This is a genomic window from Apibacter sp. B3706 (assembly GCF_011082725.1).
GTDB lineage: Bacteria > Bacteroidota > Bacteroidia > Flavobacteriales > Weeksellaceae > Apibacter.
The window spans coordinates 1,614,799-1,672,469 of the sequence record NZ_CP049715.1; the positions used below are offsets into that span (position 1 = coordinate 1,614,799).

Here is a 57,671-nt window from a genome sequence, read left to right on the forward strand (position 1 = left end):
AGCAATTTCTTTAATTGTACATAACTGCCCATTCAAAAAATGCTCACAATTACCACAGCATTTAGCTAACTTTAATTCCATATCAATTATTATTTTATTTAAAAACTTTGATACAAAATTATAAATTAAGATTTAAAGATTTATTCTAAATAACTGATTTAAAGCAATTTATATTTAGAATAAATTAATATAATCGATATAATCATTCTAAATACTCAGGTATTTTTATGAAGTAATTTTTTTACTACAATTTTATCGACCGGTAATGGGATGCTATCTAATGTAATTTGATCTAAAGGCATCCATTCTATTTGATTTATGGACTTTTCTATTATTTGAAGATTGGAAAGATCATTACATTCCACTTTATAGTACACGGTAAGTAATTGACTATCGGGAGTTAATTTAGATTCCAGGAAAAAATCTTGAGTATAGAAATGCTCTTTTACTGTAACTTCTAAATTTAATTCTTCTTTAAATTCTCTAATCAATGTATCCCGAGTTCCTTCTCCCAATTCCAATCCTCCACCGGGCAATTTAAGTAATGGTTTTCCCGCATACATTTCGTGTAGAAACATCAAACAATTATCTTTTATTAAAAGTCCATATACTCTTACATTTAATTTTGTTATCTTTTCCATGCATTAACCATTTCTCGTTTTCCTTTAGGTCCAGTTAATTTTTCTACGTCAAATCCTACATTTTGCATGGCTCTTCTTGCACTTCCTTTACTGGAATAGGTAGTTAGCAATCCTTGTGGTGCCATCCGATCGAAGATTTGCTTAAAAATATCTTCTTCCCAAAGCTCGGGTTGAACTCTTGCTCCAAAAGCATCATAATAAACTACATTTATATCGGAAATAGGTAAATTTCTTAATTCAAGAAAATCTGCCTTAAATTTAATGATAGTAAAATTTTTATTAATTTGAGTTTCCTTCCCCCACTCTGCTTGATGTAACGATTGATAATATTCTTCTGCTTTTTCTTTATTTAGTAAAGTCCCGTATTGTAACTCTTTAATTTCTTCATGTGTTAGAGGATATTTTTCCAACGTATAATATCGAACAGTCAAATCCTTTTCTATTGCTTTATATAATGTTAAAAAGGCATTTAAACCCGTTCCAAAACCCATTTCCAAAATGGAAATCTCAGAAATTTTTAATTGATCTAATCCATGAGATATAAATACATGTTCTGCTTCTTGCATGATACCATGACGGGAATGATAAGTCTCATTCCATTCAGGAATATGTAAGGTTTTAGTACCTTCGGATGTGGTAATAATGGTTCTTTCTAACATAAAACGTAAATCCATTCAAAATTACAACTCTTTTTAATCTATCAAATGATTTATTTATTAATTTTGAAATGTTCAATAAACAATTTTAGCAAGTTAAGTAATGAAAATAAATAAAATAGCAAACTCCAGATTAGATACAATCGATCCTAATGACTCCCCTTTTGGAGCCAACATATCTGATCATATGCTCATATGTGAATACGAAAACGGTAAATGGGGAGAACCGATTATTATGCCATATGGTTCGATGAACTATTCTCCTGCCTTGATGGCTCTTCATTATGGCCAAGCCATCTTTGAAGGAATGAAAGCATATAAGGATAAAAATAATGAGGTTTTTTTATTCCGACCTGAAAAAAACTTTGAAAGATTTAATAAATCTGCGGAACGTTTAGCTATGCCGCAAATACCTAAAGAAATTTTTCTTGATGGACTTTATGCTTTAATTGATTTGGATCGGGGTTGGATTCCTACTAAACCGGGTATTTCACTATATATTCGTCCGGTTATGTTTGCTTCTGAAGAAATGTTTTCAGCAAGGATATCTAAAAAATATACTTTTGCTATTATGACTTCTCCTGCCGGACTTTATTATGATAAGCCCTTAAAAATTAAAATTGAAGACTATTATACTCGTGCAGTAGACGGAGGGGTTGGATTTACTAAATGCGCCGGTAATTACGGGGCTTCTTTTTATCCTACATTTCTAGCTAATCAAAATGGTTTTGATCAGGTAATTTGGACCGATAGTAAAAATCACAGGTATTTTGAGGAATCCGGAACTATGAATGTTATGGTAAGAATCGGAAACACTATTTACACCCCCCCTACTTCCACAACGATTTTAAGCGGTATTACCAGAGACAGCTTAGTACATTTAGCCAAATATCACAATCTGGATATTAAGGAAGAACGGATATCTGTTGACGACATTGTAAATGCATATCAAGAAGGTAATCTAAAAGAAATATTCGGTTGTGGTACTGCCGTGGTAATTTCAAGGTATTCTCATTTGGGCTATCAAGATTCTATCATGGAATTGCCTCAATTATCGGATGAAGAAAGTTATGCCGTTTTTCTTAAAAAACAGTTAGTGGGTATACAAACTAATGAAATTGATGATCCTTTTGGATGGAGATATAAAATTTAAAATTATAATTATTTATAACCAAAAAATATTTTTTTGCTAACTTCTGGAACAGTCTGTGATTCAGAAGTTTTTTATTACCTATGTATAAACCTATGAATCATTTTAACATAAAATCAATATTTAGTAAATAATGAAAGTTAATTCCATAAAAAACATCCAATTTATATTCATAGGTATTTTATTCATATTCAATATTTTTCAATCGGTAACACTTCCTTTAATTGATGATGAGGCTTATTATTGGGTTTGGTCGAATCATTTGGATTTTGGTTATTACGATCATCCTCCTATGATTGCTTTATTTATCAAGGCGGGATATTTATTTTTCAAAGGAACTTTGGGGGTTCGATTTGTATCGATTATATCTTGGACAGTCGTTTATTGTATTTGGTTGTTGATTCTTAAACCTAAAACGTTAAAAGAAAATTATTTATTTATAGGACTTTTTGGATCTGTCGGATTTTATCAAACGTTAGGATTTATATCTACTCCCGACACTCCTTTGCTTTTATTCACTTCTTTATTTTTATGGAGGTGGAAATCATTTAGTGAGAAAAATAATCCACTAAATGCTTTACTTTTGGGCTTATCCATGGCACTTACCATGTATTCTAAATATCAGGGAGCATTATTGATTATTCTAACTTTTATTCCTTTTCTCCCTTCTTTATTAAAAAATAAATGGTTTTACTTCAGTTTGTTGTTTTCTTTGCTTTTATATATTCCTCATTTATATTGGCAGTATGATCACGATTGGGCATCTATAAAATATCATCTTTTTGAAAGGAGCAAACAAAAAGCTGTGACTTATCCATTCCTCAAATGGATACTTGGTATACTTATATTAGGTAACCCTTTGCTTCTCTATTTTTACGGTAAAAGTATTTTCAAACGTTTAGATGGAAATAAACCATGGATAAGATCTTTACAATGGATTAGCTTGGGTGGAATCCTTTTTTTTAGTTTATTTTCATTTAGCAGAGTAATTCAACCGCAATGGAACTTAATTATTTATATTGCGCTCATTCCTTTAACTTATTTAACGTTTAAAGAAAAAAACAATGTTTGGATCACCGGACTTTCTTTTACTTATATTTTACTTTTGTTTATTGTGAGAATATCATTATTCTTTCCCGCTGTCATACATAAAAGTCCCATGTATAAATTGAAGCAATTTGTTTTAAATGCTAAAGAAGTAACGGAGGGTATAGCGGTTTTTGAACGCTATCAAAAAGCGGCTGCATACAATTTTTATACACAACAACCTTCTTGTTGTTTACAAGTTTATACTCATAGATATTCTCAATACGATATTTGGAATTCCGAACAAAAAATTCAAGGGAAAATGATTACATTTTTTGGGGTGGAAGAATTATCTCCCGTTTACCTTGTTGATGAGGATGGAAAAAACGAATATTATAAAACTGTAGATAAATTTTATTCTTACTCTCAAATAAAATGTGAAGTTCAGCCCACTACTATTTCTTCCGAAGAAGAATCACAAACACTCGATGTTAAGTGGATAAATCCCTATAATAAAGACATTAGTTTAGGTGATGATCCCCCTCAAGAACTAGCATTTTTATTTTTTAATGCTAAAACTTTTGAACCACAAAATATAATTTCAATTAATAAAAAATTTATTCTTCCGCCTAAAAGCTCTACAGACCAAACTTTATTTATTGATGTTTCTCAAATTCCTCCCGGTACTTATAAAGTCTATCTGATTTTAAAACCCTATAATTTATTTGGAAAAATTATCTCTAATGAAATGAGCCTCCATATTCCTTAATTTTTTAGTATTTTTGATAAAATATTATATGGTACTTATTCAAAATATACATAAATCTTTTGGTTCCCTTGAAGTTTTAAAAGGTGTTTCTCTCCATATAAAAAAAGGTGAAATAGTTACCATCGTGGGAGAATCCGGTGCAGGTAAATCAACTCTTTTGCAAATCATTGGTACTTTAGACAAACCGTCAAATCCGGAAAGATATCACAGCATTATTGAAATTGATAATTTACCCATTACTCAATTGAGAGATAAGGAACTTTCTTTATTTAGAAACCAGAATATTGGATTTATTTTTCAATTTCATCAGTTATTACCTGAATTTACTGCACTGGAAAACGTGATGTTACCCGGAATGATTGCCGGAAAATCTAAATCTAAATTAGTTAATAAAGCAAAGGAATTATTAAGTTACCTGAAATTATCTCACCGCTTGGAGCATAAACCCGGTGAACTTTCCGGTGGTGAACAGCAAAGGGTTTCCGTTGCCAGGGCATTAATGAATAATCCTAAAATTATTTTAGCGGATGAGCCATCAGGAAATCTTGATTCCGCGAATGCTGAAGATTTACATCAATTATTTTATCAATTAAGAAAAGAATTTAATCAGACTTTTATAATTGTGACGCATAACTCTCATTTAGCTTCTATGGCAGATAGAAGTTTACTTATGAAAGACGGGATAATAGCCAATGTTTAATTGTAAAATAGTAAATTAACCGAATAGATTCAACCATATCAATTTATAACATTTTATTTAACTTTTTCTTTAAAAAAATTTTCAAATAAGATAGTACGCAGAGTGTCTGTATTTTTGATTCCCTGCTTTAATCCAATTAAAAAACTTATTTTAACTATATTCCAATAAAAAAAGCATCAAAAAATAGTTTTCTGATGCTTTTTCATTTTTAAAATTTTACTTATAACATAACTATTCCTTCAATGGAACTTGCTTCTTTATAATATTCAATAACTGAAATTGAATCCGTTACATACATAGTGATGGTTATGCTTGTATATTTACCGTTTTTACTTTCTTTCATTGAAAATGAAGCTCCGCTATGATCAAAAATTTTATGCAATTGAGCCACTTTCTTGCTTTCCGTTGGAATTATAAACTTAAACATATAATTCCCCGGAAATGTATGTTCTTTGTCTAACTGTTCTTTAAATCTTGAATAAAAATCTTCAGGATTTTCGCCTTTATTGGCAAATATTTTTATATTGTCATTCCTATTCATGGTTACCCTTAAATCAAATCTAAAGCCAAATAAAATTTATGACAAAATAGCATGTTGAAAATTATTTTAGTTATTTATCATACAATTTATTATATAAATTGATGTACTTTTCTTTAATAAATTTTCTTTTTAATTTTAAGGTAGGGGTTAATTCTCCTCCATCTACCGACCATACATTGGGGGTTAGCTCAATTTTTTTAATTTGCTCCCATTTCCCTAAATTTTTATTTACCTTTTCAACATCTTGCATGATTCTATCTTTAATTATCTTATTATTGACAATTTCTTCTGGCGAAGCAGTAGAATTTAATGGTAAATGTTTATAACTAATATATTTAGAAATAAAATCAAAATCAGGCTGTATAAGCGCACAAGGCATTTTTTCTCCGTCACCAACTACCATGGCTTCTCCTATAAACCGTGATTGCTTAAGGTTATTTTCAGTTACTTGAGGAATAATATATTTTCCTCCGGAGGTTTTAAATATTTCTTTTTTTCGATCGGTAATTTTCAAGAATCCATCTTTCATATAACCTATATCTCCTGTCTTAAGCCAACCGTCTTCCGTAAATATTTCTTTGGTTTTTTCTTCATCTTTATAGTACCCTAAGAAAACATTCGGCCCTTTGGTTAGTATTTCTCCGTCCTCTGCAATTTTAACCTCATATCCGTCTAATAAAGGCCCCACCGTTCCTAATCGGTAGACTTCATCATTTATACCGTTTACTGAAATAACCGGAGACGTTTCTGTCATTCCATATCCTTCCGTAACGAGCAACCCCGCGGCAGAGAATACTCTACAAAGATTTTCAGATAGCGCGGCACTTCCACATATCATTAACTGAAGATTATTACCTACTGCTTCTCTCCACTTTTTAAATACTAAAGCATCTGCTATTTTATGAGAAAGGCCGGTCGGTTTGAAGGGTTGATATTTTTTAGCTACATTGAGTGCCCATAAGAAGATTTGTTTTTTAATCCAACCGGAAGAAGTTCCTTTGTTATATATGGATGCATACAATTTTTCAATTACTCTCGGAACCACTAGAATCACATCGGGTTTAACTTCTTGAAAGTTTGAAGCTAATTTATCTATACCTTCTGCAAAATATATCCCATAACATTTATACATAAAAACATAGACTACCATTCTTTCTAATATATGACTGATGGGAAGAATACTTAAAATTCTAAATTTCTCATCATTTTTCATTAAAAATCTGGTATGGCATCCCATTACATTGGATAGTACATTTCCATGTGAGAGCATAACGCCTTTGGGTCTTCCTGTAGTTCCGGAAGTATAAATTAACGTCATCCATGTATCGGGTTTTATAGTATTTTTTAAGGTTTCAACATCTTGTTGATTGGATTCCTCTTCACCCTTTTCTTTAATTTCCGACCAATGGGGAACTCCTTCTATCTCATCGAAGGTAAAAATATTTGAAAGCGAAGGGCAATTTTCCTTTATATTTTGTACTTTATCATATAACTTTTTGTCAGAAATCAGACAAAATTTAGCTTCACTGTTGTTGAGTATAAATGTTAAATCGTCATCGCTCATGGTTGGATATATAGGAACACTTACCGCTCCTATTTGTTGTATGGCAAAATCCATAATCATCCATTCTGTTCTGTTTACTGACGTAATTAAAGCTATTCTGTCTTCAGGTTTAATTCCATATTTTAAAAGACCTCTACTAACTTGGTTAACCTGATCTATAAGCGATTTTGTTGATATTCCTTCCCAAACTCCATTTTTTTTTGATGATAAGGAAACTTCAATCGGCCTATTTTCTAATTGATAATATAAAATGTCAAATAGCCTAGCGACTTTCATTATGTATTCATTTTAAAGCGCGAAAAATACAAAAAAATAATATATTAGCAAAAATCTTCTTTTTTCTTGATTTGTTAATTAGAAATAAAAAATCAAGTTTTCTATCTTATGTAAATGAAAACTGACTAAAACTTATTAATTAGAAATAATCAGTTTTCATAATTTAACTTTTTTTAAAATTCAATATTTTTATTTACCATTGGAATAAAGGCCTAGAATCCATTAAAGCATTGACTTCTTTTTTTACTTTATTTATCACCTTTTCGTTTTCCGAATCTGCGATAACTTCATTTATAAAATCCGCTATTTTTATCATATCGTCTTCTTTGAGCCCTCTTGTGGTTACTGCTGCAGTTCCCAATCGAATACCTGAAGTTACAAAAGGACTCCTGTCATCGTAAGGAATCATATTTTTATTACATGTTATGTCTGCTTTTTCTAATACTTTTTCGGCAGCTTTACCTGTAATATTTTTATTGTGTAAATCAATTAGCATAAGATGGTTATCAGTTCCTCCTGAAATTATAGTAAAATCTCTTTCTATCAATGCTTGAGATAAAGCTTCGGCATTTTTAACGACTTGATGGGTATAAGCAAGGTATCCATCACTTAATGCTTCAATGAAAGTTATCGCTTTTGCTGCTATTATATGCTCTAAAGGTCCGCCCTGAGTTCCCGGAAAAACAGCTCCATCTAGCACTTGTGACATCATCTTTATCTCTCCTTTAGGCGTTTTATGTCCGAAGGGATTTTCAAAATCCTTACCTAACATAATCATTCCTCCTCGTGTACCTCGTAATGTTTTATGAGTTGTAGTGGTAACTATATCACAATAAGGTAAAGGATCACTTAAAATTCCTTTAGCTATTAATCCTGCAGGATGTGAAATATCAGCCATCAATATTGCTCCTATTTCATCAGCTATTTCTCTAAATTTTCGATAATCAAAATCTCTGGAATAGGCTGATGCTCCCACTATGATCATTTTAGGCTTTTCTTTCCCGGCTGTTTCAATCATATCTTCATAGTTGATGCGCCCATCATCTTTATTTACTTTATAAAAAACCGGGTTGTAATTTATTCCTGAAAAATTAACGGGAGAACCGTGAGTTAGATGTCCGCCATGGGCTAAGTCTAATCCCATTACTTTGTCACCGGGTTTTAAACAGGCTAGAAATACGGCTGCATTTGCCTGTGCTCCGGAATGCGGCTGAACGTTTACATAAGAAGCTCCAAATAACTTTTTAGCACTTTCTATGGCGATTTCTTCTATTTGGTCTATTACTTCACATCCTCCATAATATCTCCTTCCCGGATATCCTTCTGCATATTTATTTGTTAATACAGATCCGGCGGCTTTCATTACTTCGTCGCTGACAAAATTTTCCGAGGCTATCAATTCAAGCCCTTTGGTTTGTCTTTGTTTTTCTTTTTCGATCAGTTCGAATATTGTTTTACTTTCCATAACATAGTTTACTTTATTTTCTATATGATTTTTCCCAATTCCATGCATCTTTAACCATATCTTCTAAAGAATACTTGGCTTTCCATTTTAATATTTGATTGGCTTTATCGCAACCGGCATAGATGCTTTCTACGTCTCCATTTCTTCTGCCTCCTATAACATAAGGTACTTTAACCTTATTAACCGCTTCAAAGGTATTTATTATTTCTAAAACAGAATTACCAAGCCCTGTTCCTATATTAAATACATCATGCGACAAATCTCCTTTATCTGCCAGTAAATACTCACAAGCATTTACATGAGCTTTCGCAAGATCAACCACATGAATATAGTCTCTTATGCATGTTCCATCGGCGGTGTTATAGTCATTACCAAATACTGTCAATTCTTTTCTAATTCCAAATGCTGTTTGTGTAATAAATGGCATTAAATTACTGGGAATTCCTTTCGGCAATTCTCCAATTAAGGAAGATGAATGGGCTCCTACCGGATTAAAATATCGTAAAGAAAGTGCTTGTAAGCTACCCGTTGCCGAAACTTTTTCTATTATATCTTCCGCCATTTGCTTGGTACTTCCGTAAGAAGATAGGGATTTTTGAATTGGAGAGGTTTCTGTAACAGGTAATTTTTCGGGCTGTCCATATACGGTTGCAGAGGATGAAAAGACCAATTTTCTTACCTTAAATTCATTCATAACTTCCAATAGGTTCATAAGAGATATTAAATTTGAACGGTAATAGGTAAGAGGGATTTTCATAGATTCTCCTACTGATTTTTTAGCTGCAAAATGTATACAGGCAGAAATATCGTTATTATCCGTAAATACTTGATGTAATTTATTATAATCACCTATATCGTATGAATAGAATTTGGGTTTACATCCCGTAATTTTTTCTATTCTTTCTAATATAAATAATTCTGAATTACTCAAATCATCTATAATTATCGGTTCAAATCCTGATTGAATCAATTCAACTACCGTATGAGAACCTATAAATCCTAAGCCCCCAGTAATTATGATTTTAGTTTTATTCATAAGTCATGAAATTTATCTAAATATTTATTTATAATTCTTCACTCTTTTTATCCTGCTTTTATATATTACATCCGTAAGCATAGGTACTTCTTCCACTTCTACGTTATAAGTATCTAAGCCTAAAGCAGCGGTATCAGATATTCCTATATATTTGACCATGTTATAAAAGCGTAAGATAAACCTTTCTTTTAATGAAAACAAATATTCTTGATTGAAAACTCTATCTATAAGGATATATTTAAAATCTGCAGGAATATCATATTTTTTCAAAGATGGATAATTGCTTGACAAATCTATTTTTCCTGAGATTTTTAAATCTTCAAGCACTTGGCTAAAATAAATATTTATTAAAGGAACTACTTTGAATCCTAATTTAAAATTAACTTTGTATAAGGTATTGGGTATTAATTCTAATACATCATATTCAAACGTATAAGGGTTTGTATCATTTTCTACTCTAAGGAACCAATAGTAATCTGCTCTTTTAGGGTTTTTATTGACTATGGAAAATAAAATTTTTGCTTCTATTTCTTCTGATTTACCTGCTCTACTTATATATACTAAATGGGTTGAATATTTCGATATGTCTGTATCGGTTTTCATATCTTGTATAATAGGCAGATAAGGTTTTATATTCACATATTGTACGTATTTATTTTTCAATTTACGTCCGTTATACCAAATGTACATAGAGAAAGCAATCAATCCGGCTAACATCATGGTAATCCATCCGCCTTCTTCAAATTTCAACGCATTGGCATAGAAAAATCCTCCTTCAATAATAAAATATATGATTGCAAATAATAAAATAAAAAATATATTTACTTTTTTGCTATATAAATAGAAAAGTAATAAAATGGTTGTCATCAGCATAGTGATGGTAATTGCCAAACCATAGGCCGCCTCCATTTTAGAAGATTCTTTAAAATAAAATACAACAAAAATACAGGATATGAGTAATCCCCAATTTATGGCCGGAACATACATTTGACCTTTTTCATGGGTGGGATATTCAATTTTTTGCCTAGGCCAAAAGTCCAACGACATAGCCTCGCTAAATATAGTATAAGATCCTGTTATTAAGGCCTGACTTGCTATAACCGCTGCCAAGGTAGCCATTCCTACTCCAATGATTACAAAGTTATCGGGCATCATCATAAAAAATGGATTTCCTCCACTAGCTGCTTCTACAGGATGTGACAGAATCCATGCACCTTGTCCGAGATAGTTTATGATTAAACAAATTTTTACAAAGCCCCAACTTATCCTGATGTTTTTAATTCCACAATGTCCCAAATCGGAATATAATGCTTCGGCTCCGGTGGTACACAGAAATACAGCACCCATAATTAGTAAAATCATATGTTTAGCTTCTAATGCAGTTTCTGCACTGTCTCTCACAATAAGCATTAACTTAACAGCATAATAGGGATTTATGGCTTTTATTACATATAAATTAGGTATAAATTGAATAGCACCGAGTAGTAACAACATAATAAACCAGAGGGTCATGATCGGTCCGTAAAATTTACCTATGGATTGGGTTCCAAATTGTTGGACTACAAAAAGAACTATAAGTATAAATATGGTAATGGGTATAACTTCTGTATTGGGATTATAACTTTTAAGTCCTTCAACTGCCGACATAATGGTCATTGAAGGAGTAATTACCCCATCAGAAACTAACGTTGCGGCTCCTAAAATGGCTACTATATACAGCCATTTATTCTTCATCTTTTTGACCAGTGAATACAACGCTAGAATTCCACCTTCTCCATTATTATCAGCTCGTAACGCTATTACCACATACTTGAGGGTTGTTTGCAATGTTAACGTCCAAATAATGCAAGATAAAGCCCCTATGATAAAATCTTCTGAAATATGATCTGTGTGATTGGCGGCAACTATGGCTCTCATTACATATAATGGAGAGGTTCCTATATCACCAAAAACTATCCCGATGGTAACTACTAAACCTATAAAAGTAAGTTTGGATTTCTTAGAATCAATCTGCTGCACAATTAGTTATTTTAATTTACTACTAATTTGCAAAGTTATATTTTTTTTAAGTTAAATTTTTTTTTATACTGTTAATTTAATTAAAATAGAACCGGAAATTTAGCTCATTAATTTAACTTCAATGTTGCCAGTACCGGATAATGATCAGAAATAGTAATTGTTTTATCTACATAACATTGCATCGGCGTAAAGCTATTACTTGCAAATATATAATCAATTCTAATGGGATAATAATAATCATAAAAAGTCCAACCTAAACCTTTCCCACTTTCTTCAAAAACATCTGTCAAATCTTTTTTCAAGGTAAAATATTCATACGATAAGGGTACCGAATTCAAATCTCCACAGACAAGTACGGGATAGGGCGATTCTTTTATATATTTTGAAAGTAAATCTATTTGAACTTGATGTTTTTGAAAACCTTTTATTAATTTTTCCGTTATCAGTTCCAAATTAGCTTCAAAATGTTTTAGGCTGTTGGCTTTGAATAAATTTTTAGAAAGATTCATAGGTTCTAAATATATGCTGAAACATCTTATTATATCCTGATCTTTCTGTATATCTACCATGCATGCAAATCCATTACCCGGCAGTATTATTTTTTGTTCATTTATAATGGGATATTTTGATGATATGCCAATTAAATCAAAGGCTGCATTATAGCGTTCAGCTAAAAATATTTCTTTTGATCTCCACTGTCTGGTATAGATTTCGTGAAAAAATGCAATGTCAATATCTTTTTGATGAATATAGTTTTCCAGGGATCGTAAGTCTTTATTATCGTTTGCATATCTAATATTATAAGTTAAAATTTTAAGTTCATTATTCCGAATCGGTTGATTATTCAATTCCCCAAAATGAACGTATTTTTTTATAGGAAACAGTAAAAAAAGGGTGATAATAAAGAAGGGTACAAAAATTAATTGTCTTTTAATAAGCCAAAATATAGTGAACAAACAATAAATAGCAATTAGTATGGGATATATAAGAGCCAGTAAGCCTAAATATGGAAATGTCTTGGGTTCAATAAATTTGTTAAAATAAGTCAGACACAGTAAAATAGTTATACTAAGATGTATTATAAGAAATAGATAATCTAATTTGCTCTTTTTTATAAACATCATATTCTGAAATATTTCATTTGTAAGAATTAAATAAAAACTCTTTTTCCTGTTTCGTCAAACTATCATATCCGCTTTTTGAAATTTTATCCAATATAGTATCGATCTGTTTTTGTTTCTTTACTTTGTTATAATTAAATTCTTCATCAGATAAAGGTCTGGAGTGATGCGATGTATATTGCTTTTTATCGTTTTTTTCAATTTTAAATTTAGGTTTATCTAGTTTTTTAAAATAAGATCCGATATGGCTGACAATCTTCTTAAAATTGGGAAAAGGAAATACTAGAAAATCATTTCCTTTTTGGAAAGACTTCATATAAAAAAATCCAAAACTTGCAGCTGCTATTCTTGCTATAAATACTCCGATAAGTTCATTATAGTTGAGCAAATAAATAACATCAAAAAGCACAAACACTATTCCAACAACATAAAGAGGTAGTTGATAGGGTATGGGAAATAGGGATATTTGCATTTTTGGATTGTATGAAATTATTGCAAATAAGCAACTATAAACACCCAACATTCCACCTTCTAAAAGTCTATATTCCTGATCGGCAATTACATTTGTAAGTAAAAAAGCTATACAACCGATTAAATTGCCATAAATGAAAAATTTTAAAAAACTTGATCCGCTAAAATATATTCTGAAAATTTTTTCCACGAAATAAATAATCATTGCGGCAATTAATAAATCCCAAAGATTAGTATAGATAAATGGAAAGGTTATAATAGTCCAAATAAATGGAAGAAAATTATTTACAGAAACCAAAACATATGAAGTTATTGAAAAATCAAACGTTTTAATTAATAAAAAGTTTAAAATCCAATAAAAAAATGAAAACAACACAGAGATGAAAATAAGTTTAACTCCTTCTGTTCCATTTTTATAATAATCCCATATATTTATCATCTTTTTGTCCATACAATTGATTTAATTCCAACGATATCTGTTTTTTAGCCAATGACGAGTCAAAAAATATCCAAAAACGGCTCCTCCTAAATGAGCGAAATGTGCTACATTATCTCCTTGCGATTGTTGAATTCCTAAATATAATTCTAATAAAACCATAATCGGAATAAAATATTTAGCCTTCATTGGGATCGGTGGAAAGATTAACATTAATACGGAATTAGGAAACATCACTCCAAAGGCTACTAAAATCCCATAAATGGCTCCACTTGCTCCCACCATTGGGGTGACTAAATCTACATATAGCTTGCTTGCAATGTATTGATTAGTCCCTTGAGGCAAAGTATTCAACCATGCATATGCTTTTTGTTCCACATTATTATTTGATATTTCATAACTTAATTTTGCGTATTTGCCAACTTCGTTTAAAGGAACATTGGCAGATACTAAAGAATCATACACTTGCTTGAATTCAAAATAATTAACTAAATTGAATAAAGCAAAAGCTCCTAATCCACAAACGAAATACAAGATCAAATATTTTTTAGCTCCTAAAGACTGTTCTACAGCAGATCCAAACATCCACAGAGAAAACATGTTGAAGAAAAAATGTGTAAATCCTCCATGCATAAACATATGAGAAATTATTTGATACCAATGAAAATTGGGGGATAAAGGGAAATATGCTCCAAAAAGAACCGTGAGATCTATCCCGCGAGTAGATAATATATAGGTTGCTATAAAAAACAGAGTGTTTAATAGTAAAAGATTTTTAGTTACCGCTGGTATGGTTCTATTCATTATTTTAAAAAAATTAATTGTTCTAAATGATGGTTATTAATCGAAATTTGGCATGGGCAATATTTCATAATTTCTTTTTCCAAAAGGATTAAATTTAGGACATCCTAAAGTTATGAAATTCTCCCAAATAGGTAAGAAATGAGACGGTTGTATAAATTCATTTCTTTTTCTGGCAGAAACTTTTGAAATGGTTTTACTAAAAAATATAGAAAATTCTTCTTCGGAATGTTCTGATAATTCACTTAATAAATAGTCAATTAATTCAATTATTTTTTCCTGCATAACATCCGATGGTATTGCTGTTATTGTTAGTAAATCTTCTTCAATTTCCATATCTAATCCCTCTGCAAATAATGCGGTTTTAATTGAATCTAATTTCTCTTTTTCAAGATCATATACCGGTCTTTCGATGGGAAACAATAATTGTTGACTTAAGACATTCCCTTTCGAGTTTTTGATATGATTTTCATATAAAACTGTCTGATGTATTCTATAGGGATCCAAAATCCATACATTGGAATCTTTTTCAGTAATCCATCTCCCATTGGATAATCGTAATAGTGACGATTCGGTGATAGTTTCACTAGGATTATCAAACATTTCAGAAGTTAAAATTTCTTGTCTGGAAGATGCATATAATTCATGCAAATTGACTTTTTCGGCATGTGACGGTTTACCGGATGTAGTATCAAACGGATTATAGGACGAATTAATATTTATTTTAGGTTCAACAACGGGAGTATCTTTTTTATTTAATGAAAAACTCCAATCAGGATTTTGATCAAAATCTAAGCTTGGTACAACATTATAAACCCCAAGGGATTTTTTAATGGCTGTTCTTAATAATGCATATATTGACGCTTCGTCTTCAAATTTAATTTCTGTCTTAGTCGGATGAATATTAACATCTATTCTTTCCGGATCAATCTGTATATAAAGAAAAAATGAAGGCAAAAACCGTGGCGGGATCAATCCTTCAAAAGCATCCTGTACCGCTTTATTTAAATAGGTCGATCTAAAAAATCTTTGATTTACGAAAAAAAATTGTTCACCACGTGCTTTTTTAGCACCTTCCGGTTTTCCTATAAATCCATTTAATTTTATCCAATCTAATTGTTCTGCAATTGGGATTAATTGATGTTGAATTTTCCTGCCGAAGATTTCTGAAATTCTTTGCAATAAACTTCCTGAACGAAGCCTGAACATTTCTTCGTCATTATTAAATAATTGGAACTGTATATCTTCATGTGCTAAAGCAACTCTATGGAATTCGTCTAAAATATGCCTAAATTCAACGGAATTGGATTTTAGAAATTTTCTTCTTGCCGGCACATTAAAAAATAAATTTTTAATTAAAAATGTAGACCCGACTGCTGTATTTACGGGAAGTTGAGAAATGATGTCTCCCCCTTCAATAATAATATGAGTACCCAATTCATCTTCCTCTTTACGAGTTTTTAATTCAACTTGAGAGACTGCTGCTATGGAGGCTAATGCTTCTCCTCTAAAGCCTTTGGTGTGAATATGAAATATATCTTCTGTAGTTGTTATTTTTGAGGTTGCATGTCTTTCAAATGACATTCTTGCATCAGTTACACTCATTCCCACCCCATTATCAACTACCTGAATTAGATTTCGACCCGCTTCTTTTATGATAAGTTGAATTTGCGTTGCTTTTGCATCGATAGCATTTTCTAAAAGTTCTTTTACTACAGAAGAAGGTCTTTGTACTACTTCTCCTGCCGCTATCTGATTGGATACATTATCCGGAAGTAAGTGTATTATATCAGGCATACTACAAAGTTATTAAAACTATTAGAAACCTCATCGCAACCTTTTACTAAATAAAAAAATGAAAGAACAATTATTTAATTAGCAATAATTTAAAAAATGCTAAATTTATATTACAAAAACTAATCAATAGCCTATTTCTTTCAAATAATCTGCTTTTTTTATTGATAAATTTTTTCTTTGTTATAAAAATCAACAAAATTTTCATATCCGATGTATTTACATAATAAATCTAATATATGTCGGTTGGGTTCTCCTGTAGCTTTTTCTCTTCCATCTATATATTTATCGTAATATCTTATAAATGTCTTTTCACTAATACATGTCTTATATTCTTTTTCAATCTTAACGGAAATATGTTTTGAAAGAGGAGTTTTCAACACAAGTAACGATTCTTTTTTAGCTTTATTAAAAGCCGCATAAACTATCTTCTTAATTACTTCTTTATATCCCATACTTTAATTCTAATAGTTAGTAAATACTTTTTTGCAACCAATAAAAAAATGAAGCAAAATTTTTTAAATGTCTTTAAAAAGTCTTTAGTATGTCTTTATTTTACTTTATATTATCAGTTACTTTGTATTTGAATTTTGTTAGTATATTTTATAGCAAAGGTACTAAATGTATTCTAATAAGGAATAAACAAGTAGTAGTATTTTAATAGAATTGGGAAGCCTATTAAATAACTGCCACTTCGTATTGCTTGCTTCCCTAATGCATAACTGTATTTTAAATGCTAGAAAACAGCTAATTAGCTATCTAAAATTTTTAGATACATTTTTTTTATTAAGTAAAAATTAAATAAACAATAAACATGAAAAAAATATCAATATCTATAGTAAGTTTATCTTTAAGCTTATTTATAACATCATGCAACGACGATTATAGCGATATCCCAATGCAAAAAACTTTATCTGCAGAAAATACATTAAACAGCCAGACACAAAAAGAGGAAAATAATTCCGAAAATACGGAGATTGGAATTTATAGGGTCGATATGGATATCAGTGGAGAAACTGCTCAGAATCCCGTGAGAAGAATGGATATCAGCGGGGAAACTGCTCAGAATCCTGTAAGAAAAATGGACATTAGCGGAGAAACTGCTCAGAATCCCGTGAGAAGAATGGACATTAGCGGGGAAACTGCTCAGAATCCCGTGAGAAGAATGGATATCAGCGGGGAAACTGCTCAGAATCCCGTAAGAAAAATGGATATTAGCGGGGAAACTGCTCAGAATCCCGTGAGAAGAATGGACATTAGCGGAGAAACTGCTCAAAATCCCGTGAGAAGAATGGATATCAGCGGAGAAACTGCTCAGAATCCCGTGAGAAGAATGGATATCAGCGGAGAAACTGCTCAGAATCCCGTGAGATAATTCATTCTAATTTTGAGAAATAATTGAATTTCAAAAAAAATAAAATATTTTAATTCAATCAATAATTCATAGATATTTATACGGCAAGGAATACATGTATTCCTTGTCTTTTTTTACTTAATAAATATATAATTCTTAATACATAATAAGTTTCAATATTATAAGTTTATATTTTTATATTTAGTAAATAATGAAAACATTTATTATATATTTATTCTATATCGTTGTTTTATTGCTATATTTTCCTTCATGCAAAGATTTTACTATACGAAAAAAGAAATCTGATAGTTCAATTAAAAAATCAAAAATATATAATACTCCTTTTACTTATTATACTAATGAAACCATTCAATTAACGTATAAAGAAATATATAGGCTAAAAAAAGAAAAGAATAATGAACTTTTAGCTAATATTTATTTTCAAATGGGTCATTATTATTTAAACAAAAATAAAAGTGATAGCTCATTTTATTATTTCAATCATGCAAAAGAAGCGTATTTACTTGATAATAATAATGTCTTTATCGGTAAAAGTTTAATAGATATGGCCATCATCCAAGCGAATGAAGGAGATTACATAGGAAGTGAAGAGACCGCAGTTGAAGCACTACGATATATTAAAAAAACTCAACATAATGCTTCCTTATCTGCTGTATATAATTGCTTAGCCATATCTAAAACTGAACAAAAAGATTACGATCAAGCCATAAAATATTATAATTTGGCTTTAAAATTTTCAACCAGTAAAATATCTGTTATCAACATAAAAAACAATGAGGCGGTTGTTAATATTAAAGCCGGAAATTATGACAATGCCATTAAAATTTTAACTAAGTTAATTAACGATTCTTTTTTAAATAATCTCCCCCTTCATAAAGCTCGTATAACTGATAACTTAGCTTATGCAAAATGGCTCGATAATCCAAACTATAAGGCTGATAAAGATCTTTATCAAGCCCTAAAAATAAGAGAAAAAGCATCTGATTCTATAGGACAAATTGCCAATCATTATCATTTATCGGAATACTATGAAAAAACAAGCATTAAAAAAGCAATTTTTCATGCAAATAAAATGTATGATATTGCTTTAAAATTAGGGAATATAGATGACCAACTTGCGGCGATGCAAAAAATTATTCTTTTAGATACACCTTCTACGCATGAAAAAAATTATTTTAATTCTTATATTAGATTAAATGATGAAATCAATTTTAAAAGAATTCGAGCCAAAAACCAATTTGCTTTAATCCGTTATGAAGTAGAACGTAATAAAGAAGAAAATGCTTTACTAAAAGCTGAAAATGCTCAAAAAAACTATTTGCTATTACAACAAAAAGTAACGATTGGTTCTATTATAATTTTAGCATTAATAATTGTAATATTATTAATATTTTGGCATAAAAGAAGAAATGCTAAATTTAGACAAGAAAAAATTGAAGAAATCCATCGAACCGAATTGAAATATTCTAAAAGAATTCATGATGAAGTAGCCAATGGTATTTACTTTTTGATGGTTCAACTTCAAAATAATTCAGATGTAAAACCAACGAAGATAATTGATGAATTAGACCAATTATATCTTAAATCAAGAGATATCTCGCATGATTCAGATTATAAAATTAGTTTGACTGAAGAATTTTCAATTACTTTACGTAATATGATTAAACATTATGGTTCAAAAAATACCCGAATAATATTAATAGGTAATGAATCCCATATTTGGAAAAATATCCCAGACAATAAAAAAGAGGATTTATATTATATTCTTAAAGAATTAATGACTAATATGAAAAAACACAGTCAAGCTGATATTGTTACATTAAAATTTAAAAAAGAAGATTGTATCATTTCCATTGAATATACAGATAATGGCGTGGGTTTTTCCGGCTCAGGTACCGAACCATTCGCAGATTTAAAAAACATAAATGACAGGTTACACCCAAAAAAAGGTTATTATATTATTGATCGCAACAAAAAGATCGGCTGCTCAATAAAAATTTTATATTCAATATCTAATTAATAATAATGTTCAAAAAAATACTTATTTCAGAAGATTTTGACAGTTACAATATAGGGATTAAAAAAACTGTTGAGGAATTAAAAATTCCTATTATTGACCAGTCTTTCTATTGCGATGATGCTTTACTTAAAATCAAAAGAGCAATTATGGATCATGATCCCTATGATCTATTAATAACCGATTTATCTTTTGCTTCTGATTATAGAGAACAAAAATTGGATGGAGGCGAGGATTTAATACTAGCGGCTAAAAATGAACAACCTGATATTAAGGTTATCGTTTTTTCGATTGAAAATAGGTTTCATAAAATTAAATCTATGTTCGACAGATATAAAATTAATGGATTTGTAACCAAAGGCAGAAATGACACCAAAGAATTACATAAAGCTATTATATCGGTGAATCAAAATAAAACCTATATTTCCAACGATAATTACAAAACAAATCAAAATAATTTATATGAATTATCGGAATATGACATCAATTTATTAAAATTACTTTCTAAAGGAAATACTCAAAAAGAGGTGGAACAACATTTAAAAGAAAATCAAATTGTGCCTAATAGTGAAAGTTCAATAGAAAAGAGGCTTGCCTTATTAAGGGCATCTTTTAATGCAAAAGACACTAAACAATTATTAAGTTTAATTATTGAATTAGGGATAATTTAAAAGTTTTTGAGTTTTAGATATTTTTTTAGTTTATACGCTTTAGTAGTGTACTTTTTATCTTTTGGAATAATTCCAATCTTTTCTTTTTTTAATCTGATTTTAAAATAATGAATTCTTACGGAAAACATTTTTTATAATACAGAAGTAATTAATTTTTTAATTATATATTTAGAAATTTACTAATATGAATCTTTAAATTCCTTAAAGGGAATTTTTAATTGAAAATTTTTAGGAATATTATTTCCTAAATCCGATTCCGAATTTTTAATGCTTACCCCTATCAATCTAATTTTCTTATCCAAGTCGAGTGTATAGAGTAATTCCAGAGCAATTTTATAGAGTTGAGAAAAATCCTTTATATAACTCGTTATGGTTTTACTTCGCGAGATTACTTTAAAATTAGATAATTTTATCTTTAAAGTAACGGTACGTCCTTTAAAAGAATTTTTATTCATTCTGTGAATTACATCTCTACAGATAGTTTCTAACTCCGCATACAATCGGGGTAAAGAATTTGTATCTTCCATAAATGTATTTTCTGAACCTACTGATTTTCGTATTCTATTGGGATTTACTTCCCGATTATCAATAGCCCTCGCATTTAAATAGTATAAACTCCCGTGCTTACCAAATAGCTTTATAAGATCTTCTTCAGATTTTTTTTTCAAATCTAAACCGGTATTGATTCCTATTTGATGCATTTTTTCGGCAGTTTTTTTTCCTATTCCGAAAAAATCTTCAATTTTAAGGTTTTCTACAAATTTTTCTGCTCTTTGAGGAGTAATAATAAATAAGCCATTGGGCTTATTATAATCTGAAGCTATTTTTGCAAGGAATTTATTGAAGGAAACACCTGCTGAAGCTGTCAATCCGGTTTCTTTAAAAATTTTATTTTTGATTTCCTTTGCAATATCCCTGGCAAATTCCATATTTTTAAAATTATGGGTTACATCTAAAAATGCTTCATCTAACGATAAGGGTTCTACTAAATCGGTATATTGAAAAAAAATGTCTCTAATTTGTTTTGAAACAGAACGATAAATCTCAAAACGGGCGGAAGTGAAAATCAGGCCGGGACATCGTTGAATTGCTTGTTTGGAGGACATTGCTGAACGAACACCAAATTTTCTTGCTTCATAACTGGCTGCAGCAACTACTCCTCTTTCTCCTGCAAATCCAACGGCCAAAGGTTTCCCTCTAAATTCCTCATGATCTCTTTGCTCGATTGAAGCATAGAATGCATCCATATCTATATGAATTATCTTACGCACAATGACAAAGTTACAAAAGGTGTTTACTTAAAATCAACAAAAATATTATTTTTGTGTATATTTTATTTGTAACAATCAAGTTATATGATCCGTTTTTAAATAAAATACAAATCGTAAATCAAAATATTATTAAATTTTCCTATTAATTTATTTGTTACAATTAGATTGATTATTATAGTTTCGATTTTGTCAGTCATTCACTCTAATAATTAATAGTTATATATTTTCAAACATTTCTTATTGGAAAGTATAGTAATATTAGCTTCGTTTAAATTATACTATAATTTAAAAAAGTTAATTTATTAAAATCTATTAAATAATTGTATCTTTATCACTTAGGATTTTTTATTAAAACCTTTTGAAAAAAATTATACTTTACATAAAAAATAATGATATAATATTTCTGTTTTTTTCAAATAAAAGTTGAGTTACCAAAAAATGTAACCATTTTATAATAAAAAAGTTATAATATGTTTTATAAAAGAAAATGGCATGATTTATGACGAAATTATTTTTTAAAATTTTTTAAAAAATTTTAACTATCCATATGAAATTATATTGTTTTACCATCATATTACTAATTAGTTTACTAAGTTGTAAGAAAGAAGATAACAAAAAAATAAATGCTTTACCTGAAAAAAATGTTACTAATGTTACTTCTATTTCAGACACAACCGGCACACATCATAATAATTCAATAGATACTACTATTCATCACGGTAAAAAAGATTCTTTAACTAAACCTGCTCAACCTAATAACAAAAATTCTTATAAATCAGACAGTGTCTCTAAGAAAAATAAAGATCAAGATAAATTTGCCGAAACAAAACATAATCATAAAGGAATCGTAAAAGATTCCTCGGATAAATACTATATTTATTTATCCTTAGATGATGGTCCTCAATTACCGGGCACGCATAATTGTAAAACTATCTTGGAAAAATACAATGTTAGAGCTACTTTTTTCATGATAGGTGTTCACAATACAGGAATAGTAAGAGAACAACTAGTGGACTCCATAAACAATAATCCATTATTTATCGTTTGCAATCATAGTGATACCCATGCTAATAATAAATATAGTTTATTTTATAAGAATGCTAAAAGTGCTCTACAGGATTTTTTAAGAGCTGAAAGTAAATTAAATCTTAAACATAAAATAGCTCGACTTCCCGGTAGAAATACCTGGGCGGTTAATCATCAGATTAAAGGCGAATCTTCTGCGTTCAATGTTGCCAAAAAACTCGATTCTATAGGTTATTTTGTATATGGTTGGGATTTGGAATGGAGATTTGTTCATAGTAACATTCCGGTTGAAAGTGCTACTGAAATGATAAAAAAAGTTAAAAATACTTTGAAAAACGGTAGAACACATAGTCCTAATTCCATAGTAATTCTAGTTCATGACAGAATGTTTGATAAACCGCAATATGCAGATTCTTTACAGAAATTTATTTCTGTATTGAAAAGCGATAAACATTACATATTTGAAACTCTTGATAAATACCCTGTTTTATCTTTAGAAAAAAATTAATTATACTTTTTCGATAAGATTTTTAAATAAATGTTTGTTGAAAAATTAGTAGTGGATTTTAGTATTAATTGTATTTAAATTTTAAAAATTGTTTATTTTTAGTACTAAATACTTTTATAAGGATTTTTTATTTTCCGTTATATTGATTCATAGTATTATTTAAACCTGAAAAAATAAAGGATAGTATTGCATCTGTACTAATATCGATTCTTTCATTAAGAACTTTTTTTTCTTCTTCGTTCCACTCCCCTAGAACATATTCAATTTGTTTACCTTTTACATAGTTATTACCGATTCCAAAACGAAATCGCGGGTATTGTTGCGTTTGTAACTTTTCTTCGATACTTCTCAATCCATTATGTCCCGCACTGCTTCCTTTGGATTTTATACGAATAGTACCAAATGGTAGGCTTAAATCATCACAAATAATTAAACAATTCTCGAGCTTTATTTTTTCTTTTGTAACCCAATAGTTAACTGAATTACCGCTTAAATTCATATAAGTATCAGGCTTTAGTATAAAAGTTTTTCTGCCTTTATATGAAGTTTCACAAACTTGACCGAAATTTTGTGCTTTAAAACTACCTCCAAGTTTTTCAACTAGTCTATCAACCAGTAAAAAACCTATATTATGCCGAGTATTGCTATATTTTTCTCCTATATTTCCTAAGCCTACAATCAGGTATTTATTCATAAAATTTCGATTTTTGTCGTACTACTATAAGAAAAAATCAGTATTTTTTCTTATAGTATTTTTTTATTCTTAAAAGTTCAAAAGGAAGTTTTAAAGAATAAGAAAATTTAACTTTGGAATCTCCCACATCTCTCCAGGCTTCTAGAGGGATTTCTTTTGCTCTCTTTTCAACATTTTCTTTACCAACTATATTCATGAATTTAAAGAAAATTTCAATATCAAAACTCCAATTTGATATAAACGGATCAGCAAATATCTTTTTAGCTATATCTTGAGAGAATGCTTTAGCTCCGCATTGAGTATCATAAACCGGTAAATCCAACATGGTACTGGATAAGGTAGCAAAAATTCTTCCAATTAAATGACGGTGCAATTTTCTTTTTATTTGCGAACCGATTCTTCTGACTCTTGATCCGAATACAAAAATAATATTTTCGTTCATGTATGAACATATACGACTATATTCTTCAACAGAAGTAGCTAAATCAGCATCTAAATATCCTAAAATATCAAAATTTTTCCACGTAAAAGCTTCATTGATCCCGGTAAAAATTGCTGCTGCTTTCCCTGCATTTTGCTTTTTATCAACAACTAAAACTTTATCTGGGAATTTTTGATACAATTCATTTAATATTTTTAATGTTTGATCCGAGCTGCCATCATTTACAAAACAAAATGAAAGATTATTTTCTTCTGCTAAACTTTTTTCAAATTCTTTGATAGGCAACCTGAATTCTTCATTATAACAAGGAACAACTACACAATTAGTTTTCATGATTTATATATTATATATTAATTATTTAATTATGATCGCTTTTTTATTAAAATATTCTGCCATGGTCGCATTATAAAAATGTTTTGGATCATGGCTTAAATCAGAATGATATATAATTCGTGGCTTTGTTTGAATTGGTAATAAGTATATAGTATCTTTCTTAGACTTTTGAATAATCTCATATCTTTCATGAACTTCTTCTTTATATTTTTGGGCTTTACCACTAACGATATCATCGTATGAATTAAAAATATTATTGCTTAAATCATATACTTCATTATCTCTAATGGCAAAAATATAACCTAAAACTAAAATTAGCAAAGAAATATTTAGTAAAAAATGTGGCACATGTATTTTACTGATGAAAGGTTCTCTGATTAATTTGCAACATACAACCATTAAAAGAATCAAAATACTTAAAAAGATTACATTGACCGTGCGTAGTGGCGGATAACTTCCTAAAGTATATATACTTGGAAAGCATCCGATAAATATCATAAGTAAAAATAAAAGTATATAAAAATAATAAGGAAGTGAAAGTAAGGGAAATTTCAATTTTTGTAATGGTTTTCTAAAGCTGTAGAAAGCCAAAAATATAATAAAAAATGAAAGGGCTGCATATCTAATAATTATCACTGTCGTTTTTCTAAGAGATCTTAAAATAATTTCCGAAAAGGAATAAGGATTAAACACGGAATGAGAACGTTCGTGATTTCCCGGTGCGATTAATATAAAAATCGTTAACAGGACAGTCCAAAGTAATAGATAAAAATATATTGTAAATAATTTTCTAGTTTTAAAAAAGTTATAAGTAAACAATAAGAAATTAAAGATCAGCAGATAAATCATGGATATTTCATTACAGCCTATAATAAGAAATATCAATAAATAGAGAAATACATTCCTTAATTTTAATTGTTCGGTACTCTTAGCACAAAATCCTATATAAAATAGAAATAATATATTGCCCAAATGATAGGTAGCAGAACCAGAAAGCCAATAAAAGGCTGAATTAATCCCGGGTAATTGAAATATATAAATAAAAGAAAATAACGAGGCTAGTTTAACAGATAAGATCTTATCTTTTACCAGCTGATAAAACATAAAATAGGAAGCAAAGATAAAAAGCACGATCATCAACACAGAAATCATTCTATATCCTAAGAAACTTCCCCAATGGATGGGATCTGTAATTAAAACCGCAGTAGCTGTATATCTACTCCCCCAATGCATATATTCATAATATTCTATACCCAAAAAAGTATCTTTATTTAATTTTATAGCGTAATTAAAATCATCCGCCGAAGGTTCATTAAAAAAAGAAAGATATAGCAATGGAAGGGTTGCCACAAATAATAATAGGATAATGAGTTTATCAAAAATACTAAATGTGCGCGATTGACTCATGTAATACGTATAAAATAAAATATTGGATAATAAATGCGAAGATACATTTTTTTTGATACGATTTCCTGCTATTCATCGATAAATGCATGAATTCTTTCCAAAAAATAAAGTACATCGTCTATTTTCAATATCTTGTCTTTTCTTAAATAAAGCTGTAAATTATCATGTACGTTTTTTTGTTTTAATGAAGCATCAGAAGGGTTATTTTGTAAATATTCCAGAACTTTCTTAAAAGTATCTGATTGATAATATTTAGATTGAGCGTTAATTGGAAAATAGGCCAACAAAACATTATTTTTAATTAATAATTTTTCAAATCCAATATATTTGGAAATCCATTTTAACTTAACACTCTTTAATAAATCTTGAGTTTGATCAGGTAATTTGCCAAAACGATCTATAAGCTCGTTTTTAAAATTGGTAAGTTCTTCTTCCTTAGTAATTTCAGATAATTTTTGATAAAGTGAAAATCGTTCTTCTACCTTATTTACATATTGATCGGGTATTAATAATTCAAAATCGGTATCAATTTGTACATCTGTAATAAATTCCTTCTTCTCGTTTTCTTCAACAAACAAATCTGAAAATTCATCTTCTTTTAATTCTTCTATAGCTTCATTTAAAATTTGTTGGTAAGCCTCAAATCCGATTTCTGCAAAAAAACCGCTTTGCTCAGCACCTAACAAATCACCGGCTCCTCGTATTTCCAAATCTTTCATGGCTATATTAAACCCGGAACCCAGATCTGAAAATTGTTCTATTGCTTGTAAACGCTTTCTGGCTTCGGATGTGATAACGTCTAAAGGCGGAGTGATGAGATAACAAAAAGCTTTTCGATTGGATCTTCCTACCCGCCCCCTCATTTGATGTAAATCTGCTAAACCGAATCTTTGAGCATCATTAATAAAAATAGTATTTGCATTTGGAACATCTAAACCGGATTCAATAATTGTAGTTGAAATTAAGACATCGTAATTCCCCTCCATAAAGTCAATCATAATTTTCTCAAGTTTCTTTCCCTCCATTTGGCCATGTCCAATAGCCACTCGGGCCATAGGCACCAAACGCTTAATCATCCCTGCGAGTACATCCAAATTTTCAATTCTATTATTGATAAATAATATTTGTCCTTCTCTGTTTAATTCATAAATGATGGCATCACGGATTTGTTCTTCATTAAAACCAATAAGTTGAGTCTGAACGGGCTGTCTATTGGGAGGCGGAGTCTTAATAACAGACATATCGCGAGCCGCCATTAAAGAAAATTGTAAAGTTCTGGGGATTGGAGTGGCGGTTAACGTTAACGTATCTACCGTTGTTTTTAATGTCTTTAATTTATCTTTTACGGATACGCCGAATTTATGCTCTTCATCAATAATTAATAAGCCTAAATCTTTAAAAACGACATCCTTACCGATAAGTTGATGAGTCCCTATAATAATATCAATTTTTCCATCGGCAAGAGATTTGATTATTTCTTTTTTTTGTCCGGCAGTTTTAAATCGATTTAAATATTCAATACGTACAGGAAAATCTTTTAGTCTGGACATAAAAGTTTTATAGTGTTGCAAAGCCAATATGGTGGTCGGAACCATAATAGCGCTTTGTTTTCCATCTGTAGCCGCTTTAAAAGCTGCCCTTATGGCAATTTCCGTTTTACCAAATCCTACATCCCCACAAATAAGCCTATCCATAGCAATAGGTTTTTCCATGTCGCTTTTAACGTCTTGGGTAGCTTTTTCTTGATCCGGAGTATCTTCATACATAAAAGAGGCTTCCAGTTCATTTTGTAAATATCCGTCGGGTGAAAAAGAAAATCCTTTCTTAGTTTTTCTGTCAGCATAAAGTTTTATAAGGTCAAAAGCAACTTCCTTAACTTTTCTTTTTGCCTTATTCTTAAGGTTTTTCCACGCTGCCGATCCCAATTGGTTAAGAGTAACTTCTGCGCCTTCTTTTCCTGAAAATTTTGAGATTTTATGCAAGGAATGGATATTTACATATAAGATGTCATTATTTTTATATACCAGTTTGATGGTTTCTTGTAACTTATCATCATTTTTAATTTTCACCAATCCCATAAATTTACCGATCCCGTGATCAATATGGGTTACATAATCTCCCACTTTCAAGTCTGTTAACTCTTTAAGTGTTAGGGATTCCGACTTAGAAAATGAATTTCGTAAATTATATCGGTGATATCTTTCGAAAATTTGATGATCTGTATAAATTAGAAATTTAGAATTATGATCTATAAATCCTTTACTTACATTAGCATGAAAACCTATAAAAGGCACTTCTTTTTCAATTTCTGAAAAAATATCTTGTAATCTGCTTTCCTGTTTTTCGGATTGAAACGCAATGTAATTCTTATAATGTGATTTTTCTTTTTCAAGCAAATCTTGCCCTAACAAATCAAATTGTTTATGAAAACTCGGTTGCTCTGTTTGATCCAGCCGTACTGTTTTAAATTCATTAAAATAAGGGATTGAGGAGAATTCAATAAATGAATTCTGAACTATTTTAGAAATAAGCTCATGGGATTGTATATAAAGCTCTTTAGGCTCACTGCGTTTTATATTTTGCGATAAGGTAGCATAAACCTCTTCTGCCTTTGAAAATTTTTTTTCAATATTAGCTAAAGTCAAAGAAAAATCTTTACTTATAAATATAGTGTCCGAAGGCAGATAATCTAAAAATGAAACTTTCATAGTTTCTCTGTGCGAATGATCTATATTGGGAACAATCATAAATTCATCAACCTTTTCTTCGGAAAGTTGAGTGTCAATATTAAATTTACGTATAGTTTCCACTTCGTTACCAAAAAGACCTATACGATAGGGTTTTTCATCAGAATAGGAGAAAACATCTACTATCCCTCCCCTTACAGAAAATTCACCGGGTTGAGTTACAAAATCGGTTCGTTTAAAATGAAAACTGAAAAGCGTTTCATTAAGGAAATCTGCATCAATCTTTTCACCTGTTTTTATTTTAAAACTAATCGAATGTAATTCAGATTTAGTAATTATTTTTTCAGATAAAGCATCAGCATAAGTAATTATAATTTTGGGATTTTGCATTTGCGTGATGCTGTTAATCACTTCCGTTCTTAAAACCACATTGGCGTTTTGGACTTCCTCAATCTGATAGGGAGTTAAATGAGAGGTAGGATAAAACAAAACTGTATCTTTTCCGAATATATCTTCGATTTCATTCAAAGCATACGCTGCTTCTTCTTTATCGGAAAAGAGTAACAATACCGTTTTTTTCAAAGAATTATATAAATAACTGCTGTAAATGTTAAGGTAGGAACCTGCCGCACCTAATACAGATAGTTTTATGATACTTTTTTCTTCTAAAAAAATGGATACTTCCGAATCTAAAATACTCTTTTTTAAAAGCGGAAAAATTGAGTGTATAATGGAATTTGTTTTCAAAACAAAGTAAAGGTACGAATTTTGTTAATAATTTATTTAATCACTTATTTAACCAATCAACATATAATTTTTGTATTTTATTTTTTATATTTAATTAATTAAAAATTTAATATGAATGAAAGATAAAAAAATAGTAATATTAATCCATGCTCATAAAAATCTTGAATGTTTAAATAAATTGATAAAATCACTAGTTTATGATAATTTTGTTATCTATGTCAACTTAGATAAAAAATCCGACATTAATCCACAACAAATTGATTCTAGCGCTATTTTAGTAAAAAAAAGAGTAAATGTAACTTGGGGAGAATATTCCATAGTCAATCAAACGTTACATTCACTTCAACAAATTGTGGATGAACAAGAAGATTTTTCTCATGTTCTACTAATTTCCGGTCAAGATTATCCAATAAAAAGCAATCAATATATTGATGATTTTTTTAAAAAATATAAGGAGATTAGTTTTATTGAGTGCTTGTTAATTACTGAAAGCAATAAATATAAACCTTATATATGGAGATATGATCGAAGGCATTATCCCGCGAATCGAATTTTAGAAAGAAAAATCCATACGGCATATAAATTAGCTTATAAATTTATTACGGGAAAAGAATATAAAATCAAAATGATTCACAATCTTACCCCCTATTGGGGTAGTCAATGGTGGAATCTATCCAAAGAAGCAGTATATTATTCACTTGAATTTGCAAAAAACAAAAAAATAACTACTTTTTTTACTACAACCTGGTGTTCAGACGAGGTTTTCTTTCAAGTTTTATTGATGAATTCAAATTTGAAAGATAAAATTATAAATAAGAATTTCAGGTATATAGATTGGACTAATTGCATTAATAGTCCGAGAGTATTAAGTGAAGAAGATTTTAATAAGATTATTGACTCCGATAATTTATTTTGCAGAAAAATTGATAAAGAAATATCCGATTCTTTAGTTGAAAAATTAGAAAATAGAAGATAATAAATGGTTATATATTTTCCCTATATATTTTATGGTGATTTTCAAGGAATTACTATATTCCCGTTTATTTTTATACGCTATAAACATTTAAAAAAGAATAAAATATTAATCAATCACGAAAGAATACACCTAAGACAGCAACTTGAAATGCTTTGGGTCTTTTTCTTTATTTTTTATATCGCTGAATTTATAGTAAATCTAGTAAAATATAAAAATGCGTCTATCGCTTACAGTGAAATCAGTTTTGAAAAGGAGGCATATGCCAATGAATTTAACTTAGAATACTTAAAAAAAAGGAAGTTTTGGGCTTTTATGAATTATATAAATTAACAAATATAAATATGTAAAAAGCAGACCCAATTAAATTGAATCTGCCTCTTTTTACAATTAATTTAAAAAAACTATTTATAAAGAGCAGTATAAAAGGTCGCTTTATTTAAATAGGGAACTAAAGCGATAATGTGATCTCCTTCAGTAGAAATAAAAGTTACATTACCTCCAAATTTTTTCTGTTGTACAGAGAAATCATAAGCATTTTGATAATATACAGATACATCAGAAACTCCATGCGTCATAATAAATCTACATTTATTTACCCAAGGGGTTACACTGTTTTCATGAAGAATATCATTCATATAAGCTAAAGAAGGGTCTGTATCAAGATCTTTGATAAATTTTTCAGTATACATTTCTTTAGGATATTGTGAAAAATATGCATTTACTTCTATATCCCAATGAGTTCCGTCGAAATAAGACAAAGAGGTTGAAGCATACGGTTCTTTAAGAAAATCTCTAATATTTATATTAGGATACGCATTTTGTTTATACCCCCACAAACCATATGTTAAAAAATAAGTATGTTGAGTTTTTTCTGAATTTCTAACAATATCCGCAATTTGTTTTAAATTACATGGAGTTCCTCCGGTTAACAATAAATTAACAGAAAGCCCAAGTGAAGGGGTAGTTTCAATTTTGCGCCCTATGGATGCCGCTACGAATCCTCCTAAAGAATAACCGGTAACGATTAAATCTGTTTTATATCTATATCCTTCTCCCGAAAGTGTAAGTTTAGCCGCATTCAATAAATCTAATGTTGAATTAACCATTGATTTTGAATCTAAATAGGGATGCTGACATTGTCTGTAAGATTCACCGAATCCAGGATAATCAGGCACAAATACTATAAATCCGTTACTTGCATGAAGAGTCCAATAAGCTAAGAAATCATTATCAGGTAAATTCACATCTTTAAATAAATTGGATGGAGCCGTTTTATTATTGGTATAAGTAGGCGGAGTAGCCACTATAATACGGTATTTGGTTAAATCCGAAATAACAGTTCTTGGAGGAAGTAATAAAACCCCTGAAACATCTATTAAGCCTCCTAAACGATTCGGATGCGCTGTTTTAGTTGTAACTTTTATAACTTTTACACTAGGAACAATTTTAGATGTCGGTTCATTTGATGCTTTTAATTTATCTAATTGAAAACTTGAAACATCTACCCCATATTTTTGTAATTTATTTTTTAAATTTAATAAAGCACTCGAATCAAAAGTAGCTATTACTTCTGATTTTACAGGAACATCAGCTGAAGAAGCTTTAGACAAGTTCTCTACTGAACTTGAAGAAGTATCAATGAAACTATCTTCATTATTACATGATTGGATTGTAAAAGTCACTCCCAATATGAAAGCGATTAAAATCCTTGAAAATTTTTTTTTCATGATTTATGTATATTTTATTTTTTTATAAACAAAAATAATAAATTTTATCTTATAAATTATATCATTAGATATAATTTTTTCCCTAAAATATATACATAATTTTTTTTATATATCTAATTACTATTAAAACAAAACATTTATTTGCAATTAGAGAATTTTTAAAAATACTAATAACATTCCTTATATAATCAGAAAAATGCAATGCAATTATCGTTAATAGTTAACCTATCCATTTTATATAGCCCTATATGACAGCTTATTCAAAAAAAGTTTATTTTATTCTTAATTTTCAAAAAGATTTTCTATTAAGTTACATTTAATAATTAACTATAATTTGAAACTAGGGGAGCATTATAAAAAAAGCTCTATAAAAAAACAGGCCTTGTTTAAGGCCTGTTTTTTTATATTAATATATAAATGCTATTTGTATAGCAAGGTATAAAATGTAGCTTTGGTATAATAAGGAATCATACCAATAATATGATCACCTACAGTAGATATAAAGGTAACATTTCCTCCCGATTGATTCTGTTGTTTTGAAAAATCATATGCATTTTGATAATAGACAGAAATGTCTGAAGTTCCGTGAGTCATAATAAATCTACATTTGTTTTTCCACGGCTTAACACTGTTTTCATAAAGAATATCATTCATATATGAAATACTCGGATCTGTATCGAGATTTTTAATAAATTTTTCGGTATATATATCCTTTGGTCTGTTTGAAAAATATAGATTTACAATTAATTCATAATGAGTTCCATCAAACCAAGAAAGAGATTTGGAAGCATACGGCTCTTTTAAAAAATCATTGATATTTATATACGGATATGCATTTTTTTTGTATCCCCATACACCATATGTTAGAAAAAAATGATGCTGGGTTTTTTCAGCAGTTCTAACTAAATCTGTAATTTGCTTTAAGTTGCAAGGGGTTCCTCCTGTAAATAATAAGCTAACGGATTGTCCATGTGAAGGGTTTGTTTCTATCTCCCGAGCTAAAGATGAAGCGACGAAACCACCTAAAGAATATCCGCTGATTATTAAATCTTTTTTATATTTATATCCTTTTTTAGTTAAAGTTCTTTGCGCTGATTTTAGAAGATCTAATGTTGAATTAACCATAGCTTTAGAATCTAAATAAGGATGTTGGCATTGTTTATATGAATCTCCAAATCCGGGATAATCCGGGAAGAAAACAATAAATCCATTTAAAGCTTGAAGGGTCCAAAATGCCAAATAATTAAAATGCAAATCGTTATCCATCCACTTAAATCCTTGAAAAACATTAGATGGCGCCATTTTATTATAAGTATAAGTGGGTGGCGGAGCAACAATTATGCGGTGTTTAAAAATGGAATTTAAAATGGTTTTTGCCGGTAATAACAATACTCCTGACACATCAATAGTTCCTCCTAATCGATTGGGATGAGCGGTTTTAGTTTTTACTTTTAACACTTGAACTTCAAGTGGTGATTTTTGTGTTTTAGAAGGTTCATTTATCTTTAAATCAGAAACATGGATCCCTGATTTAATTAAATTTTCCCTTATTTCTAATAAGGTATTGTAATCTAAAGAGCCTAATTCTTCATATTCGCCAGATCCCCAAGATAAAGATTTAGATAATGCTTGATCTGAGTCTACAGCGCTCGAAGATACTTCATCAAGGCTATCCTCATTTGAACACGATTGTAGGGTTAATAGTAAACCCAATAGAGAATAAATAATAAGTCTAAAGGTAAATTTTTTCATGATTTTTATTTATTAATTTGTTTAATTTAACAAATTTAATAGTTTGATTATAATATATATATAAAATATGGATAATAAAAATAATAAAATGAATTATTTAGACTGATATCACATTATATAACATAATAATAAATTTATCATAAAAGAATAAAGCCCTAAAGAATTCTTAGGGCTTTAATAAATATAGATACTGTTAATCTATCAATCGTAAATTATTTAAAATTTAATATCAAGGTTTTTTTATAATTTTAAAAGATTGTTCACCTTTTTTAGTTACTAACTTAATATAGTAGATTCCCACTTGATTAGGAATCGGTATTTGAGTATCATCAAAATTTACAATATAATTTATCAAATTTCCCGAAATGTTATAAATATATATTGCTTTAATATCTCGGCCTTTAACATATACAAAATTTTCAGAAGTAACGGTTGGGTAAACCTTGTATTCTTCAGATTTAATTACTTCATCCATTAACAAATACCCCCAAGTATTTAAGGCTCTGGGCCCACCCCATATGAGAGTGGCAATGTATGGATTATCAATAAATGGATTTCTATTTCCTTGAATGTTGTAAATAACTTCATTTCTAAGTTTTTCAAAAAGGGTTGGATCTTTTTCAGCATTCCACTTCAAATACAAATCGGGCATTTCAACGCTGTAAGTATACGTGCTTTCTGCTGTATTTTTTGCTTCGCATTGACCGGGATATCTAACATGCATATACATTATAATTCTTGCTACAGATCCCTTCCATTCATCCCCCGGATAAAATCCTGTTGATGAAACATTACCGGAATTACCGGTGCCTTCTGCAAAATTGCGATTACTTCGACGGATATTATATTGTTGATCTACGGCTCGTAAGTTATGTGCATCGGTACCGGGACCTCTAGAAGAGGTAACCAATTTGGGATTAGCCAATGATTTGGCAAAAACATGCTCTCGAGTCCAAAGTCCTTTACAAGATGATTTGTGACAAGAGGAATCAACACTTCTTATTCGATTATGCATTACATCTTGCGGATCGTCATTATAGCCATAAATTAATAAAACAGTATTTTGATCCGAATTTTCAGGATCTATATCCGACAATTTTAAGGTCTTCCAAACATCCGGATTTTTAGTGTTGCTGTAATACAACCAGGTAGTATGAGTAGCAGTAACTAAAGATGAGATATCTGATTTTAATTCCTCTCCGTCTTTTGAAAAATCAATAGAATCGTAATAATTAGGAATTTGAGCAACTAGCATTACATGGGCTATTGCCCATAATAAAAGGATAAAATTTTTCTTCATAAAAGTATACTTAGTGAGACTGGTATAAAAATAAAAATATTGGTTGAGATAAAAAAATAAATATGTCGTTCTTATTCAACTTTACTTGTTACATTCAATCTGACTACGTTTTTTATGAAGATCATTGTCCATAAAACCCGGCAAACCACTATCTTTCAAATAAATAAATGTAATTAAAAAATTTTGCCGGTATTAAAATTACCTTGATTATTAAAATTTAATAATTAAAAATATTTTTTAAAGAATAATCAAATAAGACAGCTGATTGTACCTTATAATATATCGCAAAAAATGTAATTAAATTATCGCTTATTAATCTTAATTTCACCTGATGGAGAGAAAACAAAATGATTATTAGGAAAGTCTGTATAGGTTAAATATTTAATATAATTATACGCTTTGTAATTAGTATCGATTTCAGGTCCTTTTTTTGATCCTTTACTTTGAATGATGGATATAACACGACAAGAAATAAAATTACCTTTAGTATCTGTTTTAATTTTCAAAATAGGAGCATTGCCATTGGGTCCGGTTAACGTAATCTTTCCATACGTGGCAAAATTACCTAAACTGTAAGCAATAAATTTATTATTATAGAGTTCAACGGCCCTGGCAACATGGGGTCCGCTTCCTAAAATAAGATCTGCTCCTGCATCAATGCAAACATGTGCAAATTCTACTACATTCCCTCTATTTTCTCCAGCATAAAATTCATTTTTAAAAGGTATATGCTGATAAGATGCCCCCTCTCCTCCTCCATGAAACATAACAATAATAATATCAGCTTTAGGGCGCACTTCTTTAATGACTCTTTTAATATCTGCGTAATGAACCGAACTTATTAAACCCGGACTGTGTCCGGCTCCTATAAAAGCATATCGTATTCCATTTTTTTCTTTAATAGCATATTCACAATGTTTCAATACACCGGCATATTGAATACCTAGATTTTTTAAATTTTTTTCGGTTGCATTTCTTCCAAAAGTACCAAAATCATTACTGTGATTATTTGCTATGCTTAAAAAGTCAAACCCGGCCTCCTTTAAATAGTTTCCATACGCAAAGGGAGATCTGAACACAAAGCAAAAATTAGGATCGGAACATTCTTTTGGTTTTCCTCCGGAATCAAATAAAGTACCTTCTAAGTTACCGACAATCAAATCTGTTTTTTCTTTAAGTACAGGAACTATTCCTTCTAATATATTGACACCCGGCAGGAAAGAGGCTGAAGGATAGTTACTTCCTAACATAATATCTCCCACTGCTGTAATGGTAACAGTATCGGAATTAGCGGATAGAAAATCTTTGGATTCAGTGACAGGATAAGATTTTTTTTCTGGTTCTTTTACCTTATTTTTCTTACAGGCAACCGTAATCACCAAAAAGGTCAAGATAATTGAAAAAAATCTCATAAGAGCGTCTAAATGGATATGATACTAGTTTTTAAAGACAAAAATTATAAATGATCTCCATCATATTTATGATCTTTCTGTGTAAAACCAATAATTCTTTTACACCAATACAAAAGAAATAAACAAAGAATAGCCACATACAACCAATCAACAAAATGTCCAATGACAGGTAAAATTTTGTAAGACCATGTAAATAATTTGCCGATACCTAGTATTAATTCTGTCATGATTTAATAGGTTTTTATTTATATTTTTGTAACAAATATATAAAAAAATGTACTCGAACTCTCCTTCTATCAAATATTTTTTTCCCGTTTTTGGCCTGTGGATCATTTTTTTAGGAGTCTTTATTTATTATCTTAATTTACACGTTACATCTATTATAAAACTGTGGGAGATAGTTGTTGTTAGTTCATTATCATATATTTTGAATACCCTTACGATTTTATATTCAAAATTTAAGAAAAAAAGGAAAATTTGGGCGTTAGCCATTTATAATCTATTATTTATTCCTTCTTGTGAAGAATTTATAAATTTACCTATAGGTCTTTCTTACTTACTGCTTTCTATGGCGCTTTTATTATTGTTAGATATTTTCAGCAAATCTTCTCAATTGAAATATTTTAATATTGGAATGTTCGCTTCTATAGCAAGCTTATTATATTTTCCCACTATTTCCATAGTTTTTTTATTTTTATTCATGACTATTGTATACTATAAGGAAAAAATAAACATATCCCAGTATATCGCAGGTGTATTGGTAACCGTTATACTTACTCTTGAAATAACATTTATTACCGATTCTTTTTCATATATTACTAATTGGATAAATCAATTAACCATTCCAACATTTCATTTTGAATATCAAATCCCTATTTTATTAATACTTCTTGTTGTATTAGTTTTAGGATGGATCAGTCAATATTCAAATAAAAATATTTCCGAAGATTTAAAGATTTCTTCGCAGCATACTATTTTAGTTTTTTATCTTTTGTTCTGGATTTTAATTTATGCTTTCTTCATGGGAGATAATTATGCCTTGTTGATATTCGTTAGCCTTCCGGTAAGTCTGATCACATCCAGATGTATTTAATATCAATTCCATTTTAATAAAACCATACGGAACGTAACAATAAATTTAAGAAGCATTGACCTTTACGTTAATTTAGTCAAAAAAATTGAGAGTTAATTAGAAGTTTTTTTATTTAATAGTCTATTCAAAAAATAATGAAGCTACCCATGAACAAATCGAAGAAAAGGCTAAAAAATATATTGTTTTATACAAGCTCTATAATTAAAAACTTAACTACTTAAATAACTTTCTTAATTTTATATTTTAATACATTTTTATGAAATTTTAGGATTGGATTTACAATTTAACAATTGAAAAGAGTAGATCCTAACAAAAAAATGAAATACGTAAACCCATTGAGCATTTTTAAAAACCATTAATAAGTACTAATTTAGCAAATTCATGTAAATTAATACCTACTATAACCTTCGAAAGCAATGGGTAAGACAAAAGAAACTCCTTTGATGAAGCAATACAACAGTATAAAAGCCCGATATCCGGATGCTATGTTGCTGTTTCGAGTTGGAGATTTTTATGAAACATTTGGTAAAGATGCGGTTAAAGCTTCCAAAATTTTAGGAATTGTACTTACAAAAAGAGCAAACGGACAAGCAAGTCATATTGAGTTGGCCGGTTTTCCTCATCATTCAATAGATGTTTATCTGCCCAAATTAGTACGTTCGGGTCTTAGAGTTGCTATTTGTGATCAATTAGAAGATCCTTCCATGGCAAAAGGTATTGTAAAACGTGGAGTTACGGAATTGGTTACCCCGGGAGTAACTTTTAATGATAAGGTTTTAGAAGCAAAAAGTAATAACTTTTTATTATCCGTTCATCAGGAAAAAAATTTATACGGTATGGCTTTATTGGACATTTCCACCGGAGAATTCCTGATTTCTGAAGGAGATGAACACAAACTTCGACATCTTATCGATAATTTTAAGCCGACCGAAATAATCCATCAACGAAGACATCCTTTACCCTTTGATCATCAAGCCTATTCATTTCAATTAGAAGATTGGGCATTTCAATATGATTATTCGTACGATAAACTAACTTCACATTTTAAAACCAATTCTTTAAAAGGTTTTGGTATAGAATCAATGAAACTGGCGATCACGGCAGCAGGTGCGGTTTTTGCTTATTTAGTTGAAGATACTCATCATAAATTATTGGACCATATAACCAATATTCAGCGATTATCTCAAGACACTTTTGTATGGATGGACGATTTTACCATCAAAAATTTAGAATTAATCCATACAACTGAATCTCAATCGGTTTCCCTGTTAAAAATATTAGATAAAACCCATACCAATATGGGAGGGAGAATGTTACGCCGATGGATTCTCACTCCTTTAAAAGAAATATCCGTAATTCAAAGGAGGTTGGAAGTAGTTGAGTTCTTCTTAGAATTTTCTGAAATAGCTTATGAGATCCGAGAATTACTTAAAGGGATATCCGATGTAGAAAGACTTCTAGGCAAATTAGCCGGTGAACGTATATCACCTAAAGAATTAGGATATTTAAAGGATTCTTTGATTAATTATTTAAAAATCGAAAAAATCTTAAAAGAAAAAAATCATCCGACCTTTACTAATTTTGGAGAATTTAAAAATTTAGAAGAGGTTGTATCCTTATTGCAAAAGCAATTAAATGATGAATTACCGGTTATTTTGTCAAAAGGAAACGTAATAAAAGAAGGAATTTCCGAAGAATTGGATGTATTGCGTAATTTAAAAAATCATGGCAAAGAATATTTAGACAATTTATGTATAAGAGAATCTGAAAAAACCGGTATTCCCAGCCTAAAAATTGATTTTAATAATGTGTTCGGGTATTATTTGGAAGTTAGAAACACCCATAAAGATAAAGTTCCTACCGATTGGATCAGAAAACAAACATTGGTTAATGCCGAAAGATATATTACAGAAGAATTAAAAGAATACGAAAGCCAAATTTTAGGCGCTGAAGAAAAAATAGGAATATTGGAATCTGAACTTTTCAAAAGTCTTTGTTTACAAATCAAAAACAGTCTTACGGATATCCAGCATAATACTTCCAAAATTGCTACCATCGATACTTTGCTTTCTTTTGCGGAAACAGCACAAGAAAACTCATATATACATCCTAAATTAACAGATTCCAAAGTCATCGACATAAAAGACGGAAGACATCCCGTCATTGAAAAACAATTGCCTTTAGGAGAGTCCTATGTAGCTAATTCGGTCTATATGGATGACGAAAAGCAGCAAATACTCATGATTACAGGTCCTAACATGGCAGGAAAATCCGCATTGCTCAGACAAACGGCATTGATTGTTCTCATGGCTCAAATTGGAAGCTATGTTCCTGCCAAGGAGGCAACGCTGGGTATTGTGGATAAAATTTTTACTCGCGTAGGAGCTTCTGATAATTTATCAAAAGGAGAATCAACCTTCATGGTTGAAATGAATGAAACGGCGAGTATTCTAAATAATATTTCAGATCGCAGCTTAATATTGCTTGACGAAATAGGCCGAGGAACCAGCACATACGATGGCGTTTCCATAGCCTGGGCAATTGCAGAATATCTTCATGAGCACCCTACACATCCTAAAACGCTTTTTGCTACACATTATCACGAACTTAACGAAATGACGGAGTCATTTTCAAGAATTAAAAATTTCAATGTGAGTATCAAGGAGGTCAATGGAACGATAGTATTTCTTAGAAAATTAATTCCGGGAGGAAGCGAGCACAGTTTCGGTATACATGTAGCTAAACTGGCAGGAATGCCCGAAATAGTAACTCAACGTGCCGAGCAAATTTTAAAAACTTTGGAAAATAACAGTTCTAAAAAAGAGCGGAAAGAAAATGCAAAAACATCTACCGATGAAAATATGCAATTAAGCTTTTTTCAATTGGACGATCCAATTTTAGAAAATATTCGTGAAGAAATAGTAAAAACTGATATCAATGCGTTGACTCCTTTAGAAGCTTTAATGAAATTAAACCATATAAAGAAAATGATTGGTGGCTGATTGTTCATTTTTTAAAAATATATTAAGATTTTCAACCTATTTTTTTCTATATTTTTTACTGTATAAGATCATACCTATGGGTAATAATTTTAAAAAATTCTTTTCTTAGAACGAATTACTTTCGATTTGCATTTTCAACTATTGAATGTTATAAAAAAAGTTTCGTTTAACTCTTGCTTACTTTCGATTTAGTAAATATATTTGTTTGATTGACTTTCAATTAAACTAAAACCACAAAAAAAATTATAAACTATGGACACAAAAAAAGCAAAAGACGGTCCTTTAGTAATTGCCATTGACTCCTCAACCACTTCCTCCAAAGCAATTATTGTTGATGAAAACGGACACGTTTGGCAAACTGCAAAAAGAAATATACAACTTCATACTCCTGCCATGGATTTTTATGAACATAATCCGATTCGATGGTGGCAAACAACCAAAGAATGTATAGGAGAAGTTCTGTCAAAATTATCTTCTAAAGACAGAGAACGAATATCGGCTATTGGAATAACCCATCAACGGGAAAGCTTTGCTCCTTTTGATGAAAAAGGAATGCCTCTACGTAACGGAATTCTTTGGCTGGACGGTCGCGCAACGAAACAAATTAGAGCCTATGGCTCTCAACATATCCATAATCTCTCAGGTAAGCCACCCGGCGTAACTCCCGGTATCTATAAAATTGCTTGGTTAAAAGAAAATGAACCCGAAGTGCTGAAAAAAGCGTTTAAAGTTGTTGAAGTACACGGTTATATCACTTGGAACCTTACCGGTAAGTGGATTTCATCAGTAGCTGCAACAGATTCTTTAGGATTATTGGACATCCGTAAATTTGATTACAGCGATGAACTTTTGCAAATAGCCGGAGTAACCCGCGAACAAATGGCCGATTTAGTTCCTCCCGGAGAAATTATGGAAGAATTAAAACCGGAATTGGCTGCAGAATGGAAACTGTCTAAGCCAATACCTGTAATTGCAGGTTTGGGAGATGGTCAGGCAGCAGGAATAGGTGCAGCAGCCGTATCTCCTGATATTGCCTTTCTAAATTTAGGAACAGCTGTAAATGCGGGAGTTGAAAGTTCTGAATACAGGTGCGATCCCGTATTCAGGACTCATGTTTCAGGAATTAAAGGAAATTTTGTTTTCGAAATTTTACAGTCTTCGGGGTCATATTTGGCGGGATGGTTCCGACAATCTTTGGGAGATCCTAAATTATTGGGAGAACCGGATCCAAAGTTGGATCACGAAGCTTCTCATATTCCCCCGGGATGTGAAGGACTCGTAACCTTGCCTTACTGGAATGCCGTACAAAGTCCCTATTGGGATTCTGTAGCAAGAGGCGCGGTAGTAGGCTGGAGAGGAACTCATTCCAAAGCGCATATGTATCGATCAATTTTAGAATCCATCGGCTTTGAGATGAAATTTAATTTAGAATCCATTGAAAAAGGAACCGGTGTTAAATTAAAATCGGTTCGAGCCATGGGAGGGGGAACTCGTTCTCAGTTATGGCGTCAAATAATGGCCGATTCCCTGGGATTACCCATTACCATTTGTTCAGAAGATGAAATTTCCGCCTTAGGAGCCTCCGTTGTTGCCATGGCAGGAATAGGCGCACATGGATCCAACAACGTAGCTCATGCTGCTAAACACATGGCACATTTTGGAGAAACTATTGAACCGGATGTAACGCAATCAGAAAGATATAGAGAAGTCGCCGAGATACAGCATAAACTATATCCGCAACTAAAAAATATTTTTGAACAACTTTATGAGTTGTCGGAAAAATACCCTTCTACAAAGCCGGAATCACCAAAATCAGAATTATAAAAACTAAAATCACAAATCGTAATATAAATAAAAATGGGAATAATCACCATATTAGGCGCCGGAGCCATGGGCTCCGGTTTATGTACACCGGTAAGTAAAGCCGGTTGGGAAGTTAGGTTATGGGGTACCTGGCTCGACGATCATTTATTGGATGCCTGTGAAGCAGGTAAACCTCATCCAAGAACTAAAATACCTTTAGCAAAAGGAGTTAAACTCTTTCGTTCCAATGATTTACAAAACGCTTTAGAAGGAGCAGATGTAGTGGTGATGTCGGTTGCCTCAGTAGGTGTTCCTAAAGTTACTGAAATGGCATTAGAAGGAATTTCCAAAGCAAAAGCACTTTGGTTGACCTCTAAAGGATTTTGTCCCGATGAAAAAGGAAAAATCCAACTTCTTCCCGAAGCTATTCGCACCCTAGCTAAACAAAAAGGAATACAAATCCCTCCTGTCGTTGCAATTGCCGGACCGGTAAAAGCCAACGAGTGTGCAGACGGTAAACCCACGGCTACCATTTTCGGATGCAAGGATATTGAAGTTTCACGAAAATATGCCGGAGAAGCAAGAACAGAGGTTTACTGTATTGAAGCGACCGATGATGAAATTGGAGTAGAAATCTGTGCCCCCATGAAAAATGTGTACGCCATAGCTCTGGGTATTGCTGACGGACTGGAAGAAGGTACCGAATTTCCTCATCATAATTTAAAAGCTGCTACTTTCAGTCGTGCTATAAAAGAGATGTCTTTGTTGGGTCAAGCTTTGGGTGCTCGTATGGAAACAGCTTTCGGACTTCCCGGAGTGGGTGACTTGGAAGTTACCGGATTATCGGGAAGAAATAAAGTATATGGGGTACGTATTGGAAGAGGTGAAAACGCAAAAGATGCTCTGAAAGAAATGGATCGTTTAGAACAAACGGTGGAAGGAGTACCGGCAGCGGGTCTTGCGGCTAAATTAGTTGAGCAATCAGCACCTCAACTTAAAGAAGAACTGACTTTGTTGAAAGCTGTTAATGAGATTTTAGCCGGAACTAATCGACCTGTAGTGAGTGTGCTATCAGAAGCAGTACTTCCTAAAAAGCCTTAAAGTTAATCTTTGAAAATTTCAATATACTTGTACTATTTAGTCAAAAAAGTTCCTGGTAATTCAGGAACTTTCTGTTTGCTATTCGTTTTAATTTTAATTAATAAAAAATATTATTCTAAGTTGGTTTAAAGGATATAATCAAAAGTAATTTAGTTATATGCATAACTATTTATTTTTCATATATATTTCTATATTGATTTTTTTAGTTTTTAATCTTAATTCTTAAACTTTAAAATAATTTAAAATCATCTTGATTTATCTGTTTTTAAATAAATTCTTATTTATCTTAAAAGCTTATTTTACATATTTTCAGGAATACAAATATTATCAAAATACAATTAAATAATATTTAAAAAGGCAAATATATAGTTTATGAGATAGCAATAAGATTATTTTATATGTATGTGTTTTTTAATCAAACACTCTAAAAAGTATAAAATTTAAATATAGTATAGGATCAATATTAGTTATTCTTTAATCAAAAAGTGAATTTCAAATCTTACTTCTTTAGGAATTATAAAAAAGAACTTGATGAATACGAAAAAATCGTGAGCCTCATTGAATCTATTTAAAAATGTAAAAAATAATTAAGAATAATAGTATTCCCGAAGATGAAAAACTTACCTAAATAACCATAAAAAACAAGAAAACCCGCTATTTAAGCGAGTTTAAAAAGTGGAGATGGAGGGATTCGAACCCTCGTCCAAACAAGCAATACGCAAGCTTTCTACATGCTTAGTGAATTATTAATTTTCGGCTGATTGCTGAGAATTCACACCCCACAATCAGCTTATCATCTAAATTTTCGAACATAACCCGATGCGTGTCCTGTTCTATCTCCGCATTCCCGTGCCTCTTAACCAAACGCCGCAGAGAAGGGCTTTTGAGAGACATTTAGCTTCCTTACCTGGTAAGGAGATCGCTTGGACTTACTATAATTCGGTCGTATTAAGCAGCTAAAGCGTATTCTTCGTTGCCAGTTATAAGTTTGTAACGGAAGTTTAACGAGATTACCTTACGTGACTCGACATGCTTACTTACCCATTGATCTTGCTGTCAAAACCGGTCATCCCCAATGGATAATTCTTCAATATTAATTGGCAAATATAATCATTTTAACTTAATTATAGGTCAAAATGGATCCCGTATTCCTTTAAACACTATATATATTCAATTATTATTTTTAAATAAAATCAAAGATTTGAAAACAAAATAAGATATAAAACCATACATCTAAGCTTTTACTAAATCAATTAAAAACAGGGAGATCGGTTTAAAATTTCATCATAACAAAATTGACAGTAAAAAATAATTTTCTAAATATTTTTAAAAATAGAAATTATCTTTTTATTATAATTATAAAAATTTAAATCCCTAAAAATAAAACAATATATCATAAAGAATTTATAATTTATATATATTTTAAAATAGATAATATGATTTTTTCAATAAAAAATAAAAAAAAAGAGTTTGATTTAGAATGAAAAAAACTAATTTTGTAACTATTAAGAAAAAATTCATATATGAAATTCATAGTTTCAAGCGGAGAATTATTAAAAGCATTACAATTAATAAGTGGAGTTACCGGAGGAAACTCATCTTTACCTGTATTGGAAAATTTTTTATTCGATCTGGATTCTGATAAATTAACCATCTATGGATCTGATGGTGAAACAACCATGAAAACCAGTATTGAAGTTCAAAGTACAGATAAAGGAAAAATTGCGGTTCCTTCAAAACTGCTTACCGATACAGTAAAAACTTTTTCCGAACAGCCGCTTTCCTTTTCACAAGAAGGAAATCAACTAGAAATTGTGGATGAAAAAGACAACTACTTCATAGCTTTGGATGATGTAGACCAGTATCCTACCCTACCCGAATTAGACACAGACAGGTCTATTACCATGAAAGCCTCCGTTTTAGGAGAAGCGGTCGCCAATACTATATTTTCAACCGGTAATGACGCCATGCGTCCCGTGATGACCGGGGTATTATTCCAATTTACCAATTCGGAATGTCGATTTGTAGCTACCGATGCTCATCGCTTGGTAAAATATACTCGTAAAGATGTTTCTGCGAATGAAGATATAGAATTCATCATGCCCAAAAAACCGCTTACTCTATTGAAAAATGCCTTGATTGCATATGATGATGAGGTTATTATTGAATTTAATGAAACCAATGCTCGGTTCACTCACAATGAAACTCAATGGGTTTGTAGGCTAATAGACGGTAAATATCCTAATTACGATGCCGTAATCCCTAAAGAGAATCCGAACGTATTGACTATAAACAGGCAATTATTTTTAAGCTCTCTAAAAAGAGCTGCCCTTTTCTCAAATAAATCAACTTCGCAAGTACGTTTAGCTTTAAATGGAAATTTACTTAAGCTAAGCGCTGAAGATGTTGATTTTTCTAATAAAGCGGATATGAGCCTTCCTTGTGATTACAATGGGGAAGAATTGAAAATAGGATTTAATTCCAAATTCTTAAATGAAATGCTTAACAACATTTCATCGGAAGACATTACCCTTGAAATGTCCACGCCCAATCGTGCGGGAATTATTAAACCTGCAGACGGTTTGGATGAGAATGAAGACATATTAATGTTGGTAATGCCTGTTATGCTTAATAACTAAATAAATTTTAAAATATAAACCACTTTTCTCGCTCTTATGTAAATAAATTATTTACATAAGATTTTTTTAATATAAATAGTTAAAATCAATGAAAATTTCTTATAATTGGTTATGTAAATATATTAAGACTGATTTATCTGTTGAAAAAATAGCTTCCATACTTACAGACACAGGTTTGGAAGTAGAAGATGTTGAAGAAATTGAATCTGTCAAAGGCAGTCTAAAAGGTGTAGTTGTCGGTGAAGTCATTGAATGTGAAAAGCACCCGAATGCGGACAAACTGAAACTAACTAAAGTGAACTTAGGGGATCAAATCGTTCAAATTGTTTGTGGGGCACCTAATGTAGAAAAAGGTCAAAAAGTACCTGTAGCCACTATTGGTACTTCCTTATATTCCGAAGACGGAAGCGAATTTAAAATTAAGAAAAGTAAAATACGAGGGGAAGAATCTTTCGGTATGATTTGTGCCGAAGATGAATTGGGTTTAGGCAAAAGCCATGAGGGCATACTCGTACTTGATACTAATTTAAAAGTGGGTACTCCTCTTAATGAGGTGATCCATGTTTCTAAGGATTATTGCATTGAAATAGGGCTCACTCCTAACCGTACAGATGCTATGTCTCATTATGGGGTAGCTCGTGATTTATATGCGGCACTTAAAAGCAGAAAAATCAAGGCTGAATTACAACCAATCACTTTCGAAAATTTTAAATTGGATGAAGCAAAAGGAAATCCGATTAGTGTTGAGGTAGAAAATGAGCAACTCTGCCCTAGATATTCGGGTATATATTTAAAAAATATTGAAATTAAACCTTCTCCTGATTGGTTACAAAACCAATTAAGAATCATAGGATTATCTCCTATAAATAATGCAGTAGATATAACTAATTATATATTACATTCCTATGGACTTCCTCTTCATGCATTTGATGCCGATAAAATTGGCGGTCAAAAAATAAAAGTGGGAACGGTACCGGAAGGAACTACGTTTACTACATTAGACGGAGTAAAAAGAAATCTATCCGATTCCGAATTACTTATAAAGGACGCTCAGGATACTCCTTTATGCTTAGCCGGTGTGTATGGCGGATTAGAATCCGGAGTTTCCAATGAAACTAAAAATATTTTTTTAGAAGCTGCTTACTTTGATCCGGTTTCTATAAGAAAAACCTCTAAAAAAGAAGGATTAAATACCGATTCTTCTTTCCGTTTTGAAAGAGGTGTAGACCCTAATTATACCCTGATTGCTTTGAAAAAAGCCTGTGAGCTTTTTAAAGAGTTAACCCATGCAACCGTTGTTGGAGAAATGATAGATATATATCCCAATCCAATAAAAAACGTAAATACTATTTTAAGGTATCATAAAATCGATCGAATATTAGGAAAGAAAATCCATAGAGAACAGATCAAAGAAATCTTAAAATCATTAGAGTTTACGATCATAAGCGATACAAACGAAGTTTTGGATCTTATAGTACCGGCCTATCGTGTAGATGTGACGAGGGAAATAGATGTTATTGAAGAAATTGCACGAATCTATGGGTACAATCAAATTGATATTCCTGAAAAGTTTTCGTTTGCTTATGAAAATAAAAATGCCTTTGATGAAGAATTTCTTGAAAACACGATTGCTAATCAATTAAAATATAATGGTTTTAACGAAATCATCAATAATTCGTTAACGGCTCGTAGAGATGAAAACACCCAATACGTGGAACTGGTTAACCCTTTAAGCACAGATTTGTGTGTAATGAGGCAATCCCTGGTATATGGAGTATTACAAAGTATATCATTTAACAGCAATCGTAATCAGAAAGAAATTAAGTTTTATGAATTCGGAAAGACTTATTTTAAAAATTCCGCAGGAACTTATGTTGAAAATAAAAAACTTTCGGTAGCTTTATTCGGAAATTTCCAGGAAAATAATTGGATTATTCCTCAAAATACCTCTACTTTTTTTCATTTAAAAGGAATTGTAAGCCAATTACTTACCGGTTTTAATATATCCATTGATGAAAAACCGTTAGAGTCTTCTTCTCTGTATAAAGACGGCATCGAACTTTTTGTAAACGGATCTTCTTTAGGTAAATTAGGAAGTATCAATCCTAAGCTTTTAAAAGAATTCGGATTAAAAGGTAATGTATTTTATGCAGAATTGGAATGGGAAAAATGGGTGGATCTTGCCTCTAAGAAAAAACCTTATAAATTAGCTGAAATCCCTAAATTTCCGGGCTCAACCCGAGATTTAGCTCTTTTACTGGATAAAGATATAAAATATTTTGACTTATATAAAGCAGCCTTTGAAACAGAAAAAAAATTGCTTCAATCCGTAAATCTTTTTGATGTTTATGAGGGCAAAAATCTACCTGAAGGCAAAAAATCATACGCATTGAATTTCTTCCTTCAAGATGAAAATAAAACCCTTACGGATCAAGACATTGATAAGGTTATGAAAAAGTTGTTAGATCGTTTTTCAACCCAGTTTCATGCCGAATTAAGAAATAATTAATGATGAAAATATGCATAAAAATGTTGTAATTCTAGGGGCCGGAAATGTTGCTTATCATTTAACCAGAGCCTTACTTGAAAATACGGTGAATGTCGTACAGATTTTCAACAGAACTCTGGATAAAGCACAAAATTTCGCAGAAGATTATAATATTAATTATACAGATAAAATTTCAGAAATTGTTAAGGCAGACATCTATATTATCTGCACTTCAGATAAGGCCATTTCCGAAATATCTTATTATGTACCATTTGAAGATTGTTTAGTTGTCCATACTTCCGGATCGATCCCCTTATCTGCGCTTAAGGGTAAATACAGAAAAGGAGTCTTTTATCCTTTGCAAACCTTTTCAAAAAAAAGAGCGTTGGAATATGATAAAATTCCTTTTTTTATTGAAGCAGAAAATAAAGATGATGAAACTATTCTTTTAAATTTGGCTAAAAGAATTTCTGATGAAGCCTATGTTGTTGATTCAGAAAAGCGATTGAAAATACATATGTCGGGTGTATGGGCCAACAATTTTACCAATCATCTACTTTACATAGCCAATGAAATTTGCCGTAAACAAGACATACCTTTTGAGATTTTAAAACCTTTGATAAAGGAAACTTTTGAAAAAATAAATGATGACATTTCTTCATATGACGCTCAAACAGGACCGGCAAAAAGAAATGACCAAGTTGTTATCCAAAAACATTTATCTATCTTAGAGTCTGATTCCAATTTATACCAAATCTATTCTTTACTAACTAATTCCATTTTAGAAACTTACCATGATAAATTATAAAGAAAAGCTCAATCATATTAGCGCATTCGTTTTTGACGTAGACGGAGTTATGACCGACGGATCCATCATTCTCATTAATAACGAAATGATAAGAAATATGAATACTAAAGATGGGTTTGCCTTACAGTTTGCTGTAAAGAAAGGTTATAAAATTGCCGTAATTACCGGAGGAAAGGATGCCTCTGTAGTGAGCCGACTTAACTATTTAGGTATAACTGACATCTATCTTGATTCTAAAGATAAATGGGATGATTTGGAAGATTTTCTTTACAAATACGGGTTGAAACCTCATGAAGTTTTATATATGGGAGACGATCTGCCCGATTATGAGGTGATGAACCAAGTGGGAATTGGAGCAGCTCCCAAAGATGCTTGTCCCGAAATTCTTTCTATTGCAGACTATATTTCACCTATTAAAGGCGGTAAAGGTTGTGTGAGAGATGTGATCGAACAAGTTTTAAGAGTAAAGAGCGATTGGGATTATCTCGAAACAAAAGATACTACCGCTTCTATATAAACAACTTATTTATATAATTTTTAGGATGTAAAATTTATTTAGATCCCTAAATAAAATAACCAATATTTTTACCTATTTGATAGCAATGGATAAAATCATAAGCTTTCAATCATGCTATTAGAATTAAATTTACATCCTATCTCCAAAATTTTTACACAGCCTACCATCTCCATCAACTATATTGTTTTAATATAATTATTTGCACAATAAATACGATTTATTATAAATAAATTAGTTTTTATCAAACATACAATCTATAAACTGCAAAATTTGAATTATAAATGTTAAATATTATTAAATAATTATATTAATTAAATTTATATGAAAATTTTCGATTCAAAAATATGGATAAATTTATTGCATGGTTTAAATCTTTAAACTTTGAATATCTTTCAATAGTAGGAGCTGTTCTTTATACACTTGTTATTATTTATACCATCTTTAAAATAATCAAAAATACGGAAAATCCATCCAAAGCAATCGGTTATTTACTTATAGTTATTATCCTTCCCATTATTGGGGTAATATTATATTTTTCGATTGGAATGAACTACCGATTGGAAAAATTGTATAAAAGAAAATATACTCACGATCGAAACTTCTATCAGATACTCAGAAATCAAATAAATGAACATACTGAAAAGAGAATCAACAAATACAATAAATTACTGGAGGGTAAAACTCACTCAATAAGAATGTTATTAAAAGATACTTCTTCTGCTCTTTATGTGGCCGACAATACCAAGTTGCTTATCAATGGTGAAAATAAATTTAAAGAGGTTATTGAAGAATTAAAAAAAGCAACGAAACATATCCATATTGAATATTATATTTTTGCTGATGACCGTATTGGAAACGAAATTAAAGATATTTTAATACAAAAAGCCAAAGAAGGCGTAACCGTACGATTTATTTACGACGATTTTGGAAGCCATTCGTTGAACAAAAGAATGATAAAAGAATTGCGTGAAGGCGGGGTACAAGCCGCTGCTTTTTACAAAATTAAACTTTATGCTTTTGCCAACCGAATGAATTACCGAAATCACCGTAAAATCATAATCATTGATTCTAAAGTTGGTTTTATTGGCGGAATTAATGTTGACGACCGATATATTAATACTCCGAACAGCAAACTATTTTGGCGCGATACCCATTTTATGGTGAAAGGAGAAGCGGTGAACGGACTTCAATATAATTTCATAACCGATTGGAACTTTTGTTCCGGAAATGACGTCGATCCTTTTGACAAAGACTACTTTCACGCGTCTAAAGATATCACCACTAAAGACGAAAACCCCGAACTTATGCAGATTGCCGCCAGTGGTCCGGATAGCGATCGAGCAACCATAATGCTTGTATACAACGGAATTATAATGTCCAGCCGAAAGAGGCTTTATTTAACGACGCCGTACTTGATCCCTAATGAAACTATTGTTAATGCTTTAAAGTACGCAGCTTTAAGCGGAGTGGACGTTCGGATTTTGGTTCCGTATAAATCGGACAGTATCATTGTAAATGCAGCTTCGTGCGCCTATTATAAAGAGTTATTAGCCTCGGGGGTTCGAATTTACAGGTATACGAAAGGATTTGTACATGCTAAAACCATAATTTCCGACACCAATCTTTCCGTTATAGGATCAGCTAATTTGGATATGCGGAGCTTTGATTTAAATTTTGAAATAAGCGCCTTAGTTTACAGCGAAACCATTAATCAAGAACTTTACGATGCTTTTATGGAAGATATTGAAAACAGTACGGAAGTCTCCTATAAGGAATGGTTAAAAAGAAACCGATGGGTAGATTTAGGTAATTCCATAGCTAAACTTATATCACCCCTTTTATAAAAAAAATAAATAGTTAAATCTTATAAGCTAACGAAATATTTTAGGGTATAACATTCCCTATATACGGTAATTTAATTGATCTGTATTTTTTAAAAATACGATTTTTTTAAAAGTTATAAATCGCTGATTGTAATACAATAAATTAGTTTTACCATACAATTAAAGTCCATTTAAGATAGACTTTTTTTTCGTATATTCGCAAATCAATTTTTTTCGCATTTGTTTTAAAAGAAAATGAGCAATAAATTTCAAGAATATAAAGAATTAAATCTAAATAAATTTGCAGACGAAATTTTAGAATTTTGGAAAAAAAATAATATTTTCCAAGAGAGTATAAAATCTCGTGAGGGCAATCCTCAATTCGTATTTTTTGAAGGACCTCCTTCAGCTAACGGAATGCCGGGCATTCACCATGTAATGGCTCGTACCATTAAAGATATTTTCTGCCGATACCAAACATTAAAAGGAAAACAGGTCAATAGAAAAGCCGGTTGGGATACCCACGGTTTGCCCGTTGAACTTGGAGTTGAAAAGGAATTAGGTATTACCAAAGAAGATATTGGTAAAAAAATAACTGTGGAAGAATACAACAAGGCTTGTAAAGAAGCAGTTATGCGATATACCGGTGCTTGGAACGAATTAACTCAAAAAATAGGTTATTGGGTAGATTTAAATCATCCTTATATTACTTACGATCCCAAATATATGGAAAGTGTTTGGTGGTTGTTGAAACAAATTTACGATAAAAATTTACTTTATAAGGGTTATACCATTCAACCCTATTCTCCTAAAGCTGGAACAGGGCTTTCCAGTCATGAGTTGAGTTTACCCGGTGCATATAAAGATATTACAGACACTACCATTGTTGCTCAATTTAAAGCAATTAAGGAAAGCACCACTTTATTTAAGGATATTCAGGGCGATGTATACTTCTTGGCTTGGACTACCACACCGTGGACCTTACCTTCTAATACGGCGTTAACTGTAGGAGGATCTATTGATTATGTATTGGTAAAAACATTTAATCAATATACTTTTGAACCCATCAATGTTATACTCGCTAAAGAATTAGTAGGAAGTCAGTTTTCAGGTAAATTCGTACCTGCTGAATCTGATGCCGATTTTCAAGAGTATACATCTGAAAATAAAAAAATACCTTATAGAATTCTTGCCGAATACAAGGGGAAAGATTTAGTTGGAATAAAATACGAACAACTCCTTTCTTGGACATTACCGTATGAAGATGCGGATCGGGCATTTGTAGTGATTGATGGAGACCATGTGACTACTGAAGACGGTACAGGTATTGTTCATACTGCTCCTACTTTTGGTGCAGACGATGCGAAAGTTGCAAAAGAACACGGGGTACCCGGTATGTTGGTTCTTGATGAAAATCAAAATACTGTTCCTTTAGTGGATTTACAGGGTAAATTTATTTCAAGTTTACCTGAACCTTTTGCGGGAAAATATGTTCGCATTGAATATTATAACGATAACGAAGCTCCGGAACGTTCAACCGACGTTGAAATAGCCATACTTTTAAAGACCGAAAATAAGGCTTTTAAAGTAGAAAAATACAATCACAACTATCCTCATTGTTGGAGAACAGACAAACCTATTCTTTACTATCCTTTGGATTCTTGGTTTATAAAAATTACGGAAGTTCGTGATCGAATGACCGAATTAAATCAAAGTATCAATTGGAAACCTAAATCAACGGGAGAAGGTCGTTTTGGTAATTGGCTGGAAAATGCTAATGATTGGAATCTTTCCAGATCAAGATATTGGGGTACTCCCCTTCCTATTTGGAGAACCGAAGATGCTAAAGAAGAAATCATCATTGGTTCTATTCAGGAGTTGATTGATGAAATGGAAAAATCCGTAAAAGCCGGATTTATGTCTAAAAATATTTTTGAAGATTTTATTGTAGGTGATGTTTCCGAGGAAAATTACAATAAAATAGACCTTCATAAAAATATTGTAGATCAAATAGTTCTAGTTTCAGAGAGTGGAAAGCCCATGAAGCGAGAAAGTGATTTGATTGATGTATGGTTTGATTCAGGAGCCATGCCATACGCTCAATGGCACTATCCTTTTGAAAATAAGGAATTAATAGACAAACGAAAATACTATCCGGCAGATTTTATTGCTGAAGGAGTAGACCAAACTCGCGGCTGGTTCTATACTTTACATGCAATCGGAACCATGATTTTTGACAGCGTAACTTATAAAAATGTTGTTTCCAATGGGTTGGTTTTGGATAAAAAAGGAAATAAAATGTCCAAAAGTAAAGGAAATGCTGTTGAGCCTTTTGAAACCTTGGCTATGTATGGGCCGGATGCTACTCGATGGTATATGATTTCCAATGCCCAACCTTGGGATAATTTGAAATTTGATTTGGAGGGCATTGATGAAGTACGCCGTAAAATATTCGGAACTCTATATAATACCTATTCATTCTTTGCTTTATATGCCAACGTGGATGGATTCAGTTATAAAGAGGATGATATACCTTTTAAAGAAAGAAACGAATTAGATCAATGGATCCTATCCGAACTTAATCTTTTGATAGATGAAGTGGATTCTTTCTATACCGATTATGAGCCAACCAAAGCTTTACGAGCAATTAATACTTTTGTTATAGATAATTTAAGTAATTGGTATGTGCGATTATCAAGAAGACGTTTTTGGAAAGGAGAATATTCCAATGATAAGATTTCTGCTTACCAAACTCTTTATAAATGTTTGGATACTATTGCTAAGTTAATGTCTCCTGCAGCACCTTTCTATTCCGATAGATTGTATCAGGATTTAAACGCAGTTACGGGAAAAGAACCTTATGCATCGGTTCATTTAGCTTATTTCCCTGTTAAACAGGAAAATGAAATCGATTATTTATTGTTGGAAAGAACTCATTTAGCACAAAAAGTTACCACTATGGTATTTTCTTTGCGTAAAAAAGAAAATATAAAAGTTCGACAACCGTTGCAAAAAATTATGATTCCTGTTTTAAGTAACAATGACAGGGAAAATCTCGAATCCATAATACCTATAATAAAACAAGAGGTCAATGTAAAAGAAGTTCAATTATTGAACCCTGAAGAAGCTTCTGATATTATTGTAAAAGCCGTAAAACCTAATTTTAAAACGTTAGGACCTAAATTAGGTAAAGATCTTAAAGCCGTTAGCCAAGAGCTCCAACAATTATCTTCCTCTCAAATTGAAGAGTTGGAAAAGAACGGAACTATAACTCTGTCCGGCTATGAACTAAACTTGGATGATGTTGAAATTCGCACACAAGATATTACGGGATGGTTGGTTGCCAACGACGGCAAATTAACCGTTGCGCTCGATATCACTATCACACCTGAATTAAAATCTGAAGGAATTGCTCGAGAATTGGTAAATAAAATTCAAAATCTCAGAAAAGAGAATGGATTGGAAGTTACCGATAAAATATCTTTAGAAATTCAGGCGAATGAGGAAATTGAAAAATCCGTTAACGAAAATATGGAATATATATGTTCTGAAACATTAACACAGAAATTAACTTTTGTAAGTAACACTACCGATGGGACGGAATTAGACATTAATGAAATTAAAATTAAAATCGTACTAAAAAAAGTGTAATTATGACTGAAGACAGACTTAGATATTCTGACGAAGAACTTGAAGAATTCAAGATACTTATTCTTGATAAAATTGAAAAAGCGGAAAATGATTTAACTATGCTGAAAGAAGCGTTTGTTAATGATTTAAATAACGGAACGGATGATACCTCTCCTACTTTTAAAGCTTTTGAAGAAGGTTCGGAAACCATGAGTAAAGAAAGTAACTCCCATTTGGCGGCTCGTCAAGAGAAATTTATCCGTGATTTGCGAAATGCTTTAATACGAATTGAGAACAAAACATACGGAATTTGCAGAATTTCCGGAAAATTAATAGGTAAAGAAAGATTGAAAGCGGTTCCTCATGCTACCTTAAGCATTGAGGCTAAAAACAATCAATAGTAAGAATGAAGAAAGTCTTATGGATAACATTTTTTATCCTTTTATTAGATCAAGTATCAAAAATTTACATTAAAACGCATTTTCATCTTCATGAGGAAATAAAAGTTTTCGATTGGTTTTATCTTACGTATGTTGAAAATCCAGGTATGGCTTATGGAGTGCAACTTGGAGGATTCATAGGTAAAATAGGCCTGAGCTTATTGCGTTTGGTATTAATAGGCTTAATGGCTTATTATATCAACAAATGGTCTAAAAAGGCTAATACTTGGTATTTTATCATTCCGGCAGGATTAATTTTTGCGGGTGCAATCGGGAATTTGATTGACAGTACTTTTTATGGAGTCCTTTTCGATTCGGGTACAACTTATAACTCGGTTGTGAAGGATTGGTACGGATATTCGGGAATTTCCAAGCTTAATTTTAAAGGATATGCTCCTCTATTTGGGGGATGTGTCGTGGATATGTTTCGTTTTCCTCTTATAGACACTTATTTGCCCGAATGGTTTCCTGTATGGGGAGGTGAAAGGATTCAATTTTTTAATTATATATTCAATGTTGCCGATTCTTCCATCACTCTCGGAGCGATATTTCTCATAGGTGTTTATTTCTTCAAACCCGGTATGTTTCCTAAAGAGTGGATGAAATAGTTTTGTATAAAAAAGTACTCCATTTTGTATTCTTATGCGGGTTCTAATCTTTATATGGTATAATAAAAATGCATAAGTTTTTGCACTTTATATTTTAAATGTAAATTTGCATTTTATCATATAAAATATACCATGAGAGTTTTAACAGGCATACAAAGTACGGGTACTCCACATTTAGGCAATATTTTAGGAGCCATTGCACCGGCTATTAAGTTAAGCAAGGATCCTTCTAATGAATCTTTTTTCTTTATTGCCAATTTGCATTCCATGACGCAAATTAAAGATGCTGAAGTCCTTAAACAAAATACGTATGAAATAGCGGCAACCTGGCTCGCATGTGGTTTGGATATTTCCAAAACTTATTTTTACAGACAATCAGACATCCCCGAAGTAACGGAACTTATGTGGTATTTGCTTTGTTATTTCCCCTATAGCCGTTTGGCTCTGGCGCATGGATTTAAAGATAAAGCCGATCGATTGGAAGATGTAAATTCCGGGCTGTTTACTTATCCTATGCTTATGGCTGCGGATATTCTTTTATACGATGCACAAATCGTTCCGGTAGGTAAAGATCAATTGCAGCATTTAGAGATGACTAGAGATGTCGCTCAAAAATTTAACCACGTACACGGCGATGTTTTGGTAGTCCCTGAAGCCAAAATTCAAGAAAATACGATGTATGTCCCCGGAACTGATGGAAATAAAATGAGTAAATCCAGAGGAAACACGATTCAAATTTTTGCTCCTGAAAAAGAGTTGAAAAAACAAATTATGTCTATTGTAACCGATTCTACTCCATTGGAAGAACCTAAAAATCCGGATACTTGTAATGCGTTTTCTATATTTAAATTGGTAGCCACTCCTGAAGAAGTGGAAAATATGAGAGAAAACTACTTAGTCGGTGGTTA

45 protein-coding genes and 1 other RNA gene (2 of these 46 only partly in view) are annotated in these 57,671 nt (G+C 31.1%); 22 read left to right on the forward strand and 24 right to left on the reverse strand.

Annotated features, from left to right (window positions below; all coding sequences use genetic code 11):
• The 3 genes from G8C41_RS07165 to mnmD all read right to left on the reverse strand — a co-directional run.
• A protein-coding gene (locus tag G8C41_RS07165; protein WP_146105565.1) for a hypothetical protein crosses the window boundary here: on the reverse strand, positions 1-36 show its 5' portion. It extends 168 nt beyond the left edge of the window; 36 of the gene's 204 nt are visible here — the first part of the coding sequence; it begins with the start codon at positions 34-36; the stop codon falls past the left edge of the window.
• Positions 37-215: 179 nt separating this feature from the next.
• Entirely contained in the window at positions 216-641 is a 426-nt protein-coding gene (locus G8C41_RS07170) for an NUDIX domain-containing protein (RefSeq protein WP_160557390.1), read from the reverse strand.
• Complete coding sequence (gene mnmD / locus G8C41_RS07175) at positions 629-1,315, reverse strand: tRNA (5-methylaminomethyl-2-thiouridine)(34)-methyltransferase MnmD (protein WP_255466927.1); 687 nt, start codon at positions 1,313-1,315, stop codon at positions 629-631. The genes G8C41_RS07170 and mnmD overlap by 13 nt, the downstream gene beginning before the upstream one ends.
• An 85-nt stretch (positions 1,316-1,400) precedes the next feature.
• Between mnmD and G8C41_RS07180 the strand changes: the two genes are divergently transcribed.
• From G8C41_RS07180 to G8C41_RS07190, 3 genes are all read left to right on the forward strand, one after another.
• The gene (locus G8C41_RS07180; RefSeq protein ID WP_166006949.1) at positions 1,401-2,450 is read left to right on the forward strand and encodes a branched-chain amino acid aminotransferase; all 1,050 of its coding nucleotides are present in this window, start codon (positions 1,401-1,403) and stop codon (positions 2,448-2,450) included.
• Between the two features lie 130 nt (positions 2,451-2,580).
• Positions 2,581-4,242, forward strand: a complete 1,662-nt coding sequence (locus tag G8C41_RS07185) for an ArnT family glycosyltransferase (protein WP_166006951.1) — start codon at positions 2,581-2,583, stop codon at positions 4,240-4,242.
• 28 nt (positions 4,243-4,270) lie between these two features.
• Positions 4,271-4,942 carry an ABC transporter ATP-binding protein gene (locus tag G8C41_RS07190; protein WP_160557393.1) on the forward strand — a complete coding sequence of 224 codons (672 nt, stop codon included), beginning with the start codon at positions 4,271-4,273 and terminating at the stop codon, positions 4,940-4,942.
• Positions 4,943-5,162: 220 nt separating this feature from the next.
• On the opposite strand, the gene G8C41_RS07195 is transcribed toward G8C41_RS07190, so the two are convergent.
• The 10 genes from G8C41_RS07195 to G8C41_RS07240 all read right to left on the reverse strand — a co-directional run bounded on the left by G8C41_RS07195 (position 5,163) and on the right by G8C41_RS07240 (position 16,921).
• Positions 5,163-5,483, reverse strand: a complete 321-nt coding sequence (locus G8C41_RS07195; RefSeq protein WP_105297272.1) for a DUF493 domain-containing protein — start codon at positions 5,481-5,483, stop codon at positions 5,163-5,165.
• A 70-nt stretch (positions 5,484-5,553) separates the two neighbouring features.
• Entirely contained in the window at positions 5,554-7,323 is a 1,770-nt protein-coding gene (locus G8C41_RS07200) for an AMP-dependent synthetase/ligase (RefSeq protein WP_166006952.1), read from the reverse strand.
• 193 nt (positions 7,324-7,516) lie between these two features.
• A complete protein-coding gene (glyA, locus tag G8C41_RS07205) occupies positions 7,517-8,788 on the reverse strand; it encodes a serine hydroxymethyltransferase (RefSeq protein WP_166006954.1) in 1,272 nt (423 codons plus the stop codon).
• A gap of 13 nt (positions 8,789-8,801) precedes the next feature.
• Positions 8,802-9,824: a UDP-glucose 4-epimerase GalE gene (galE, locus tag G8C41_RS07210; RefSeq protein WP_166006956.1), complete on the reverse strand. Its 1,023-nt coding sequence runs from the start codon at positions 9,822-9,824 to the stop codon at positions 8,802-8,804.
• A gap of 24 nt (positions 9,825-9,848) precedes the next feature.
• Entirely contained in the window at positions 9,849-11,843 is a 1,995-nt protein-coding gene (locus G8C41_RS07215; protein ID WP_255466928.1) for a KUP/HAK/KT family potassium transporter, read from the reverse strand.
• Positions 11,844-11,950: 107 nt separating this feature from the next.
• A complete protein-coding gene (locus G8C41_RS07220; RefSeq protein ID WP_166006958.1) occupies positions 11,951-12,691 on the reverse strand; it encodes an endonuclease/exonuclease/phosphatase family protein in 741 nt (246 codons plus the stop codon).
• Positions 12,692-12,980: 289 nt separating this feature from the next.
• A complete protein-coding gene (locus G8C41_RS07225; protein WP_166006960.1) occupies positions 12,981-13,886 on the reverse strand; it encodes a rhomboid family intramembrane serine protease in 906 nt (301 codons plus the stop codon).
• Between the two features lie 9 nt (positions 13,887-13,895).
• Positions 13,896-14,675: a rhomboid family intramembrane serine protease gene (locus G8C41_RS07230; RefSeq protein ID WP_160542676.1), complete on the reverse strand. Its 780-nt coding sequence runs from the start codon at positions 14,673-14,675 to the stop codon at positions 13,896-13,898.
• Between the two features lie 36 nt (positions 14,676-14,711).
• Positions 14,712-16,469, reverse strand: a complete 1,758-nt coding sequence (gene mutL / locus G8C41_RS07235; protein WP_166006962.1) for a DNA mismatch repair endonuclease MutL — start codon at positions 16,467-16,469, stop codon at positions 14,712-14,714.
• Positions 16,470-16,627: 158 nt separating this feature from the next.
• Positions 16,628-16,921 carry a hypothetical protein gene (locus tag G8C41_RS07240; protein WP_105297280.1) on the reverse strand — a complete coding sequence of 98 codons (294 nt, stop codon included), beginning with the start codon at positions 16,919-16,921 and terminating at the stop codon, positions 16,628-16,630.
• Positions 16,922-17,280: 359 nt separating this feature from the next.
• On the opposite strand from G8C41_RS07240, the gene G8C41_RS07245 reads away from it, so the two are divergent.
• The 3 genes from G8C41_RS07245 (at position 17,281) to G8C41_RS07255 (ending at position 20,529) form a co-directional block, all read left to right on the forward strand.
• Entirely contained in the window at positions 17,281-17,841 is a 561-nt protein-coding gene (locus G8C41_RS07245; RefSeq protein ID WP_166006964.1) for a hypothetical protein, read from the forward strand.
• Between the two features lie 190 nt (positions 17,842-18,031).
• A complete protein-coding gene (locus G8C41_RS07250; RefSeq protein WP_166006966.1) occupies positions 18,032-19,861 on the forward strand; it encodes a tetratricopeptide repeat-containing sensor histidine kinase in 1,830 nt (609 codons plus the stop codon).
• A gap of 5 nt (positions 19,862-19,866) precedes the next feature.
• Positions 19,867-20,529 (forward strand): response regulator transcription factor, encoded by a 663-nt coding sequence (locus G8C41_RS07255; protein ID WP_160568378.1) that lies wholly within the window; start codon positions 19,867-19,869, stop codon positions 20,527-20,529.
• A gap of 179 nt (positions 20,530-20,708) precedes the next feature.
• Here G8C41_RS07255 and dinB read toward each other — a convergent pair whose 3' ends face one another.
• A complete protein-coding gene (dinB, locus tag G8C41_RS07260) occupies positions 20,709-21,800 on the reverse strand; it encodes a DNA polymerase IV (protein ID WP_166006968.1) in 1,092 nt (363 codons plus the stop codon).
• A gap of 547 nt (positions 21,801-22,347) precedes the next feature.
• Between dinB and G8C41_RS07265 the strand changes: the two genes are divergently transcribed.
• Positions 22,348-23,334 carry a polysaccharide deacetylase family protein gene (locus tag G8C41_RS07265; RefSeq protein WP_166006970.1) on the forward strand — a complete coding sequence of 329 codons (987 nt, stop codon included), beginning with the start codon at positions 22,348-22,350 and terminating at the stop codon, positions 23,332-23,334.
• Between the two features lie 127 nt (positions 23,335-23,461).
• On the opposite strand, the gene pth is transcribed toward G8C41_RS07265, so the two are convergent.
• The 4 genes from pth to mfd form a co-directional block, all read right to left on the reverse strand.
• On the reverse strand, positions 23,462-24,028 hold the full coding sequence (gene pth / locus G8C41_RS07270) for an aminoacyl-tRNA hydrolase (RefSeq protein WP_105297323.1): 567 nt from the start codon (positions 24,026-24,028) through the stop codon (positions 23,462-23,464).
• A gap of 37 nt (positions 24,029-24,065) precedes the next feature.
• Positions 24,066-24,803 carry a glycosyltransferase gene (locus G8C41_RS07275; RefSeq protein WP_160568382.1) on the reverse strand — a complete coding sequence of 246 codons (738 nt, stop codon included), beginning with the start codon at positions 24,801-24,803 and terminating at the stop codon, positions 24,066-24,068.
• Between the two features lie 21 nt (positions 24,804-24,824).
• The gene (locus tag G8C41_RS07280) at positions 24,825-26,210 is read right to left on the reverse strand and encodes a DUF6056 family protein (RefSeq protein ID WP_166006972.1); all 1,386 of its coding nucleotides are present in this window, start codon (positions 26,208-26,210) and stop codon (positions 24,825-24,827) included.
• Between the two features lie 68 nt (positions 26,211-26,278).
• Complete coding sequence (gene mfd, locus G8C41_RS07285; protein WP_166006974.1) at positions 26,279-29,644, reverse strand: transcription-repair coupling factor; 3,366 nt, start codon at positions 29,642-29,644, stop codon at positions 26,279-26,281.
• A gap of 115 nt (positions 29,645-29,759) precedes the next feature.
• On the opposite strand from mfd, the gene G8C41_RS07290 reads away from it, so the two are divergent.
• Together G8C41_RS07290 and G8C41_RS10225 are read left to right on the forward strand one after the other, a co-directional pair.
• Positions 29,760-30,620, forward strand: coding sequence for a beta-1,6-N-acetylglucosaminyltransferase (locus G8C41_RS07290; protein ID WP_166006976.1), 861 nt, complete (start codon positions 29,760-29,762; stop codon positions 30,618-30,620).
• Positions 30,621-30,623: 3 nt separating this feature from the next.
• Positions 30,624-30,950 carry a hypothetical protein gene (locus tag G8C41_RS10225; protein ID WP_160562699.1) on the forward strand — a complete coding sequence of 109 codons (327 nt, stop codon included), beginning with the start codon at positions 30,624-30,626 and terminating at the stop codon, positions 30,948-30,950.
• Positions 30,951-31,021: 71 nt separating this feature from the next.
• On the opposite strand, the gene G8C41_RS07295 is transcribed toward G8C41_RS10225, so the two are convergent.
• The 5 genes from G8C41_RS07295 to G8C41_RS07315 form a co-directional block, all read right to left on the reverse strand.
• Complete coding sequence (locus G8C41_RS07295) at positions 31,022-32,347, reverse strand: alpha/beta hydrolase family protein (RefSeq protein ID WP_166006978.1); 1,326 nt, start codon at positions 32,345-32,347, stop codon at positions 31,022-31,024.
• 420 nt (positions 32,348-32,767) lie between these two features.
• Positions 32,768-34,099 carry an alpha/beta hydrolase gene (locus G8C41_RS07300; protein WP_166006980.1) on the reverse strand — a complete coding sequence of 444 codons (1,332 nt, stop codon included), beginning with the start codon at positions 34,097-34,099 and terminating at the stop codon, positions 32,768-32,770.
• A gap of 229 nt (positions 34,100-34,328) precedes the next feature.
• On the reverse strand, positions 34,329-35,399 hold the full coding sequence (locus G8C41_RS07305) for an endonuclease (protein ID WP_166006982.1): 1,071 nt from the start codon (positions 35,397-35,399) through the stop codon (positions 34,329-34,331).
• Between the two features lie 302 nt (positions 35,400-35,701).
• On the reverse strand, positions 35,702-36,811 hold the full coding sequence (locus G8C41_RS07310) for a CapA family protein (RefSeq protein ID WP_166006984.1): 1,110 nt from the start codon (positions 36,809-36,811) through the stop codon (positions 35,702-35,704).
• Between the two features lie 44 nt (positions 36,812-36,855).
• A complete protein-coding gene (locus G8C41_RS07315) occupies positions 36,856-37,038 on the reverse strand; it encodes a hypothetical protein (RefSeq protein ID WP_160557414.1) in 183 nt (60 codons plus the stop codon).
• Between the two features lie 47 nt (positions 37,039-37,085).
• On the opposite strand from G8C41_RS07315, the gene G8C41_RS07320 reads away from it, so the two are divergent.
• From G8C41_RS07320 to G8C41_RS07335, 4 genes are all read left to right on the forward strand, one after another.
• The gene (locus G8C41_RS07320) at positions 37,086-37,904 is read left to right on the forward strand and encodes a DUF6427 family protein (protein ID WP_221411722.1); all 819 of its coding nucleotides are present in this window, start codon (positions 37,086-37,088) and stop codon (positions 37,902-37,904) included.
• 416 nt (positions 37,905-38,320) lie between these two features.
• Positions 38,321-40,906, forward strand: coding sequence for a DNA mismatch repair protein MutS (gene mutS, locus G8C41_RS07325; protein ID WP_166006988.1), 2,586 nt, complete (start codon positions 38,321-38,323; stop codon positions 40,904-40,906).
• Between the two features lie 252 nt (positions 40,907-41,158).
• Positions 41,159-42,730, forward strand: coding sequence for a xylulokinase (locus G8C41_RS07330; protein WP_166006990.1), 1,572 nt, complete (start codon positions 41,159-41,161; stop codon positions 42,728-42,730).
• 33 nt (positions 42,731-42,763) lie between these two features.
• Positions 42,764-43,810 (forward strand): NAD(P)H-dependent glycerol-3-phosphate dehydrogenase, encoded by a 1,047-nt coding sequence (locus G8C41_RS07335; RefSeq protein WP_166006992.1) that lies wholly within the window; start codon positions 42,764-42,766, stop codon positions 43,808-43,810.
• A gap of 673 nt (positions 43,811-44,483) precedes the next feature.
• Here G8C41_RS07335 and ssrA read toward each other — a convergent pair.
• Positions 44,484-44,884, reverse strand: a transfer-messenger RNA (tmRNA) gene (ssrA, locus tag G8C41_RS07340).
• A 449-nt stretch (positions 44,885-45,333) separates the two neighbouring features.
• Here ssrA and dnaN point away from each other — a divergent pair.
• The 9 genes from dnaN to trpS all read left to right on the forward strand — a co-directional run.
• Positions 45,334-46,449 carry a DNA polymerase III subunit beta gene (dnaN, locus tag G8C41_RS07345; protein WP_105297308.1) on the forward strand — a complete coding sequence of 372 codons (1,116 nt, stop codon included), beginning with the start codon at positions 45,334-45,336 and terminating at the stop codon, positions 46,447-46,449.
• Positions 46,450-46,537: 88 nt separating this feature from the next.
• Positions 46,538-48,958, forward strand: coding sequence for a phenylalanine--tRNA ligase subunit beta (gene pheT / locus G8C41_RS07350; protein ID WP_166006994.1), 2,421 nt, complete (start codon positions 46,538-46,540; stop codon positions 48,956-48,958).
• A 10-nt stretch (positions 48,959-48,968) separates the two neighbouring features.
• Positions 48,969-49,745: a Rossmann-like and DUF2520 domain-containing protein gene (locus G8C41_RS07355; RefSeq protein WP_166006996.1), complete on the forward strand. Its 777-nt coding sequence runs from the start codon at positions 48,969-48,971 to the stop codon at positions 49,743-49,745.
• Positions 49,735-50,262 carry a KdsC family phosphatase gene (locus G8C41_RS07360; protein ID WP_160568544.1) on the forward strand — a complete coding sequence of 176 codons (528 nt, stop codon included), beginning with the start codon at positions 49,735-49,737 and terminating at the stop codon, positions 50,260-50,262. The genes G8C41_RS07355 and G8C41_RS07360 overlap by 11 nt, the downstream gene beginning before the upstream one ends.
• A 344-nt stretch (positions 50,263-50,606) precedes the next feature.
• The gene (gene cls / locus G8C41_RS07365) at positions 50,607-52,106 is read left to right on the forward strand and encodes a cardiolipin synthase (RefSeq protein WP_166006998.1); all 1,500 of its coding nucleotides are present in this window, start codon (positions 50,607-50,609) and stop codon (positions 52,104-52,106) included.
• Positions 52,107-52,340: 234 nt separating this feature from the next.
• Positions 52,341-55,736, forward strand: a complete 3,396-nt coding sequence (ileS, locus tag G8C41_RS07370) for an isoleucine--tRNA ligase (RefSeq protein WP_166007000.1) — start codon at positions 52,341-52,343, stop codon at positions 55,734-55,736.
• A gap of 2 nt (positions 55,737-55,738) precedes the next feature.
• Positions 55,739-56,116 (forward strand): TraR/DksA family transcriptional regulator, encoded by a 378-nt coding sequence (locus G8C41_RS07375; RefSeq protein WP_105297303.1) that lies wholly within the window; start codon positions 55,739-55,741, stop codon positions 56,114-56,116.
• A 5-nt stretch (positions 56,117-56,121) separates the two neighbouring features.
• Positions 56,122-56,763, forward strand: a complete 642-nt coding sequence (locus tag G8C41_RS07380) for a lipoprotein signal peptidase (protein WP_166007002.1) — start codon at positions 56,122-56,124, stop codon at positions 56,761-56,763.
• 132 nt (positions 56,764-56,895) lie between these two features.
• Positions 56,896-57,671, forward strand: the 5' portion of a protein-coding gene (trpS, locus tag G8C41_RS07385; protein WP_166007004.1) for a tryptophan--tRNA ligase. It continues 190 nt past the right edge of the window; only the first 776 of its 966 coding nucleotides appear in the window; the start codon lies at positions 56,896-56,898; its stop codon lies off the right edge, out of view.

Excerpts from the sequence above, each read along its gene's own strand:
- G8C41_RS07170 (WP_160557390.1), bottom strand. The coding sequence starts at position 641 with ATGGAAAAGATAACAAAATTAAATGTAAGAGTATATGGACTTTTAATA.
- mnmD (WP_255466927.1), bottom strand. The coding sequence starts at position 1,315 with ATGGATTTACGTTTTATGTTAGAAAGAACCATTATTACCACATCCGAA.
- G8C41_RS07180 (WP_166006949.1), top strand. The coding sequence starts at position 1,401 with ATGAAAATAAATAAAATAGCAAACTCCAGATTAGATACAATCGATCCT.
- G8C41_RS07185 (WP_166006951.1), top strand. The coding sequence starts at position 2,581 with ATGAAAGTTAATTCCATAAAAAACATCCAATTTATATTCATAGGTATT.
- G8C41_RS07190 (WP_160557393.1), top strand. The coding sequence starts at position 4,271 with ATGGTACTTATTCAAAATATACATAAATCTTTTGGTTCCCTTGAAGTT.
- G8C41_RS07195 (WP_105297272.1), bottom strand. The coding sequence starts at position 5,483 with ATGAATAGGAATGACAATATAAAAATATTTGCCAATAAAGGCGAAAAT.
- G8C41_RS07200 (WP_166006952.1), bottom strand. The coding sequence starts at position 7,323 with ATGAAAGTCGCTAGGCTATTTGACATTTTATATTATCAATTAGAAAAT.
- glyA (WP_166006954.1), bottom strand. The coding sequence starts at position 8,788 with ATGGAAAGTAAAACAATATTCGAACTGATCGAAAAAGAAAAACAAAGA.
- galE (WP_166006956.1), bottom strand. The coding sequence starts at position 9,824 with ATGAATAAAACTAAAATCATAATTACTGGGGGCTTAGGATTTATAGGT.
- G8C41_RS07225 (WP_166006960.1), bottom strand. The coding sequence starts at position 13,886 with ATGGACAAAAAGATGATAAATATATGGGATTATTATAAAAATGGAACA.
- G8C41_RS07230 (WP_160542676.1), bottom strand. The coding sequence starts at position 14,675 with ATGAATAGAACCATACCAGCGGTAACTAAAAATCTTTTACTATTAAAC.
- mutL (WP_166006962.1), bottom strand. The coding sequence starts at position 16,469 with ATGCCTGATATAATACACTTACTTCCGGATAATGTATCCAATCAGATA.
- G8C41_RS07240 (WP_105297280.1), bottom strand. The coding sequence starts at position 16,921 with ATGGGATATAAAGAAGTAATTAAGAAGATAGTTTATGCGGCTTTTAAT.
- G8C41_RS07245 (WP_166006964.1), top strand. The coding sequence starts at position 17,281 with ATGAAAAAAATATCAATATCTATAGTAAGTTTATCTTTAAGCTTATTT.
- G8C41_RS07250 (WP_166006966.1), top strand. The coding sequence starts at position 18,032 with ATGAAAACATTTATTATATATTTATTCTATATCGTTGTTTTATTGCTA.
- G8C41_RS07255 (WP_160568378.1), top strand. The coding sequence starts at position 19,867 with ATGTTCAAAAAAATACTTATTTCAGAAGATTTTGACAGTTACAATATA.
- G8C41_RS07265 (WP_166006970.1), top strand. The coding sequence starts at position 22,348 with ATGAAATTATATTGTTTTACCATCATATTACTAATTAGTTTACTAAGT.
- pth (WP_105297323.1), bottom strand. The coding sequence starts at position 24,028 with ATGAATAAATACCTGATTGTAGGCTTAGGAAATATAGGAGAAAAATAT.
- G8C41_RS07275 (WP_160568382.1), bottom strand. The coding sequence starts at position 24,803 with ATGAAAACTAATTGTGTAGTTGTTCCTTGTTATAATGAAGAATTCAGG.
- G8C41_RS07280 (WP_166006972.1), bottom strand. The coding sequence starts at position 26,210 with ATGAGTCAATCGCGCACATTTAGTATTTTTGATAAACTCATTATCCTA.
- G8C41_RS07290 (WP_166006976.1), top strand. The coding sequence starts at position 29,760 with ATGAAAGATAAAAAAATAGTAATATTAATCCATGCTCATAAAAATCTT.
- G8C41_RS10225 (WP_160562699.1), top strand. The coding sequence starts at position 30,624 with ATGGTTATATATTTTCCCTATATATTTTATGGTGATTTTCAAGGAATT.
- G8C41_RS07295 (WP_166006978.1), bottom strand. The coding sequence starts at position 32,347 with ATGAAAAAAAAATTTTCAAGGATTTTAATCGCTTTCATATTGGGAGTG.
- G8C41_RS07300 (WP_166006980.1), bottom strand. The coding sequence starts at position 34,099 with ATGAAAAAATTTACCTTTAGACTTATTATTTATTCTCTATTGGGTTTA.
- G8C41_RS07305 (WP_166006982.1), bottom strand. The coding sequence starts at position 35,399 with ATGAAGAAAAATTTTATCCTTTTATTATGGGCAATAGCCCATGTAATG.
- G8C41_RS07310 (WP_166006984.1), bottom strand. The coding sequence starts at position 36,811 with ATGAGATTTTTTTCAATTATCTTGACCTTTTTGGTGATTACGGTTGCC.
- G8C41_RS07315 (WP_160557414.1), bottom strand. The coding sequence starts at position 37,038 with ATGACAGAATTAATACTAGGTATCGGCAAATTATTTACATGGTCTTAC.
- G8C41_RS07320 (WP_221411722.1), top strand. The coding sequence starts at position 37,086 with ATGTACTCGAACTCTCCTTCTATCAAATATTTTTTTCCCGTTTTTGGC.
- mutS (WP_166006988.1), top strand. The coding sequence starts at position 38,321 with ATGGGTAAGACAAAAGAAACTCCTTTGATGAAGCAATACAACAGTATA.
- G8C41_RS07330 (WP_166006990.1), top strand. The coding sequence starts at position 41,159 with ATGGACACAAAAAAAGCAAAAGACGGTCCTTTAGTAATTGCCATTGAC.
- G8C41_RS07335 (WP_166006992.1), top strand. The coding sequence starts at position 42,764 with ATGGGAATAATCACCATATTAGGCGCCGGAGCCATGGGCTCCGGTTTA.
- dnaN (WP_105297308.1), top strand. The coding sequence starts at position 45,334 with ATGAAATTCATAGTTTCAAGCGGAGAATTATTAAAAGCATTACAATTA.
- pheT (WP_166006994.1), top strand. The coding sequence starts at position 46,538 with ATGAAAATTTCTTATAATTGGTTATGTAAATATATTAAGACTGATTTA.
- G8C41_RS07355 (WP_166006996.1), top strand. The coding sequence starts at position 48,969 with ATGCATAAAAATGTTGTAATTCTAGGGGCCGGAAATGTTGCTTATCAT.
- cls (WP_166006998.1), top strand. The coding sequence starts at position 50,607 with ATGGATAAATTTATTGCATGGTTTAAATCTTTAAACTTTGAATATCTT.
- ileS (WP_166007000.1), top strand. The coding sequence starts at position 52,341 with ATGAGCAATAAATTTCAAGAATATAAAGAATTAAATCTAAATAAATTT.
- G8C41_RS07375 (WP_105297303.1), top strand. The coding sequence starts at position 55,739 with ATGACTGAAGACAGACTTAGATATTCTGACGAAGAACTTGAAGAATTC.
- G8C41_RS07380 (WP_166007002.1), top strand. The coding sequence starts at position 56,122 with ATGAAGAAAGTCTTATGGATAACATTTTTTATCCTTTTATTAGATCAA.